General features: G+C 67.0%; 39 protein-coding genes (2 of these 39 only partly in view). 25 read left to right on the top strand and 14 right to left on the bottom strand.

Features of this window, described 5'->3' with window-relative positions:
• Positions 1-1,979 carry the 3' portion of a cation:proton antiporter domain-containing protein gene (locus tag GobsT_RS28410; RefSeq protein ID WP_010046841.1) on the top strand. Its footprint begins 676 nt before the window's first position, so only the last 1,979 of its 2,655 coding nucleotides appear in the window; its start codon lies beyond the left edge, outside the window; its stop codon occupies positions 1,977-1,979.
• A 122-nt stretch (positions 1,980-2,101) separates the two neighbouring features.
• Complete coding sequence (locus GobsT_RS28405; protein ID WP_010046845.1) at positions 2,102-3,085, top strand: magnesium transporter; 984 nt, start codon at positions 2,102-2,104, stop codon at positions 3,083-3,085.
• Positions 3,086-3,155: 70 nt separating this feature from the next.
• Here the strand turns inward: GobsT_RS28405 and GobsT_RS28400 are convergent, their stop codons facing one another.
• A complete protein-coding gene (locus tag GobsT_RS28400; protein ID WP_081471888.1) occupies positions 3,156-6,560 on the bottom strand; it encodes a HEAT repeat domain-containing protein in 3,405 nt (1,134 codons plus the stop codon).
• A 480-nt stretch (positions 6,561-7,040) separates the two neighbouring features.
• Complete coding sequence (locus GobsT_RS28395; RefSeq protein ID WP_010046848.1) at positions 7,041-7,820, bottom strand: M90 family metallopeptidase; 780 nt, start codon at positions 7,818-7,820, stop codon at positions 7,041-7,043.
• Positions 7,821-8,006: 186 nt separating this feature from the next.
• On the opposite strand from GobsT_RS28395, the gene GobsT_RS28390 reads away from it, so the two are divergent.
• Positions 8,007-9,839 carry a glycoside hydrolase family 15 protein gene (locus GobsT_RS28390; RefSeq protein ID WP_010046853.1) on the top strand — a complete coding sequence of 611 codons (1,833 nt, stop codon included), beginning with the start codon at positions 8,007-8,009 and terminating at the stop codon, positions 9,837-9,839.
• 251 nt (positions 9,840-10,090) lie between these two features.
• Here the strand turns inward: GobsT_RS28390 and GobsT_RS28385 are convergent, their stop codons facing one another.
• Positions 10,091-11,248 (bottom strand): alpha-hydroxy acid oxidase, encoded by a 1,158-nt coding sequence (locus tag GobsT_RS28385; protein WP_010046854.1) that lies wholly within the window; start codon positions 11,246-11,248, stop codon positions 10,091-10,093.
• A gap of 504 nt (positions 11,249-11,752) precedes the next feature.
• Here GobsT_RS28385 and GobsT_RS28380 point away from each other — a divergent pair.
• From GobsT_RS28380 to GobsT_RS28360, 5 genes are all read left to right on the top strand, one after another.
• Positions 11,753-13,186, top strand: coding sequence for an APC family permease (locus tag GobsT_RS28380; protein ID WP_148087904.1), 1,434 nt, complete (start codon positions 11,753-11,755; stop codon positions 13,184-13,186).
• Entirely contained in the window at positions 13,183-13,926 is a 744-nt protein-coding gene (locus GobsT_RS28375; RefSeq protein WP_050790375.1) for a CDP-alcohol phosphatidyltransferase family protein, read from the top strand. Before GobsT_RS28380 ends, GobsT_RS28375 begins: the two co-directional genes overlap by 4 nt.
• A gap of 363 nt (positions 13,927-14,289) precedes the next feature.
• Positions 14,290-16,689: a PSD1 and planctomycete cytochrome C domain-containing protein gene (locus GobsT_RS28370; protein ID WP_010049502.1), complete on the top strand. Its 2,400-nt coding sequence runs from the start codon at positions 14,290-14,292 to the stop codon at positions 16,687-16,689.
• A gap of 34 nt (positions 16,690-16,723) precedes the next feature.
• Positions 16,724-18,139: a DUF1501 domain-containing protein gene (locus GobsT_RS28365; RefSeq protein WP_010049505.1), complete on the top strand. Its 1,416-nt coding sequence runs from the start codon at positions 16,724-16,726 to the stop codon at positions 18,137-18,139.
• Between the two features lie 96 nt (positions 18,140-18,235).
• Complete coding sequence (locus GobsT_RS28360; RefSeq protein ID WP_010049507.1) at positions 18,236-18,994, top strand: MBL fold metallo-hydrolase; 759 nt, start codon at positions 18,236-18,238, stop codon at positions 18,992-18,994.
• A gap of 214 nt (positions 18,995-19,208) precedes the next feature.
• On the opposite strand, the gene GobsT_RS28355 is transcribed toward GobsT_RS28360, so the two are convergent.
• The 3 genes from GobsT_RS28355 to GobsT_RS28345 form a co-directional block, all read right to left on the bottom strand.
• Positions 19,209-20,117, bottom strand: a complete 909-nt coding sequence (locus GobsT_RS28355) for a DUF1559 domain-containing protein (protein ID WP_010046017.1) — start codon at positions 20,115-20,117, stop codon at positions 19,209-19,211.
• Between the two features lie 161 nt (positions 20,118-20,278).
• On the bottom strand, positions 20,279-21,553 hold the full coding sequence (locus GobsT_RS28350) for a PQQ-dependent sugar dehydrogenase (RefSeq protein WP_010046020.1): 1,275 nt from the start codon (positions 21,551-21,553) through the stop codon (positions 20,279-20,281).
• A gap of 302 nt (positions 21,554-21,855) precedes the next feature.
• Positions 21,856-22,449 carry a hypothetical protein gene (locus GobsT_RS28345; RefSeq protein WP_148087903.1) on the bottom strand — a complete coding sequence of 198 codons (594 nt, stop codon included), beginning with the start codon at positions 22,447-22,449 and terminating at the stop codon, positions 21,856-21,858.
• Between the two features lie 415 nt (positions 22,450-22,864).
• Between GobsT_RS28345 and GobsT_RS28340 the strand changes: the two genes are divergently transcribed.
• The 3 genes from GobsT_RS28340 (at position 22,865) to GobsT_RS28335 (ending at position 26,945) form a co-directional block, all read left to right on the top strand.
• Positions 22,865-24,076: a hypothetical protein gene (locus GobsT_RS28340; protein ID WP_010046026.1), complete on the top strand. Its 1,212-nt coding sequence runs from the start codon at positions 22,865-22,867 to the stop codon at positions 24,074-24,076.
• 257 nt (positions 24,077-24,333) lie between these two features.
• Positions 24,334-25,491 (top strand): hypothetical protein, encoded by a 1,158-nt coding sequence (locus tag GobsT_RS38245; RefSeq protein ID WP_010046028.1) that lies wholly within the window; start codon positions 24,334-24,336, stop codon positions 25,489-25,491.
• 2 nt (positions 25,492-25,493) lie between these two features.
• Entirely contained in the window at positions 25,494-26,945 is a 1,452-nt protein-coding gene (locus GobsT_RS28335) for a leucyl aminopeptidase (protein WP_010046032.1), read from the top strand.
• Between the two features lie 161 nt (positions 26,946-27,106).
• Here GobsT_RS28335 and GobsT_RS28330 read toward each other — a convergent pair whose 3' ends face one another.
• Positions 27,107-29,098, bottom strand: a complete 1,992-nt coding sequence (locus GobsT_RS28330; protein ID WP_010046034.1) for a prolyl oligopeptidase family serine peptidase — start codon at positions 29,096-29,098, stop codon at positions 27,107-27,109.
• 259 nt (positions 29,099-29,357) lie between these two features.
• Here GobsT_RS28330 and GobsT_RS28325 point away from each other — a divergent pair, with 259 nt between their 5' ends.
• Positions 29,358-29,882, top strand: coding sequence for a peptidylprolyl isomerase (locus tag GobsT_RS28325; RefSeq protein ID WP_029601150.1), 525 nt, complete (start codon positions 29,358-29,360; stop codon positions 29,880-29,882).
• A 995-nt stretch (positions 29,883-30,877) separates the two neighbouring features.
• On the opposite strand, the gene GobsT_RS28320 is transcribed toward GobsT_RS28325, so the two are convergent.
• Positions 30,878-32,578 carry a sigma-70 family RNA polymerase sigma factor gene (locus tag GobsT_RS28320; RefSeq protein WP_010046039.1) on the bottom strand — a complete coding sequence of 567 codons (1,701 nt, stop codon included), beginning with the start codon at positions 32,576-32,578 and terminating at the stop codon, positions 30,878-30,880.
• Positions 32,579-33,333: 755 nt separating this feature from the next.
• Here GobsT_RS28320 and GobsT_RS28315 point away from each other — a divergent pair.
• On the top strand, positions 33,334-34,662 hold the full coding sequence (locus GobsT_RS28315) for a hypothetical protein (protein ID WP_010046041.1): 1,329 nt from the start codon (positions 33,334-33,336) through the stop codon (positions 34,660-34,662).
• Between the two features lie 142 nt (positions 34,663-34,804).
• Here GobsT_RS28315 and GobsT_RS28310 read toward each other — a convergent pair whose 3' ends face one another.
• Complete coding sequence (locus tag GobsT_RS28310) at positions 34,805-36,097, bottom strand: glucose-1-phosphate adenylyltransferase (protein WP_010047642.1); 1,293 nt, start codon at positions 36,095-36,097, stop codon at positions 34,805-34,807.
• A 200-nt stretch (positions 36,098-36,297) separates the two neighbouring features.
• Positions 36,298-38,295, bottom strand: coding sequence for a serine/threonine-protein kinase (locus GobsT_RS28305; protein WP_010047644.1), 1,998 nt, complete (start codon positions 38,293-38,295; stop codon positions 36,298-36,300).
• Positions 38,296-38,531: 236 nt separating this feature from the next.
• On the opposite strand from GobsT_RS28305, the gene GobsT_RS40635 reads away from it, so the two are divergent.
• The 3 genes from GobsT_RS40635 to GobsT_RS28295 all read left to right on the top strand — a co-directional run bounded on the left by GobsT_RS40635 (position 38,532) and on the right by GobsT_RS28295 (position 42,781).
• Positions 38,532-38,657 carry a hypothetical protein gene (locus tag GobsT_RS40635; RefSeq protein WP_261340062.1) on the top strand — a complete coding sequence of 42 codons (126 nt, stop codon included), beginning with the start codon at positions 38,532-38,534 and terminating at the stop codon, positions 38,655-38,657.
• 86 nt (positions 38,658-38,743) lie between these two features.
• On the top strand, positions 38,744-40,051 hold the full coding sequence (locus GobsT_RS28300; protein ID WP_010047646.1) for an aminotransferase-like domain-containing protein: 1,308 nt from the start codon (positions 38,744-38,746) through the stop codon (positions 40,049-40,051).
• A gap of 462 nt (positions 40,052-40,513) precedes the next feature.
• A complete protein-coding gene (locus tag GobsT_RS28295) occupies positions 40,514-42,781 on the top strand; it encodes an SUMF1/EgtB/PvdO family nonheme iron enzyme (protein WP_010047650.1) in 2,268 nt (755 codons plus the stop codon).
• A gap of 110 nt (positions 42,782-42,891) precedes the next feature.
• Here the strand turns inward: GobsT_RS28295 and GobsT_RS28290 are convergent, their stop codons facing one another.
• Positions 42,892-43,317: a hypothetical protein gene (locus GobsT_RS28290; RefSeq protein ID WP_010047652.1), complete on the bottom strand. Its 426-nt coding sequence runs from the start codon at positions 43,315-43,317 to the stop codon at positions 42,892-42,894.
• A gap of 959 nt (positions 43,318-44,276) precedes the next feature.
• Between GobsT_RS28290 and GobsT_RS28285 the strand changes: the two genes are divergently transcribed.
• The 6 genes from GobsT_RS28285 (at position 44,277) to GobsT_RS28260 (ending at position 50,145) form a co-directional block, all read left to right on the top strand.
• Complete coding sequence (locus GobsT_RS28285) at positions 44,277-44,570, top strand: hypothetical protein (RefSeq protein WP_010047655.1); 294 nt, start codon at positions 44,277-44,279, stop codon at positions 44,568-44,570.
• Positions 44,571-44,999: 429 nt separating this feature from the next.
• Positions 45,000-47,102, top strand: a complete 2,103-nt coding sequence (locus GobsT_RS28280) for a catalase (protein ID WP_174263818.1) — start codon at positions 45,000-45,002, stop codon at positions 47,100-47,102.
• A 77-nt stretch (positions 47,103-47,179) separates the two neighbouring features.
• Positions 47,180-47,692 (top strand): hypothetical protein, encoded by a 513-nt coding sequence (locus tag GobsT_RS28275; protein ID WP_010044439.1) that lies wholly within the window; start codon positions 47,180-47,182, stop codon positions 47,690-47,692.
• A 109-nt stretch (positions 47,693-47,801) separates the two neighbouring features.
• Complete coding sequence (locus GobsT_RS28270; RefSeq protein ID WP_010044443.1) at positions 47,802-48,491, top strand: class I SAM-dependent methyltransferase; 690 nt, start codon at positions 47,802-47,804, stop codon at positions 48,489-48,491.
• Positions 48,492-48,503: 12 nt separating this feature from the next.
• Positions 48,504-49,475 (top strand): carbon-nitrogen hydrolase family protein, encoded by a 972-nt coding sequence (locus tag GobsT_RS28265; protein ID WP_010044446.1) that lies wholly within the window; start codon positions 48,504-48,506, stop codon positions 49,473-49,475.
• A 70-nt stretch (positions 49,476-49,545) separates the two neighbouring features.
• Positions 49,546-50,145 carry a MarC family protein gene (locus GobsT_RS28260; RefSeq protein WP_010044447.1) on the top strand — a complete coding sequence of 200 codons (600 nt, stop codon included), beginning with the start codon at positions 49,546-49,548 and terminating at the stop codon, positions 50,143-50,145.
• Positions 50,146-50,150: 5 nt separating this feature from the next.
• On the opposite strand, the gene GobsT_RS28255 is transcribed toward GobsT_RS28260, so the two are convergent.
• Positions 50,151-50,729, bottom strand: a complete 579-nt coding sequence (locus tag GobsT_RS28255) for an SMI1/KNR4 family protein (RefSeq protein WP_010044449.1) — start codon at positions 50,727-50,729, stop codon at positions 50,151-50,153.
• Between the two features lie 277 nt (positions 50,730-51,006).
• Here GobsT_RS28255 and GobsT_RS28250 point away from each other — a divergent pair, with 277 nt between their 5' ends.
• A complete protein-coding gene (locus tag GobsT_RS28250; RefSeq protein ID WP_010044451.1) occupies positions 51,007-53,631 on the top strand; it encodes a VIT and vWA domain-containing protein in 2,625 nt (874 codons plus the stop codon).
• Between the two features lie 161 nt (positions 53,632-53,792).
• Positions 53,793-54,692: a WD40 repeat domain-containing protein gene (locus GobsT_RS28245; protein ID WP_010044453.1), complete on the top strand. Its 900-nt coding sequence runs from the start codon at positions 53,793-53,795 to the stop codon at positions 54,690-54,692.
• 6 nt (positions 54,693-54,698) lie between these two features.
• Here the strand turns inward: GobsT_RS28245 and GobsT_RS28240 are convergent, their stop codons facing one another.
• Both GobsT_RS28240 and GobsT_RS28235 read right to left on the bottom strand, forming a co-directional pair.
• Positions 54,699-55,250, bottom strand: coding sequence for a 3'-5' exonuclease (locus tag GobsT_RS28240; RefSeq protein WP_010044456.1), 552 nt, complete (start codon positions 55,248-55,250; stop codon positions 54,699-54,701).
• A 123-nt stretch (positions 55,251-55,373) separates the two neighbouring features.
• The gene (locus tag GobsT_RS28235; RefSeq protein WP_010044458.1) at positions 55,374-56,768 is read right to left on the bottom strand and encodes an outer membrane protein assembly factor BamB family protein; all 1,395 of its coding nucleotides are present in this window, start codon (positions 56,766-56,768) and stop codon (positions 55,374-55,376) included.
• Positions 56,769-57,064: 296 nt separating this feature from the next.
• On the opposite strand from GobsT_RS28235, the gene GobsT_RS28230 reads away from it, so the two are divergent.
• Positions 57,065-57,671 carry the 5' portion of a DUF2891 domain-containing protein gene (locus GobsT_RS28230; RefSeq protein WP_050790322.1) on the top strand. 470 nt of this gene lie beyond the right edge of the window, so 607 of the gene's 1,077 nt are visible here — the first part of the coding sequence; it begins with the start codon at positions 57,065-57,067; the stop codon falls past the right edge of the window.

The raw sequence follows: 57,671 nt of genomic DNA, 5'->3' as shown, positions 1-57,671 counted from the left end.
AGCTGTTCACTCTGACGGTCATGGTGTTCTCCGTTGCGATCGCCGCCGGCGCGTACGCGCTGTTCGGCGCGTCGATGGCCCTGGGCGCATTCCTGGCCGGGATGATGGTGGCGCGGTCGCCGGTGAGCCATCAGGCCGCCGCCGACGCGCTCCCGCTGCGGGACGCGTTCGCGGTGCTGTTCTTCGTCTCGGTGGGGATGCTGTTTGACCCCGCGCTCCTGCTCCGCGCGCCGCTAATGATGCTCGCGGCGCTGTTCGTGATCCTGCTGGTCAAGCCGCTCACCGCCCTGGTCATCGTCGCGGCCCTGGGGCACTCGGTCCGAACGGCCCTGACCGTGGCGCTCGGGCTGGCGCAGATCGGCGAGTTCTCGTTCATCCTGTCCGAGTTGGCCCGCAAGCACGGGCTGATGACCGACGACGGCCACAGCCTGCTCGTGGGCGCGGCGATCATTTCGATCACCATCAACCCGGTGCTGTTCCGCAGCATCGACGGCATCGAGCGGTGGCTGCAGCGGCGCCCGCGACTCTGGGCGCGGCTGAACGCGCGGGCCGAGCGGCGCGTCGGCCGCGCCAACGCCGCGGTCGCCGACGATGTGGCCCGCGGCACCGCCGGGGGGAGCCGGCAGGCGGTGGTCGTCGGGTTCGGGCCGGTCGGCAAAACGGTGGACCGGCTGTTGCGGGACGCGGGGCTGAGCACGGTCGTGATCGACACGAACATGGACACGGTGGCGGAACTGCGGCGGCACGGGCAGACGGCGGTTTTCGGCGACGCCGCGCGCGAGGCCATCCTGGAGAGCGCCGGCGTCGCGCAGGCGTCGCACCTCGTGCTGACGCTGCCGCACTCGGCGGACCGGGCCGGGGTGGTCGCGGTGGCGCGGAACCTCAACCCCCGGATGAAGATCTTCGTCCGCGCCCACTACCTGCGCGAGCGGGGCGACCTCGAACAGGTCGGCGCGACCGCGGCGATCTTCGAGGAGGCCGAGGCCGCCGTCTCGCTGGCCCGGCTCGTGCTGGCCGACGCCGGGGCCGGGCGCGACTCGATCGAGAAGGCCGTCCGGGACGTGCGCACGCGGCTGATTCTGGACAACGTTTCGGCCCTGCGCGGGCAGCCGGTGCGCAACATCATGGTGCCGTGGACGCGGGTCCGGCGGCTGTCCAAGGCGGCCACGCTGGACGAGGTGCGCCGGCAGGTCGGGGAGCAGCGGTTCTCGCGCTGGCCGGTGGTGGCGCCCGAAACCGGGCTGCCGGTCGGCTACCTGCTGGCGAAGGACCTGATCGGGCTCACCGCCGACGGCGCCGCGTGGGCCGCCCTCATTCGCCCGCTGGGTGCGGTGCGCCCTGACGACGACGTCGAATCGACGCTGCTGTACTTCCAGCGCGAGGGCACAACGATGTGCGTCGTGACGGACCGCGCGAGCCCCGTGGGTATCGTGACGGTGGAGGACCTGCTCGAGCAGGTCGTCGGGCGGATCGAGGACGAGTACCCGCGGCACCCGGCGGTGAGCCTCCGCGACCTGCTGGTGACCGACGCGGGGCTGCTCACCGTGCCGGGGCGGACGGCCGAGCAGGCGATCACGGAGATGGCCGCCCGGATTCCCGCTCGCTTGCTGCCGCCCGGCGCCGACATCGCCGCGCTGGCCATCGCACGCGAGCACGAATTACCCACGAGTCTGGGCCTGGGCGTCGCGGTTCCGCACGCCCGGTGCCCCAACCTCGCCGAGCCGCTGGTGGTGTTCGGCCGGTCCACGGAAGGGGTCGTCTTTGACCCGCGGTCACCGGACCTCGTACACCTGATGTTCCTGCTGGTGACCCCGGCCGAGCGCCCGAACCTGCAGGTACTACTGCTGGGACAGGTCGCGCGGGCCGCGGGCAACCCCGAGACGCGCAACCGGCTGCGGGCGGCCGAATCGCCCGCCGAGGTCGCCGAGATCCTCGCCGCGGAACCGGTCGGGCCGTCCGGCCCGAAAACCGCCCCGTGACTGACGCGGCCGTCTGCGGGCGGCCCTGGCGAACTGGTCCCGTATCCGGTTCGCGGGTGAGGAATCCGCGCACCGCCCGCCCCGCGCGCCCTCTGGGGCGCCCGGCCGAGAGGAGGCTTGTAATGTCCGATGCCCGCCAGATTCTCGCCGATCCCGTCACCAAGCACATGCGCACGGACCCGACCCGGATCGAGTCGGGCGCGTCAGTCGCGCAGGCGCTCGACTACATCCGGGATCACGAGATCGGCGGTCGGGTCGTCTACTTTTACGTCGTCGACGGCGACGGCCGGCTCGTCGGCGTCGTGCCCACCCGGCGGCTGCTGCGGGCCCGGCCCGAAGCGCCCGTTCTCCAGGTGATGATTAGCCCCGTGGTGGCGGTGCCGCACACCGCCAGCGTGCTGGACGCCTGCGAGTTCTTCACCCTGCACAAGCTGCTGGCGTTCCCGGTGATCGACGCCGACGGGAAGCTGATCGGGCTGGTGGACGTGGACCTGTATACCGACGAACTGGCCGACCTGGAGCGGCGCCAGGAGGGGCAAGACCTGTTCGAACTGGTCGGCGTTCACCTGACCGAGGCCGAGCAGCGGCGGGCGCTGTACGCGGCGCGGAAGCGGTTCCCGTGGCTGATGTGTAACGTGATCGGCGGTATGATCGCCGCGCTGATCGCCGACGCTTACGCCGACGTGTCGACGCTGATCCTGGTGGCGCCGTTCATCGCGCTGGTGACCGGGATGGCCGAGGGGGTCGCGATCCAGTCGGTCAGCCTCGCCCTTCAGACGATGCACGGCCGCCGCCCGACGTGGGGGGCGCTCGGCCGGAGGGTGGGGCGCGAGGTGCTGGTGGGGCTCCTGCTCGGCGCGTTCTGCGGGCTGATCGTCGGGCTCGTGGCGCTGCTCTGGAAGGGCAGCGCGCGGGCCGGGCTGAGCCTGTGCGTCGGCATCGCGGGCGGGGTGGCCGCTTCGGCCGCGGTCGGGCTGGCGCTTCCTTTCTTGCTCCGCATGGCCCGCCGCGACCCGCAAGTGGCGTCGGGGCCGGTCGCTCTGGCCGCCGCCGACATGGTCACGCTGTTGCTGTACTTCAACCTCGGTCGGTGGTTACTGGTGTGATAGGCCGGCCGTTCACTCGGGCCGCGCGGGAACTGCGGCCGGTTTACGACCGTCCGTGCCCCGCGCCCCATCATCGAACGCCAGCGGCCCGCGCCGCGGCAGGGTCCGTGCGCCGTAGCGCCCGGGCCAGAACGGCAGTCAGGTCGTCGTTCGGGTGTGCCGCGAGTGCTTCCGAAATCCATTTCGCAGCCGGTCGGGCCGATGCGTCCAGTCGCCCGATCGCCTCCGCCGCATCGGTCCGATCGACGTATGGGTAGGTGGCCCTCTCCAGCAGCCATCGGACAACTTCCTCGGCCCGGTTCGGGTCCGCGCGTATCAGGATTTCTGCCACCTCGATCCGGCGCTGGTACTGTGGGTCGTCGAAGTGCTTGCCGAGTACCTTCGCCGCCGGTGCCGCGCCAGCCCCGAGCGAACGGAGAACCGTCAACCGGTTCCAGTTCCACACGAACCCATACTTCTTGACCGCGTTACGCAACTCGATTGGGATGGGTTTGAAAAGGTGCCGCTCCTCGTCTCTGGGCTGCTCAAGTTCGGCCTCTGCGAACACACGGATGGCTGCCGGCGGAACTGGCGACGCGACAGCCAGCAGAACTTCCGCAGCCGTGTACCGGACGTTGCGGTCCCGGTCGTCCAGCGCCTTGGTCAGAGCGTGTACCGCCGCGTCCGCCTTCGGCCCGATCCGGCCCAACGCCAGAGCCGCCCGAACTCGGTCGTTGGGCGGGTGGTTGGTGTCGAGCCGCTCGATCAGCGGCCCGATCGAGTCCGGCGCGGCCCGCGCCAACGTTTTGATTAGTGCCACGGTAGGCGGGGTGCGATCCTTGTCCACTGCGCCGAACAGTTCGGTGAGGTGCGCGCGGAGCGCGTGCGGGTCGGTTCTGGCGATCATCTCTACCTGCCAACCAGCCCATTTGTTCTCTCCTTCCCATTGTTCTCGTTCGGCGATCCGCGCCAGCCGGCGCGGCAAGAGACGCCGGTTGGTCACGCGTACCCACGCTGCGAGTGCTCGTTGCCCTTCTGAGGAATTCGCCCCGGTGAAACCTGATCGAGCGAACGCGGCTGCCGCCCGCCGGGCTGCCCCCGGATCCTTCTCTGCCGCAGCTACCGCCCGAAGTAGTGGCACGCTCGCGGGGTCGGGACTGATGCTGATAAGCACGTTCCACGCCGCCCGCCGGACCGGGACTGCAGGGTGGCTCACGCATTCGGCCGCAAAAGACTGCAGCGACGATTTATCGCTGACCCAACCCGGCAACTCGAGCATGTAGCCGTCGGCGAACAGGTTGAGTACCTCGGCGCACCGTTCCGGGGCCAAGCGAGCGAGCCCGGCGGCGAGTCCGCTGACCGCCCCACCGTCTTTTTGAGCGAATGTAATCAATTCGGGGACAATTGATTTGGCAGCCGGGCCGAGTGTAATCAGCACCTTCGCCGCCTGAAATCGTGGGTTTTCTGCTGGGTCTCGGATGTTCTGGTGCCCGGTGAGCAGGGGCGCTAGTCTCCGCACTGTGATCTCTTGTTCGGCTTGGTCGATTCGGCCCACGGCTGCCATCGCCCCAACGATGAGCCCGACCTTCCGCTCGCTAAACGGAGTCCCCGCGCACCGGCGGAGGACTGGTAACGCGGCGCGGGCTCGCGGCCCGAGTTCAGCAAGGGCTTCGACCGCTGCCTCGGTCAACGACCGGTCAGGTTCGAAGCGCGCATTCCAGCCGGCTTCCACCAAACTGATCAACTTCGTGACGGTCGCGTTAGTTGGATCGATTTTGCCGAGCCATTGGACCGCCTGGTATGACTTTTCTGTTCGCGCGTCGATGACCGCCAGCAGAGTGGCGATCGCGTCAGCGTCGTTCGGGACGATTCGCAGGAGGGTATCAGCGGCAACAAATGCGCGATGCCAGGAACCGTTCTCCGCGGCCGGCCGGCTGGTCAGGGCCGGCCGGATGAACGGTACGGCGGCCTTCGCCGCCGGGCCGAGTCGGCCGGCCAGTGCCGCCGCCTCATCAAACGCCGGGGGCAGTCGCCCCGCCTCGGCTGGGGCGGAAAGATACCGGATCACCAGCTCGGCCGTCCGGTCCGCCCCCGGTCCGGTGGTCGGGAGGTGGCGGAAGGCGCGGGAGAACCCGGGTTTGCCGTCGGGTGGGAGCACCCGCGCCGTCACGAAGTCGGCGACCGCCGGCGGGGGGTCGTCCTGATTCTGAAGCGATTCGTCGAACCACTGGGCGAGGAACTCGTCAGGGGTACGAAGCAGGTGCGTTGCGACAAGCGGGAACGCGGACGGTGGCCGCTGCGCTGTGAGCACCTCCCGCACTGCGAACCGCTGCACCGCCGGGTCCGGGTCGGCGAACGCTGGGGCCAGCGTGTCCGCGTCGGCCGTGCGCGCGTACTGAAGCACCTGGATCGCGGCCTTCTTTTCGCGCGCCGTTTTCCCACCTCGTAGCGCCGCCGCGGCGACGGTACGGACCTTTTCTCTGTCGCGGGGCTGGAGCGTCCCCAGGAACTCCCGGACGACCCGTGGCAGGTGCTCCGGCCGTCCGCGAATCGCCTCACGTTTGAATCGTAATTCTTCAAAGGCGGAATCGGGCCATTCGGTGGCAAGGACAGTCGGCAGCCCCTGCTCGTATTTGCCGGCCATCACCAGGATTATGCTCGCGACTGCGGCCAGTTTGCGGTCCCGGTCGGCGAGAAGCGGCACCCACTCGGCCGCTTGAGCGGCATCGATTTGTGACCAAATGCGGATGGTATTTTCATCCGCCGCAGGCACGACGCGGCCCACTTCGTCCGGGTGGCGGACGAACATTGACCACAGAAGTTCTCGCGCCTGCTCGCGTCCGGGGTGGTTCGGGTCCTTGAGGACGGTGAGTAGTACCGGATACGTGGGGTCGCTGGGAAGGCAACCGATTCCCGAAAGAAGCTCGAACGCCGTGTTCCGTCGTGCATGATCGACCGCTGCGAGACCTGGCGCGGTCCCAACGGCAGTGAGTCGCAGAGTGCTGTGCAGAGTGCCGTGTGGGAGGGAGTGTAACTCGCGAACCCGCGCGAGCGCCCGAGAGAGGTGCGCGTCGTAGCGGTCCGGGTCGATGAGGCACTCGGCGAGCGCGGCCCAGTACGCGGCGCTGGTGCGGACCTCGTTCTTCATCGATCGCAGGGCCGGGAGAGCCGCCCGCGCCGCCGGCCCGCGGGCCGCGACCTCGCGGAAGGCGAGCGCCCGGACCGTGTAGTTCTCGGTGTCGTCGAGCCGATCGATGACCTCGTCGAGTGACAACTTCGACAGGTTCGGCGGCGGGGGGAGGGGCGTGGATTCGTCGTCCGTGTCGAACTCGTTGTCGTCGGCGAGCAGGTCAATTTCGAACTGCGCGTCCTGGTTCTGTGGGGTCGTCGCGTCGGGGTCTGGGGCGCGTGCGGGTCGGCTCAGGGTGACAACAACGGCCGCGAGGGCGGCGAACGTTACAAAACCCAAGACGGTGAGGGCAACCCGTCGTCTCATCGGTGTACTCGCGCATCAGGCCGGAGTGCCTCCTGCTCATGATAGCGAGCCGAATCATCGCGCGCCGGGGGCGGTACGCTCTGGCAGCGGGGTGAGTGGCGCGGCACGAATTCGCCGATGCGCGATTCGCTCGTTTCGTCCGACCTGCACTGGTATGCGTCGTGACGGTTTCGTGGACCGCATGGGGGTTCCGATAGTGGAGTCGTAACAACCACCATCGAACTGTGACACCATGCGGTTCGCGACTCCTCAATCACACAACTTGAAACTTCCGGCGCCGTTCGTCGCGCGAGTCACCTGGATGGACGAGTGGGTCGCGATCCACTCGGTCCCCATCGCCTTTCACGCGATACATGGGGGCGCCCGACGTGGAGAGCACGGGGTGGAGGGGGCCGCTTTGGCCGCGGTACTTCAACCGAGGCCGGTGGTTGTTGGTGTGATACCCAGACCCGGGTTCCGAAATGCGAACCGCGGCCGACGCTACACCGGCCACGCCCACGCGGCCGGATCGAGCCGGTAGTACGCCCCGAGCAACCGGTACAGTTCGGGGTACAAGTTCCGCAGGTCGTACGGGCGGCAAAAAAACGCTTCGGTGAGGTCCGCGAAGAACTCCAACTCGTCGTCCGCGGCGTGCGGGGTGAAGAACAGTTCCGGCTCGTTCGCCTTCACCGCGCGGCGGTGGTCCGCGAACGCGACGCTCATCACGTACTTCCACCGCGCTTCCAGTTCGCGGTCGCCCAGACGGGGGGCACGGCCCGCGAGGCCTTCAGCGAAGTCGAGCTGGTGGGCGAACTCGTGCAGCACCACGTTATACCCGCCCGCCGGGTCGCGGCCCTCGCGCTGAACCTCGTCCCACGCGAGCAGCACCGTCCCGGTGTACACGGCCTGCCCGCTTGAAATGGTGTCCGAGAGGAAATCATCCTCCCAGCCGTCCTCGGGCCGCGGGGTTTGGAACGTGGTCGGGAACACCACCACTTCGCGAACGGAATCGAAGTACTCGTGCTCGCGCCCGAGCAGCAGCAGCGCCGCCTGCGCCGCGATCGTTACCCGCATCTCTTCGCTGACGAACAGCCCGCCGCGCCCGAGCCACTCCTTTTCGGAAAGGAGAATCGTCGTCGCGTCGCGGAGCCGCGCCCGAAGAGGTTCTGGGAGCAGAGCTTCGTGTCCGACGTTCCGTTCGATGATGGCGGCGTAACGAACGGGGAACGCGTTCGCAAGGAGCTTACGCCGCCGCCGGGCGCGGAGCCAGGAGAAGATCATGCCGTCATTCTACGCCGGGCACGCGATCGGAAGGCCGCACGTGATGACTGACGCCGCGAAGCGGGCCGCTTCGCCGGATGTGCGAGCGGTTCGAGCGAACGGTCACGAGCGCGCCGGTGCAACACCCGCGTCGGGCGCGCGAGTTGCTGCACGGCCCCGCACTGCAACATGTCATTGGAGGCCGCCGTGCCGTACCAGCCGATCGAGAACTACGGGGTAATCGGGAACATGCGCACCGCCGCGCTCGTCGGGCTCGACGGGTCGCTCGACTGGCTGTGCCTCCCGCGGTTCGACTCGCCCAGCGTGTTCGGGGCGCTCCTCGACGACCGCAAGGGGGGCTTTTTCCGCATCGCGCCGACCGCCGAGGGCGTGCGGCACAAACAGTACTACTGGCCCGACACCAACATCCTTGTGACCCGGTTCCTGCACCCCGACGGGGTCGCCGAGATCGAGGATTACATGCCGGTCGGCCCGGGCGCCCCGCCCGCCGACCAACTGGTGCGCAGGGCCCGGGTGGTCCGCGGCCGGCTCGCGTTTACAGTAGAATGTCGCCCCGCGTTCGATTACGCGCGGGCGAAACACGAGACCCGAGTGGACGAGTACGGGGTTCGGTTCGACGCCCCCGACCTGTCGCTCGGGCTCGCGTCCTCGGTCCCGCTCCGTCCCGACGGCACCGGCGCGGCCGGGACGTTCACCCTGGACGAGGGCGCGAGCGCCGCGTTCATACTGCGAGTCATTGAGCGGGACGCCCCGTCTGGCTACTGCCCGGGAACCGCCGAGGCCGAGGATCGGTTCCGCGAGACGGTCGCGTTCTGGCAGCGGTGGCTGTCGAAGTGTACCTATCAGGGGCGCTGGCGGGAGGCGGTACACCGGTCGGCGCTAGCGCTCAAGTTGCTCACCTACGAGCCCACCGGCGCCATCGTCGCGGCCCCCACCACCAGCCTGCCGGAAGGGATCGGCGGGACGCGCAACTGGGACTACCGGTACTGCTGGCTCCGGGACGCCGCGTTCACCGTGTACGCGTTCCTGCGGATCGGGTTCACCGACGAGGCGGCCCGGTTCATGGACTGGCTGGCGGCCCGGTGGAAGGAGCACGAGTCCCACTGCGGCGCGCCGCTCCAACTGATGTACGCGGTGGACGGCCGGTCCGACCTGACCGAGTACGAGTTGCCGCACCTGGACGGGTACATGGGGTCCCGGCCGGTGCGGGTCGGCAACGGGGCGCACGGGCAGTTGCAGCTCGACGTGTACGGGGAGCTGATGGACGCGGTCTACCTGCACAACAAGTACGCCCGCCCGGTGAGCTACGACGCCTGGGTGTCGCTGCGCGGGCTGGTGGACTGGGTGGCGGATAACTGGGACCGGCCGGACGAGGGCGTGTGGGAGACGCGCGGGGCGCGCAAGGACCACGTGTACTCGCGGTTCATGTGCTGGGTGGCGCTGGACCGCGGGCTGCGGCTGGCCGACAAGCGGGCCCTGCCGGCGAACCGAGCGAAGTGGCTGGCCGCCCGCGACGCGGTGTACGAGCAGGTGATGGCGAAGGGGTGGAGCGAGACGCGCAAATCGTTCGTGCAATCCTACGGAGCGGACAATCTGGACGCTTCCCTGCTGCTGATGCCGCTCACGTTTTTCATGGCGCCGGACGACCCGCGGATGTTGGCGACGGTGGACGCGATCCGTGCCCCGGCGACGAAGGGCGGGCTGGCGGCGGACGGGCTGGTGTACCGGTACGACTACCGGGCCACGCATGACGGGTTGGACGGGGCCGAGGGGACGTTCAACATGTGCAGCTTCTGGCTGGTGGAAGCGCTGACCCGGGCCGGGCGCACGGACCCGGCCCGGCTGGCCGAGGCCCGACTGCGGTTCGAGCAGATGCTCGGGTACGGCAGCCCGCTGGGGCTGTTCGGCGAGCAGACCGGCACGAGCGGGCAAGCGCTGGGGAACTTCCCGCAGGGGTTCACTCAATTAGCCCTGATCTCGGCGGCGTTCAACCTGGACCGCGCCCTTGACGGCCGGTGAATTTTCGTCACGCCATAAAGATACACCCACTCGGATGTACTCGCGGGAGTCCTGGCCTCGACCGGCAGTACCGGATCGAGTCGGGCGGTGTCGAATTGCGCGACGAGCTTGTGCAGGTGACCGCGCGGCTCCGAGTCGGTGCGGAAGCGAAAAAGCCACCTCTGGTTCGCCCCGCTCGGTGCTGCGGCCCGCCTTGCGGAACAGCAGGTGGCTGGACAATGGTGATCCTGTGAGCGGGCGACCAGCCGGGCCTAATCCGGTTTTCGCAACAGGTGCCGCCGGAAGTCCGCGACGCGGTGGCAGCATACCTGGTCCATCACCTGCTTCAACTGCACTTTCAGCATGGCGATCGCGTGCTGGCCGCCCTCGCGGCCGAGGGCCGCGACCGCGTACATGAACGTCCGCCCCAGGAACGTGAAATCGGCGTCGCACGCCAGAGCCCGTGCGATGTCCGGCCCGGTTCGCAGCCCGCTGTCGATCATGACCCGGAGTTTGCTGCGGTACTTCGCGGCGATCGGCAGCAGCGACCGGATCGTTGACTCGCCCGCGTCCACCTGCCGTCCGCCGTGGTTCGACACGATGATCCCGTCGAGCCCGAGGCGGACCGCGGTCTCCGTGTCCTCCTCGCTCGCGACCCCCTTGAGCACCAAGTTGCCCTTCCAGCGGTCGCGGATCGGGGCGATTTTGGCCTCGTTCAGGCGGCCCGAGAACGTCGCGTTCATGTATGCGCCGAGCTGCTTCATGTTCAGCCCCTTGGGCATGTACTTCGCCATCGTGGCGAAGTGCGGCTTGCCGTGCAGCAGGGTCCGCACCGCCCAGTTCGGCCGGCCGACGATTTGCAGAATGTTCCGGAGGGTCATGCGCGGCGGCATCGCCAGCCCGTTGCGGATGTCGCGCGGGCGGTAGCCGAACGTCGGCACGTCGCACAGCAGCACCAGCGTCTTGCACCCGGCGGCCTCGGCCCGGTTCAAGATGTCGTCGCGGATGGCGTTGTCCGCCGGGTGATAAAGCTGGTACCAGAACCGGCCGCCGGTGATCTCACCGATCCGCTCGATGCTCGCGGTGGTGACGGTGCTGAGGATGAACGGGACGTTGTGTTCGGTCGCCGCCCGCGCGAGGATCTCCGGGGAGCCCGGCCAGATCAGCCCCTGGAGCCCGATCGGGGCGATCCCGAAGGGGGCGTCGTACTCGTGACCGAACAGTTCGGTCTTCAGGACCGGGGCCTCGTGCCGGGTCAGGTAATATGGCTTCAACTCGACTTGCCGCAGATCGTCCGTGTTCTTGAGCAGGTTCACGTCCTCGTTGCACCCGCCGTCGAGGTACTCGAACGCGAAACGTGGGGTCCGCCGCCGCGCGGCCTCGCGCAGGTCGTCGATGCCCGGGTAGCTGGTGTGGTAGCTAAGGTTCATAACTTCGACTATTTGGGTAACACGGATTTCCAGAGGTCGCCCGGCCAAGAACCGACGGGGTAACGTGCGCGGACGCGCGGGGCCACTATCGTGGGTGTATGTCTTCCCGATTCCACAGCCACTCAACCGCTGCACACACGTCGTGCTCGAAAATTGGCGGCGGGCAATTGAAACCTGCCCGCAGCGTTTGGGGGGCACGCGCCGCAAAAGTCCGCGTGGGTTGCGTTCGCTTCGGCGAGTTCGGGAGCGACGGCGGGATGTACTTGTTTATAGGGAGTGTTACGTTGCGAGCCGCGATAGTGTTGGGCAAAAAGCTAAGACCCACGAACCGGTCCATCAGTCCCCGAATTCGCGGACGCCGTTTTAGAACCGGGGCGTACGAATACGCGCCCGCGCGTTCAGCGTAACAGATTTGCTCTGGTTACCCGGCTACCGTCTCCGGACCGAAATCGCTAAACCACTGTGACGACTTACCGCGTTCTCAACGAGCCACTCGCGTTCCGCATGTCCCAATCCGATTCGACCGACGACGACCGCGACCTCGTCCGGGCCGGGTATCGTCCGCTCTTTCGCCGCGGGCTGGGCGGCTTCGCCGCCTTCGCCGCCGGCTTCTCGTACCTGTCGATCCTGACCGGCATCGTACAGAACTTCCACCTCGGGTACCGCGAGGCCGGCCCTGCCTTCTTCTGGACCTGGCCGGTCGTGTTCGCGGGCCAGTTGTGCGTGGCCCTGTGCTTCGCGGAACTGGCCCGCCGGTACCCATATTGCGGCGGGGTGTACGCGTGGGCCGGGCGGGTCGGGGCACCGTCCCTGGGCTGGCTCGTAGGGTGGATCTACCTGGCGTCGCTGGTCGTGACGCTGGCCGCCGTCGCGCTGGCCTGGCAGGTCATGCTCCCGGCCCTGTGGCCCGGGTTCCAGGTGCTCGACACGCCGGCCCGCAACGCCGCCCTTCTTGGCGTCGTGCTGATCGCGCTCAGCACGTTTCTCAACGTGCGCGGAACGCGGCTGCTCGCGCGAGTAATGGCCGCCGGCGTGGTGGTGGAACTGATCGCCGCGGTGGCGCTCATCGCCCTGCTTTGCGGGCACGCCGTTCGTGGGCCGGGCGTGGTGCTCGAGGCCCGGGCGAGTGCCCCGGGCGGCGGCCTCGGGCCGTTCCTCGCCGCCGCGGTGATGGCGGCGTACGTGATGTACGGGTTCGACACGGCGGGCAGCCTGGCCGAAGAAACGGTTGACCCGCGGCGGCGGGCGCCGCGGGCCATCCTCCAGGCCCTGCTCGCGGCGGCGGCGCTCGGCGCGCTGCTCTTGATCGGTGCGCTGACCAGCGCACCGGACCTCACCGATCCGCTGCTGTCTGACGGGGCGGGCGGGTTGCCGTACCTGATTAAGGGCGTGCTGGGTGACGCGCTGGGGACAGTGTTCGTTGCCGCCGCCGCCCTCGCGGTGTTCGTGTGTACGCTGGCGGTCCACGCGCTCGCGGCCCGCACCCTGTTCGCGATGGCCCGCGACGGTGCCACCCCGTTCGCGGGGCGGCTGAGCCGCGTGCATCCGGAACACCGAACCCCGCACACCGCCGCGGCCGCTGTTGGCGTCCTGGGCTGTGCCCTTCTGGCGTTCAACTCGGGGTACGAGCAACTGATGACGGCCCTGGTGTGCGTCAGCATCGTCTGGACCAACCTGGCCTACCTGCTCACGACCGGGGCGCTGCTGGTGGAGCGGCTCCGCAGCGGCCCGACGCCCGATTCGTTCCTGGGCCGCTGCGGGACGCCGGTGAACGCGCTCGCGGTCGTCTGGGGGGCCGCGCTGGTGGTGAACATCGGCTGGCCGCGCGAACAGTTGTACGGCCCGGAGTGGTACCAGCGTTACGGCGCGGCCCTCTACACCGGCGCCTTGTTGATCGCGGGCGCCGTCGTCTACCGAACGGTGCGGAGGAGCGCATGAACCCGACATCGGCGGTCTCACCCGCGCGGAAGTGCCTGGGCTGGGCGGTGCACGCGTACACGGCCTCCGGGCTGATACTCGCGGCATGGATCGCGGCGCTGCTGCTCCAACCCGACCGCACGGCCGACACGTACCGGATGTGTTTCCTGCTCATGCTCGTGGCCGTGGTGGTCGACGCCACGGACGGCACCCTGGCCCGCGCGGTCCGCATCCGGGAGGCGGTCCCGGGGTTCGACGGGCGGCGCCTGGACGACCTGGTCGACTTCCTCTTGTACACGTGCCTGCCGCTGGTGTTGATCGACCGGGCCGGGTTGCTTCCAGAGGGCTACCGGGCGGTGCTCGTCGCGGCCCTGGTGGCCAGCGCGTACGGGTTCTGCCAGGCGGACATCAAGACCGTGGACGGCGCGTTCCTTGGGTTCCCGTCGTACTGGAACATCGTCGCGTTCTACCTGTACGCGCTGCCGGTCACGGGCACGTGGGCGGTGGCACTGATCGCGGTCCTGGCGGCGCTGACGTTCGTGCCGAGCCGGTACGCGTACCCGACGCAGCCGGGGCTCGGGAACCGGGTGCTGCTGGCGCTCAGCGTGCCGTGGGCGCTATTGCTTTTGGCCGTTCTGGCCTCCGATTGGGGCGACGGGCCGCCGCGCGTACTGGTGGGCGCGTCGCTGCTGTACCCGGCGCTGTACCTGGGCTCGGCCTGGGTGCTGTCGCTCCGACGGGGCACGGCTCGTACCTCGTAACGGTCCGTCGGCGGCTCCGGTTTCTGGGTAGCCCCAGAAAATGCGTGGCGGAATGAGGCCTGCTCTGGGCGGCGCTGCCGGCCCGAGCAGAGGGATGTCTCGGCGACGCTCGGTGAAGCCCGGGACGATTTTGAGGAATAACAGGATCTCCGACTGATCGGCCCCGATCCCGTTCTTCCTGTCAATCCTGTCAAAAGCGGTCTTCGCGAGCCCAAGGCCCGCGTGGGCCGGCACGAAACCACGAACGTCGTCCATTTCTGCTCAGTTCTCACAACATCAACTGGGCTCTGGATTCGTTCATCCGGACGTGTTAGGCTGTGTGTTCCGCCGACCAAGCCTCTCCGCCGAACCAACACACCGCTCATGCACACCGCTTCGACTTCCGCGGCCGCGCTACTGGTTTGGGGTGGGCTGTTGTTCGCGCCCGCCGCGGCAGGCGCCGCGCCGCCCGACGACTCCGCGCACTTCGAGAAGAAGGTGCGCCCGGTGCTGGTCGAGAGGTGCGTGTCGTGCCACGGCCCCGAGAAGCAAAAGGGGGGGCTGCGCGTGGACTCGCGCGCCGCGCTGCTCCAGGGCGGCGACAGCGGGCCGTCGCTCGTGCCCGGCAAGCCGAACGAGAGCCTGCTGACGCGCGTGCTCGCGCACGACGGCGAGCTGAAGATGCCGCCGAAGAACAAGCTCCCCGCGCCCGAGATCGCGGCGCTCAAGGAGTGGGTGCAGGCCGGCGCGCCGTGGCCCGACTCCCCGTCCGCCCCCGCGGCGCCCGCGAAGGGCGGTGAGCGCGTCATCACCGCCGAAGAGAAGGCGTTCTGGGCGTTCCAACCGGTCGAACGGCCCGCCGCGCCACCGGTCCGGAACCCGAAGGTCGAAATCCGGAACGACATCGACCGGTTCCTGCTCGCGCGGCTCGAGCGGGAAGGGCTGTCGTTCGCGCCGCCCACCGACAAGCGCACGCTGCTGCGCCGGATCACGTTCGACCTCACCGGCCTCCCGCCCACGGCGGCCGAGATCGACGCCTTCCTCGCCGACGGCGCCCCGGACGCTTACGAGAAGGTGGTGGACCGGCTCCTCGCGTCGCCGGCCTACGGCGAGAAGTGGGGCCGCCGGTGGCTCGACGTGGCCCGCTACGCCGACAGCAACGGGATGGACGAGAACCTCGCCTACGTGAACGCGTGGCGCTACCGCGATTACGTGATCCGGAGCGTCAACGCGGACAAGCCCTACGACCAGTTCGTCAAGGAGCAGATCGCCGGCGACCTGATGCCGGGCGGGTCCGAGACCGAGCGCGCCGACCGCCTCACCGCCACCGGGTTCCTGGTCATCGGCCCCAAGATGCTCGCCGAAGACGACCCGATGAAGATGCGGATGGACATCCTCGACGAGCAGCTCGACACCCTCGGTCAGGCGTTCATGGGGCTCACGCTCGGCTGCGCCCGGTGCCACGACCACAAATTCGACCCGATCACGGCCGCCGACTATTACGCGCTCGGGGGTATGTTCTACTCGACCAAGACGATGAAGAACCACACCGTCGTTGCCGCGTGGAACGAGCGGTCCCTGGCGTCGCCGGAAGCCACCGCGCTGCTGACCGAGCACGAGCGCACGGTGGCCGCCGCCCGCGCCCAGCTTGCGGGCGCGCAGAAGGGCGGGTTCACGGCGGTCGGCGGGTTCGCGGGGCCGGCGCTGGTCCGCCAGTTCCGCGCGAAGGTCGCGGCAGCGGAGAAGGCGAAGCCCGCGGTCCCGGAGGCGATGGCGGTGGAAGACGCGAAGGGCGAGAACCTCCGCGTACACCTCCGCGGCAACCACACGACGCTCGGGGCCGAGGTGCCGCGGCGGTTCCCGCGCGTCCTCGGCGGGGACAAGGCGCTCGACCTGGGGGCGGCCCGCAGCGGCCGGCTGGAACTCGCCGAGTGGCTCGCGCGCCCCGAACACCCGCTCACGGCCCGCGTGATGGTGAACCGCATCTGGGCCGGGCACTTCGGCGCCGGTCTCGTCCGCAGCACCGACAACTTTGGCCGGCTCGGCGACCGCCCCACGCACCCCGAACTGCTCGACTGGCTCGCCAGCGAGTTCACCGGCGCGAAGTGGTCGGTGAAGCACCTGCACCGGCTCATCGTGACTTCGACCGCCTACCGGATGAGCACCCGGCCCGACCCGGCGGTGGCGGTGAAAGACCCGGACAACAAGCTGCTATCGCACTTCAGCCGGCGGCGGCTGGACGCCGAAGAGGTGCGCGACGGGATGCTCGCCGCGGCGGGGCTCCTGGACCGCACCGCGGGCGGCTCGCTGCTGAAGGCGAACCCGCGGCAGTACATCAACAGCACCGCCCCCGGGGCCTACAACGGGTTCGCGCAGCCGCGCCGCTCGGTCTACCTGCCGGTGATCCGCAGCGGCGTGTACGACGTGCTCCAGACGCTCGACTTCCCGGACCCGTCGGTCCCGAGCGGCCAGCGCGTCGCGACCACCATCCCGACGCAGGCGCTGTTCATGCTGAACGGGGCGCTCGCGGACCAGACCGCGGAGGCGCTGGCGAAGGCCGCGCTGGCCGTTTCGGGCGACGACGCGGCCCGGGTGCGCGAAGCGTACCAGCGGGTCTACGGCCGCGCCCCTACGACCGCGGAAGTGGAGAAAGTGCTGGCCTACCTCCAGAAGTCGCTCGAAGCCGCCGACGCAAAGCTGGCACCCGACGCGCGGACGCTCCGGGCGTGGCGCGGGCTGTGCCGCGTGCTGCTCGCGTCCAACGAGTTCGTGTTCGTGGAATGAAGACGAAGATCCCACCTTGCGCGAGGAACCGACCATGCGTCCGAACCTGACCGCGCTCGCCACCCGGCGCGAGATGCTCCGCTCCACCGCCCTGGGGTTCGGCTGGCTCGCGCTCGCCGACCTCCTCGCGACAGAAAGCCGCGCCGCGGAAACCGGTCGGTCCGGGCGCCCGGACCCGCTGGCGCTGAAGAAGCCGCACTTCGAGCCGAAGGCGAAGCGGGTCATCTTCCTGTTCATGCACGGCGGCCCGAGTCAGGTCGACACGTTCGACTACAAGCCCAAACTGGCCGAGCACGACGGCAAGCCGCTCCCGTTCGCCAAGCCGCGGGTGGTGTCGGGGCCGACGGGCAACCTCCTGAAGTCGCCGTTCGCGTTCAAGCAGTACGGGCAAAGCGGGGCGTGGGTGTCCGAGCTGTTCCCGCACATCGGGAGCAAGGCCGACGAGCTGTGCTTCATCAAGTCCATGCACGGGTCGAACTCGCGGCACGGCGGGGCGCTGCTCGAACTGCACACCGGGTCCGACACGTTCGTGCGCCCGAGCATGGGGTCGTGGGTCACCTACGGGTTGGGCACGGAGAACCGCGACCTGCCGGGGTACCTCACCATCTGCCCCACGCTGTCGCATGGCGGCGTGAACAACTACTCGTCGGCGTTCCTGCCGGCCGCGTACCAGGCGACACCGCTGGGCAGCGCGGGCGCGCCGATCAACCAGGTGACCGTGCCCTTTGTGAAGGGGACCACGCCCGCGGCTCAGCAGCGGCTGGAACTGGACCTGCTCGCGGGCCTCGAGAGCGAGCGCGCGGGCGGGGCCGACGCCGCGACCGACGGCCGGCTCCAGTCGTTCGAGATGGCCTTCCGGATGCAGAACACCGCGCCGGCGGTGCAGGACCTGTCGAAGGAATCGGCCGAAACGCTGAAGCTTTACGGCATCGACGACAAGGTGACGGAGAGCTTCGGCCGGCAGTGCCTGATGGCCCGCCGGTACTCGGAAGCCGGGGTGCGGTTCGTGCAGTGCAGCCACAGCTACAAGTGGGACCAGCACGAGAACCTGAAGAAGGACCACACGAGCAACGCCCGCGAGGTGGACAAGCCGATCGCGGGGCTGCTCACGGACCTGAAGGCGCGGGGGCTGTTGAAGGACACACTGGTGATCTGGGCCGGCGAGTTCGGCCGCACCCCGGTGGCCCAGGGGAAGGACGGCCGGGACCACAACCCGCACGCGTTCACCATCTTCCTGGCCGGCGGCGGGGTGAAGGCCGGGTTCTCGCTCGGCGCGACCGACGAGTACGGCTACTACGCGACCGAGGACAAGGTCCACATCCACGACTTGCACGCGACGATCCTGCACCTGCTCGGGTTGAACCACGAGAAGCTCACGTACAAGCACGCCGGCCGCGACTTCCGGCTCACCGACGTTCACGGCAACGTGGTGAAAGAGATCATCGCGTAGCTCGTTGGCGCGGTTCCGGGGGGCGTGCACTTCGGCCCGTCGGTCGTGGGATGTGCCGGGCGGACGCGCGCGACCTTCGGAACCGGGCGGGCGTCCATGACGCGAATCCATCATCTGAACTGTGGCACGTTGCGCGCGCCGCCGAACCCGGCCGCGTCCTGTCACTGCTTGCTACTGGAAGACGCGAACGGCCTTGCGCTCGTGGACACCGGGATTGGCCTGCACGACGTGCGTGATCCACTGGGACGCGTCGGGCGGGTGCTCATTGACGCCGCCGGGTTCCAGTTTCACGAGGATCAGACGGCGGCGCGGCGGATCGAATCGCTCGGGTTCCGCACCGCCGACGTGAATCACATCGTTCTCACACACGCCGACCCGGACCACACCGGCGGTCTCGCCGATTTCCCGCACGCCCAGGTCCATATCTCGGTCGAAGAGCACGCGGCAGTTGCCAACGCCTACTGGCGTTACGTTCCGGCTCACTTCGCGCACGGTGTCGACTGGAAACTGCACTCGGCTCCCGGGATGAATTGGTTTGGGTTGGACGCACGGCCCGTCTCGCCCGGGTTCGCTTCAGAAGTACTGCTCGTACCCCTGTTCGGACACACCGTTGGGCACTGCGGAGTTGCGGTACGACAGGGCACGCGGTGGGTGCTACACGTCGGGGATGCGTACTACCTTCGCGTCGAACTGGAACGCGACGATCACCCGGTGTCGGCGCTGACCGCTCAGCGGGCCGACGACAACGTCCGGCGGATCGAAAGTTTAGCTCACCTGCGGCGTCTCGCCCGCGACCACTCCGCCGAGATCGATCTGTTCGGCTACCACGACTTCACCGAGTTTCCGTCGGCGTAGCGGACCGAACCGATCGTTTCGAGTGCTGCGAAAGCGCGTGATGCTGCCGAGCCTGCCTGCCCTGGGACCGCGGACGTCCCGTCCGCCGGTTAGCACGTGTGGTCGCGTCACGAACGTCCGGTGAGCGACTCCATCCCCGAAGCAGCGGACGGGACGTCCGCGGTCCCAGGGCGGGCAAGCGCCGAGTAAGGCCCTGGGCCATCGTGAGTCAATGTCACTCCGCGACCACCTCGCCGCCGGAACGGGTCGCCAGTGCTTGCCACGTTTCCGGCGCGACGGCGTCACGCGCGAACCGAACGCCGCCGTCGCAGAAGAGCACGTTCACCCCGCCGCCGTGACCGCTCCGGGCCGCCATGCGGCCTTTCTGTTGGGTCGCGTTCAAGCAGTCGAACCCGGCGGGGTTCGGCGGGGTCGCGTGGTTGTACAGCGTGTTGCCGTAGTTGCCCAAGATCCACTTCGCGCCGCGATCGGTGTTCCACGTGCCCGCGGACGGCTGGCACGTGGCCGCGGTCGCGTCCCCCGAGCCGGGGAGTTCCAGCATCACCTTTCGCGGATCGTTTACGCCCGGTGCGCCGTCGCCCAGGAAACGCTCCGAAAACGCGGCGGTGCTCGACGTGCCGTCGGTGATGTCTTCCAGGCGCACCGCGGAGCCCAGGAAGAACACCCCGTCCGCACCGGTGAGCGAACCGGAGTTTGCCCCGCTACCTGCGCACGCCGCGTACGTGGTTCCGGCGTAGGCCGACCCCGGAACGCGCCCCGCAACCGGGTCGGAGGGGCACACGAAGACGCGCACGAGTGTGGTGGCGGCCGGGTAGTTGCGTGCCCCGTCGTAAACGGTGGACGGCGGGACGGTGAACGTGGTCGGCGGGCTTGCGAGGTCGATGAGATCGCGGAGGTTGTCCTGCTCCAGGTGCGGAAGCAGGTAGGCGTGCGGCGAGAACACCCGCGGGGTGGGGGCGCCGCGCCCGGCCGGGAGGCGACCGGCGGTGCCGTGGTAGTTGTGGAGCGCGAGCCCGATTTGCTTGAGGTTGTTTTGACACCTCATGCGGGCCGCCGCCTCGCGCACCTTCTGAACGGCGGGCAGCAGTAATCCGATGAGGATCGCGATGATCGCGATCACCACCAGCAACTCAATCAGTGTAAATGCGGACCGCTCGTTTCGCCGGGGCGCGGGCCTCTGGGCCGCGCCGCTTCGCGCATCGTGCCAGTCATGAATTGATCGCAAAGCGGCGCCACGCGCGGGGCCGCGCGGCCCAGAGGCCCACGCTCCAGAAAGGCAGTGCGTCACTTCTTCTCCGGGGCGACGCGCCAGATCTTGTTGGTCACGTCGTCGGTGACGAGCAGCGCCCCGTCCGGCGCCACGCACACGCACACCGGGCGGCCGTACACCTCGTCGTCGTTGGCGATGAAGCCGGTCAGGAAGTCTTCCATCTCGCCCGAGGGCTTGCCGTCCTTGAACGGCACAAACCCCACCTTGTACCCCGCAAACTTCGACCGGTTCCACGACCCGCGCTGGCCCACGAACGCGCCGCCGCGGTACTTGTCGGGGAACGCCGCCCCGGTGTAGAAGCACAGCCCCAGCGAGGCGGTGTGCGAGCCGACCGCCACGTCCGGCGCCACCGCTTTCGCCACGAGGTCCGGGCGCTCGCCCTTGCGCCGCGGGTCCTCGGTTTTGCCGTAGTAGCTGTACGGCCAGCCGTAGAACCCGCCGTCCTTCACGGACGTGATGTAATCCGGGACCAGTTCGTCACCCAGTTCGTCGCGCTCGTTGACGGCGGTCCACAGGGCCTTCGTCCGCGGTTCCCACGCCATTCCCACCGGGTTCCGCAGACCGGCCGCGAAGACGCGCAGCCCGGTGCCGTCGGGGTTCACTTCGAGGATGTTGGCGCGGAGCGCCTCCTCCTTCATCCCCTTCTCGCCCACGTTCGACGCCGACCCGACCGACACGTACAGCTTCGAGCCGTCCGCGTTCGCGAGCAGGTTCCGCGTCCAGTGGTTGTTGTAGCCGCCGAGCGGCAGGTGCAGGATCGGCGTCCCCTTCGCCTCGATCTTGGTTTCGCCCGGTTTGTACGGGAACTTCACCACGCCGTCCGTGTTCGCGACGAACAGCGTCTCGCCGATCAGCGCCATGCCGAGCGGCTGGTTGAGCCCGATGAGAAACGTCTCGCGTTTTTCAGGCTTACCGTCCTTGTCGGCGTCGCGCAGCAGCGTGACGCGGTTGGCCGAAGTTCCCGTCACCGTCTTCGACTTCTTCATCCCCTCCTTTTCTTCGGGCTTCGGGTTCGGCTTCGGCAGCGTTCGGGCCTCAGCGACCAAGAGGTCGCCGTTCGGCAGCGCGTACAGCCACCGCGGGCTGTCGAACCCGTCCGCGTAGAGGGTTACGGTGAAACCCGGCGGGGCGGTCGGCGTTTTCCCGGTCGGCCAGTCGATCACCTTCGGGTGCTTCGTGACCGATTTCGTCTCGAAGGGCGGCGGTAGCTGGGGCGGCTGCGTCGGATCTGCCGCCAGCACGATCGCGCCAGAGGAGAACGTGGCGATGAAAAGTGAGAGTGTTCGCATCAGTTGGGCTGTCAGTTGAGGGCGCGAGGAACGGGCGGTCGCGCGTGTGCGCATGACCGTGCTCGGCGCGGCCGGCTCCACGTGTCCGGAAACCGGCGAGCGTAATGACGCAAGCCGCGTGCCGGGCGGAGCGCAGACGTTTCAAGTTCCCGAGACGTGATGAGACCGACGGCAGGCGAACTGCTCGGCGTTGAACTCGCGTGAGCGGCCCAACGCCGAACGATCTAACGTGACATTCGTAACTTCAAGCTCGTCAACAGACGAGGCACCCTCTCGGCGCCCGGGGTGCAACCGGGCGCAATTCATAGTTCGGTTTCGGACCCGAGAATTTCGGCCACGAGGTCCAACCGCCGGAGAAACACATCGACCCCGCCGCACGCCCGAATGGCCTCGGCAACGGTCCGCGCATTCGACACCCCGCCGCACAGTTGAGCCGTCTTGTTAACCTGTCCGATCACGCGGAATAGAACCGCCTCGTCGGGCGCGGCGGGCTTCGGTTCCGCCGTCGCGCGGGCCGCGGTCGGCACGGGCTTCGCGCCGAGCACGTCGCGGCGGGTGGTCCGGATGGCCTCGCGGATAGCGGTGTCGCTCTTCGTCACCCCCCGAGCCTTGACCTTGGCGAGAACGTCGTCGTTCGAGAGCGTCGGGTCTGCGGTCAGCAGCTCACGGGCGATCGAGTAGGGAGACTTGGAGGCGGCAGGGGCGCTTTTGACTTTGCTCTTGCTCCGCTTGCGCAGTTCGCTCCGGGTGTTGTTGACCGCGCGGCGAATGTCCGCGTCGGGCTTGGACACGCCCTGAGCCTTCACCCGGCTGAGGATGTCGTCGGTCGGGAGGTCAATGTTCTCGGTTAACAGTCCGCGCACAATGGTGTAAATCGATGGCACTTGAGTAGACACGGCGGATACTCCGGTACGCGCCGGTCCGTGGCGTTGAAGAAGCGAGATGAATTATTGTGCACCGCTCCCGCAACCGCGCCAACTAGTACCAGGTGGTTGGGTAAACTTTTCAGGTCGGGTGGTTCGGGTCGCGCAGGCAAAAAGCTCTTGCGGCGCGCGCCCAACCGGGCCAACCACGTAAGCGCCATCATGCCCCCGGTCGACTGCCGGGTGGGCACCCCGGGAACCACCGACATTCTGAAGTGCCGCCGACCCAACCGCAGAAAGTGCAGGCTGGTGGGACGGCGGCTGGTCTTGCTGGAGAGCGGTCTAACGTCGTGATATTCCGGCGGCCCCACGACATTGCGCGTTTGGCAACCGCGGGCGAATCGAAATAATGGCGGTATCGCACCGGCCCACCGCTGGAGACCCCACAATGCTGTTCCGCTGCCTCTTACCGGTCGCCCTCGTGGCGGTCGCGTGTCTGGACTTCGCCGCGCCCGCCGCGGCGTGCCCGGGGTGCGGGCCGCCCTCCGGACAAACCCTCACCACCGAGGTCTCCCAGGCGGACTTCATCCTTTACGGCACGCTCGACAACGCGAAGCCCGACCCGAAGGAGCCGGGTTCCTCGAAGGGCAGCACCGACATGGTGATCGACGCCGTCGTGAAGGAGCACGCGCTGGTCAAGGACAAGAAGGTGTTCACCATCCCGCGGTACGTGCCGCCGGACCAGAAGCCGTCCAAGTACATGGTGTTCTTCAACGTCGTCAACGGCGACGTGGACCCGTACCGCGGCGTGATCGTGGGCACGGACAGCAAGCTGCCCGAGTACGTGAAGGGCGCGCTGGCGGTGAAGGGGAAGGACGCCGTCGCCCGGCTGCGGTACTTCTTCGACTACCTCGAGTCGCCCGAGATCGAGATCAGCGGCGACGCCTACAACGAGTTCGCGGTCGCCGAGTACAAGGAGGTGGCCGAACTCGCCCCGAAGCTCCCGACCGACACCCTCCTGAAGTGGCTGCGCGACCCGAGCACCCGGGCGTCGCGGTTCGGGCTGTACGGGCTGCTCCTGGGCCACGCGCCCAAGGACCGGCCGGCCCTGGCGAGCGAGGTGCGCAAGCTCCTCGACGCCCCGGACGGCAAGTTCAGCAGCGGTCTCGACGGGCTGCTGATGGGCTACCTGCTGCTCGACCCGAAGGCCGGGTACGAGTACCTGATGAAGCTCGTCGCCGACCCCTCGAACGTGTTCCTGGTGAAGCACTCGGGGCTGAAGACGCTGCGGTTCTTCTGGGAGTACCGCCCCGACGTGCTGACCCGGAAGCAGATTTTGGACGGCATGACGACGCTCGTCACGCACGCGGACCTCGCGGACATGCCGATCGACGACCTGCGCAAGTGGAAGGCGTGGGAGATGACCGGCGAGGTGCTGAAGTACGCCGACAAGGAAACGCACAACACGCTGCCGATCAACAACCGGGCGATCCTGAAGTTCGCGCTGGCCGCGAGCTGGGCCGACCCGAAGAACGCCGCCGCGACCGCCCACGTCGAGAAGGTGCGCAAAGACAACCCCGAGCGCGTGAAGCTGATGGAGGAACTGCTCAAAGACGACATGAAGCTGACGCCGCAGCCGACCGCCCCGCCAACGAAGTGACCCGCCGGCGCGGCGCCTTTCTTAGGAGCGCGGGCATCTTGCCCGCCTCCATAGCCCTCTCGCATCGCTACGCGGTCGTTCGCCGCACTCAGAGCCGCCAGGGCCACGATCCCAGCAGCGGCCCCTTTCGGTCAGCACCGTCTTTGACCCGCCGATCCGATGGTTGGCGGGCTCGCGCCGGCCAATCGCCCGGACTCGCCTTCCCTCGTTACGTGCGGCCGGTGTATCACAGTGCCGTCACGTTCGAGGGACACGCCATGTTTCGCGTCGCCGCTCTCACCGCGCTGGTTCTGGCCGTCGGCCCGGCGCCCGCGCCCGCCTGCACCTTCTGCGGCGACAACGTCCGCGCGAAGCCCACGCTCCGGATGCAGTACGCGCAGGCGAGCGCCGTGTTGCACGGGAAGCTCGCCAACCCGCGGTTCGACCCCAAAACCGACGAAGGGTTCACCGACCTCCACGTCGGGGCGGCGCTGAAGGACGCCCCGGCCCGCGGGAACCAGAACGTGCTCACCCTTCGGGGCTATTTGCCGGTCGTGGGCGACACGCCGAGCGAGTACCTCGTGTTCTGCACGGCCAAAGACGGCAAGCTCGACGTGACCGCGGGCGTGGCAGCGCCGGCCGCGGTGGTCGCGTACCTCACGGGGGCCGCCAAACTGGCCGAAAACGACCCGACCGCCCGGCTCGCGTACTACTTCCCGCACCTGAGCTCCCCGGACGCCACCGTCGCGGCCGACGCGTTCGTGGAGTTCGCTCGGGCGGCGGATGCGGACATCGCCAGGGCGGCCAAGCACTTTTCCCCCGAAGCCCTCCGCAAGCTGATCGGCGACGAGAAGACGCCCACCGAGCGGCTCGGGGTGTTCGCGTTCCTCCTGGGCGTGTCCGGCGGCCCGGCCGACGCCGCGTTCCTTGAGAAGCTGCTGAAACAGCAACCGCTGTCCGCGCGCGCCCGCGAGTCCTTCGGCGGGCTGCTCGCGGGGTACGTTCTGCTCGACCCGAAGGGCGGGTGGGCGCTGGCGCAGAGCGTCCTCGCGGACACGGAGCGGCCGTACTCCGTTCGGCTCTCCAGCCTGGGCGCGGTGCGGTTCTTCCAGGCCGCCCGGGGTGCCGAGTGCAAGGCGGAGGTGCTGAAGTGTTGTGCGGCCCTCCTGCCCGACGGCGACTTCGCGGACCAAGCGATTGATGATTTGCGGCGCTGGGGCTGGTGGGACCTGAGCGCGGAGGTGTTCGCGCAGTTCGCCAAGCCGACGCACGCGGCCCCGATCGTCAGGCGGGGCATCGTTCGCTATGCTCTTTCGTGTCCCAACGACGACGCCAAAAAGTTCGTCGCGGCCGTGCGCCAGAGCGACCCGAAGCTGGTCGCCGCGGTCGAGGAGATGCTGAAGCTGTACGACCCCGTCACCCCGTCGAAGAAGTAGCCGTGCTCAACCTGCCTCAAACGCAGTTCGAAGTTTCCGCCGAACCGCTCACCGCCGTCCGGGCCGACTGGCTGGTGCTCGGGGTGTGGCTGGACCAACCATACTCCGGCCCGGGTGCGGAACTGGTCTCCAAGTTCCGCGAGGGCGGCGACTTCGGCGCCAAGCACCTCGAACTGGTCCCGGTGCTGAACCCGACCGGCGTCGCGGCCGCGCGGGTGCTGTTCGTGGGCTTGGGCAAGCGTGCCGACGTGAAACGCGCCACCCTTCACGATGCCGCGGCAGCCGCGGCGCGTCATATCACCGCGAAGAAGTTCGCGACGGTCGCGGTCGCGGTGCCCGATCCCGAGTTCACGCTCGCGGTCGGCGTGGGGCTGGCGCAGGGCAGCCAGGGGCCGGGCATCCGGAAGGGCACGCCCACGCGGTTCGCGCCGGAGCGGTTCGTGCTGGTCGGCGGCGCGGCGGACGAGCTGCCGCGGGTGCGTGCGGAGGCCCGGGCGCTGTGGCTTGCGCGCGAGCTGGTGAACACGCCGCCGCGCGAGCTGTACCCCGAGACGTTCGCGGTCGCGGCGGCCGGCGCCGGCCGCGCCGCCGGCTTCGAGGTGGAGGTGTGGGATGAGTCCCGGATCGCGGCGGAGCGGATGGGCTCGCTGCTGGGTGTCGCGGAGGGCTCGGCGCGGCCGGCGCGGCTCGCGGTCCTGCGGTACACCGGGAACCCGGGCGGCCCGGTTCTGGGGCTGGTCGGGAAGGGCGTGACGTTCGACAGCGGCGGGCTTTCGCTGAAGCCCTCCGACGGCATGGTGGACATGAAGTGCGACATGGCCGGCGCGGCGGCGGTGCTTGCCGGCGTCCAGGCGGTCGCGGAACTGAAGCTGCCGGTGAACCTGTTCGGCGTGCTGGCGCTGGTAGAGAACATGCCGAGCGGCACCGCGCTGAAGCTCGGCGACGTGCTCACCGCCCGCAACGGCAAGACCATTGAGGTTCTGAACACCGACGCCGAAGGGCGGCTGATCCTCGCGGACGCGCTGTGCCTCGCGGCGGAGCACACGAAGTTCCTGGTCAACTTCGCCACCCTGACGGGCGCGTGTATGGTCGCTCTCGGGACCGAAACGAGCGGCCTGATGACGAACAACGACGCCTGGGGCGAGCAGATCCTGGGCGCGGTGGCTAAAGCCGGCGAACGCGCCTGGAAGCTGCCGATGGACGCGAGCTACGACGGGCTCATCAAGAGCAAGGTCGCGGACATGCGGAACACCGGCGGTGGGCGGTGGGCCGGGGCGATCGCGGGCGGGAAGTTCCTGGAGCAGTTCGTCGGCGACGCGAAGTGGGCGCACCTCGACATCGCCGGCCCCTCGTTCGCCGAGGGCGAGTCGGCCGCCCAGGACGCCGGCGGCACCGGGTGCATGGTGCGGAGCATCGTCGAAATGGCCCGCGCCTTTGGCGAGCGGGGGGCGTGAGCCCCCCGAGTGCGACGCCGGTGCGATTCTGGGGTCTGAAGGTATTGGGGTTCGTGCCTTTGGCGAGCGGTGAACCCCCGAGTGCGACGCGACTCAACGACCGCAGCGATTCCGAAGGTATCGGGGTCACTCGGAGGGCTCACGCCCTCCGCTCGCCGACGTTACTTCTTCGGAAATTGCCAGTTCTCGTCGAACAACCCGGCGGCGACCACCTCATACGCCGCGGGGTCTTTCTCGGTGGGTGTCGGCTTGATGACGGCCCAGTCCCCCAGCCGCGGGTACAGCAGCGCGTTCGTGCCCTTCAGGTCGGTCTCCTTGAACGTGTGCCCGCTGTTGATAACGACATAGTCCAAATTCTTCGTCAACGGGTTCGGGAAGATTAGGACCGGCAGGTGCGTCTTCGGATCGTATTCGACACCGTTTACCACGAGCTTGTCTTTCGTCCAGGTGATCGGGAGCTTGGGCAGCACCTTCGCGATAAGCGGGTTGCTATCCGGGGTACCGAACAGCACTAGGTTCCCGTCGAAGCGATCCTTGGGTTCGTAGGCCGCTGGGGCGATAGTCGGCAGCGTGCCACGGAAGTACCGGTCCCACACCGCGGCGAATTGCTTGAGCGCGGCTGCCGGGTAGCCGCTGTCCCGAGTCGGCCCGATGACCGTAAACTTACCTGTGAATGCGTGGTCAATTGGCCCATGCACTTGGAATCGCTTTTCGGGCTTTTCGGCAGTCCGGATTGCTGCCTCTTGGCCATCAACCTGAACCCATCGACCGTTTCGCTTCTCGATAAAGCTCAAGCTCTCCCCGGCTTCCAGATCCAACTTTTGGCCGTCTACTGTAACGGTGTGTTTCCCGGGCGGTAAATCCAGCGATAACAGACGGACGTTGGTCGTCGCGGCAACGATTCGTGTTCCGTCGCGTGTCACGTCGGCGGTGGCTTTTTGGTAAGTGGTTTCAAGCGCATCAATTCGGAGCCAACTGCACGAGGCGTACTGCGGCGTATACGTTACGAACCGCACGCGCTTCGGGTTCGGATCGCGGCCCCTGTCGGCGTACTTGCGGTATTCGACCTCCGCCTTTTCCTGCCACGGCTTCGGCATCTGGTGTTCGAGGCCGGGCGCGATGAGGTGGGTAAACTTGAACGGCTCCTTGAAGCCCTTGAGCGCGTTCTCGATGTTGTCCGCGGCCTTCTTCTGTCCGTCCTTCTCACCGCTGTATGCGACCACTGGCACGTTGAATGCGTTTTCGGTGTAGTCGATTGCGTCGTAGATGCGGAGACACTTTTCCTGATAATCGGGCAGTTGCTTGGGCAGGTTCGCGATGTACCCGTGCGTGGTGGTGAAACCCGCGCCGGGGCCGATCACGGAGAAATCCCCCGGGTGGTGCAACCCGATGTGCCAAGTGCCTGCGCCGCCCATCGAAAAGCCGCGGAGAACAATGCGATTCGCGTCGATATGCTCGCGGTGCAGCGCTGGCTCAAACGCCTCGAACACGTCCGTCTCGCCGGCCCATCGGTAGGCGTTGTTCCCGCGGCCGTACGGTTCGAGCTGGACGTACCCCAAATCTTTCGGCGCGTTGCCTTGGTGTGTACCAATGAACTTCGCCTCGGTTAGGGCTCCGTCGCGGCCGTGCAGCACCACGTCGAGTCGCCACTGCTTCTTCGGGTCCTTGCCGTAATCATGTGGGAGCAACACCGCGTAGGGCTGAATTGAGTCGTCTACCCTCGAACGGTACGCGCGCACCACCCACTTGCCCGGGGCGTCACGCCACACGGCCTTCCCGCCCTCCGCCTGTTTCGCGCGGGACAAGCCCTGCTCGAGCGTGGCGAACGTCCACTTGATGCTGTCCTTCGCGAGCCACTCCTCGAACCGGACGATGTTCTCGGCCGCCTTGAGGTAGATCTCCACCTCGACGAGCACGTCGTCCGTCAGCTTCTTCTCCTTCAGCGCGGCGATTGCCTTCCGCAGTTCCTCGGTCTTGTCCTTGATCTGCTTCAGCGTGGCGGCGTCCGGGATGAACGTCTTCGGGTCCACCTTTGGCTGGGCCTTCTTCTTGTCGTCCTTCTTGTCCTGCGCGTGCGCGGGCACGGTGTCCGGTGCGGTCGCGAGCGCGACGACCATACCGACAAACAGGAGCGGGGCAGCGAGCAGTCGCATGAGGAGGGTTCTCCGGGCGGGATTCCGCACGTTACACCCCGGCGCCCCCATCCGCAACGGTGTAACGAAATGCCACACGCGGGACTCGCGCCCGCATACAATTTCCGGATGAAAGACGGGCACCGGGCGCGCGGCTGGGGCCGCTCCCGCCCGCGCCCCGGTCGCGCAGGAGGTCGAACCAGTGCACTCCGTCAAAATGGTCGTGCTGTGCGGTGTGGTGTTCGCGATGGTCGCAGGGACCGCCAGCGCCGCGAACCCGGTGGTTGCGGTCGAGACCAGCCACGGCACTTTCAAGGTTGAGCTGTTCGAGGACAAAGCCCCGATCACCGTGAAGAACTTCCTCCAGTACGTCGAGGACAAGCACTACGACGGCACCATCTTCCACCGGGTCATCAGCGATTTCATGATCCAAGGGGGCGGGTTCGAACCGGGCATGAAGGAGAAGAAGACCCGCGAGCCGATCAAGAACGAGTCCGCCAACGGGCTGTCCAACCTGAAGGGCACCCTCGCGATGGCCCGGTTGGGGGCGGACCGGGGCGGGGTGAAGGCCGCCGACAGCGCCACCGCCCAGTGGTTCATTAATGTCAAGGACAATACGTTCCTCGATAAAGCTAAGGCGCGCGACGGCGCCGGGTACTGCGTGTTTGGGCGCGTGATCGAGGGCATGGACGTGGTGGAGAAGATCAAGGCCGTCGAGACCGGCGACGCCGGGCTGCACGAGAGCGTCCCGACCAAGGACGTGGTCATCAAGTCGGTGAAGATCGTGAAGGAAGAGAAGAAATAAAGCGGCTCGTGATGGCACCGGAGTGAAGCCGGTCTTTTCCCATTCCGCGGTGGAGATTCGAGGGTGCTGGTACTCCCGTTGTGTGTTTCGGAGGCTCGGGGATGAATTGCCCGCCCGCGGACACGATGTATGCGTCGCCGTGTCAGCGGGATATGGCATCCGGACGGGCTCTCCTAACCGCGTTGCAGGCAGTTCGATGGGATCTGTGTTTCGGCCCGGCTCCGGGTGCCTGTAATGGATTACCGGTGCTTCCTCGGTGAGCGGGTGTTCTCAGCGTACACCGGAACCCCGCTCCGCGGCACCTAGCGTCCGCCGGCCTACTATTTCCCTGCGCCCATTCCGTAGGCTCCGTAAGCACTACCTCCACCAGTACGTCGCCATATTTATTCCAGCGCGCGCACAACAAGGGCGGCGTGACGGGCATGATCCGTACACGACTTGGACTTGCCGTGCCCACCTCCGCGTCCTCATGAGTCATCAACGGCTCATGAGGACGACTTCTTGCTTTAGGACTTCAAGTCAAACGTCGTCAGATCAGTAAGTTGCTAACTCAAAAAGTTGCTATCACTGGATTCGCGACTTTCGGCGATCGGACTTTTGACCCGAAGCCCGCAGCCTGTGATGCGTCCTGCTCAACTGGAAGTGCCTGAGCCAGATGATCGATATTTCGACGGGCAAACCCCGTTTTCTCCGTCTACAATGTGCCGCTACCCGAACAGACCGCGGCAAAGTAGCATCCGTGTTCCACGCCGCGAAGAAGGTGCTGTTCGGTTGGGATTGATCGGCTGCATTCAGCCTGAACTGGCATTCTCGCGTTTGGATGTGTGCGTTGTTGGGCTGGTTTTTGGTGAACCGCTTGAGGTGTTGCACGCCGCGAACGAAGGTTTTACGACAATAGTGATCTGATTCTGGCAATTCTGGCCTTAAAATGAACACAGCCCACCCCGCTTCCTGGGTGAGCCGTGTTTAACGGCTTATCGCAATCCGGAGACCGATTACGGCACTTCGACGTTCTCCTTCGCCGCCCACTCCCGAAGCATCTTCATCCCGCGGACGTTGATCTGCCGCACCCGCTCCTTCGTAATTCCGAAGTGCTGGCCGATTTGCTCCAGAGTCATCTCTTCCGAACCGTCCAACCCGGTGCGCATCCGGATCACTTCGCGGGTGCGGGCGTCGAGGTGATCGAGCAGCCGGTTCACCCGGGCGCGGGCCTGATCGGCCAGGGCGAGCACCTCTTGCTCGTCGGTGCGAATGTCCGCCTTCGCTTCGAACAGCTCGTCGTGGCCCGTCATGTAGCGCTGTTTGTGGGTCTTCGCGTCCGGGATCGACCGCGCGAAGTTCTTCATGATCGCCCACGTGGCGTAGGTCGAGAACTTGTTACCGCGAGCGTAGTCGAACTTTTCCACCGCACGCATCAGCGACAGGTTGCCGTCGCTCACCAAGTCGTCGATGTTCTCGCCCAGTGCCAGCTTCTGCTTCGCCTGGGCGTACACCAGCCGCTGGTTGCAATTAATGAGCACATCGCGGGTGTCGCGCACCCCCTGCCTCAACTGCTCCGCCCGCCTCAACTCATCGACCGTCGCACGGGCCGGGTCGATGGCGCTCTGCAACTGGTGCAGCTTGTGCTTGAGGAAATTCATCTTCCGGAACACGTGCTGCTCCTGCTCCTTTGTGAGCAGCGGCCACTCGTACAAGTGGGCCATGTGCGGCGGCACGTCCTTCGGCGGTGTCTTACCGGCCCGTTTGGCGTCGAACTCGCCCTGTCCCGGCATGTCGGCGACGATCTCGGCTTCCTTCGACGGGTCGTCGAAGTCCGGGTTGTACATGTAATCGATCGGCTGCTGAACCAGTTCCTTGGCACGCACCTCGTTCACCACGCGGTACATGCTGGTCCGGGTCCGGCCGAATCGTTTGGCTATGGAGCTCACGGTGTCCCCCGCGGGGTTGGCGTTTTTCAGATCGATCTCGTGTTGCCGCTTCGCCATGTAAATCTCCTGCTTCGCGGCCTCACTGAGCGGACCGGCGGTGTGCGGGTACAGCGCCCCTTCCGGGTGGACGCGGTCAAAATTCTTGATCGTGTACCGGACCGCCTCCGGGCTGCGGTGCAACTGGTTAGCGATCTTCTTGCTCACTTCAGTAAGCGACCCGCCGGCGTCTCGCATCTCCCGTGCCAGCTTCAGAATGCCCTCTTTTTCGGCGTCCGTGAGGTGGCTGAACCGGGCGCCTTTCTCCACAAGCACCTTGTGTTCCGCGACGAACTTTTCCACCGCCGCGGTCGGGAACCCGAGTTGGCTACGCCCGTTGACTTTTACCCGCCGGGCGGCCAACCCCTTAACCCGCCACCGCGAAATTGTCTTGGTCGAGACGTTGAACTTCTGGCTCACCTCGTCGAGCGTGAGCATCGGCTCGACGGTCTGCTCGACCGGTTGCGCCGGCAGTGACCGCTCGACCCGTCGGACGAACTGCGCGAGGTCGTGCTTGAGGCTCTCGCCGCTCAGCAACAGGTCCGCGTGAGCGTCGGAGCGGAACTCGGTGACGCGAAAGCAGACGTACTGGTACGGGTAAGCCTTGCTCGGCTCGATTTCGCTCAGCAACTTCTGCGCGTTAGCAATCTGGAGCTGCCGACGCGCGGCCGGTGCGAACCGGGTCTGCTGCTCGGTCAGTTCCTTCAGTGCGTAATTCTTGAACGTGTTCACCGGCTCCTCCCGGCCGCGGGCGGCGCCCGCTGTGGCTCAGATCTATCTGAACGCCGGAGCACTAGACTCCGGCGGTACAATTGATTCGGTACACCAATCTGTTATTCGCCATGACCCGGCGAGGGTTTCAGAGGCTCGTTCGCTACTGCGAAATACTCTTCACAACCCGCCGGTCTTACCTAAACGCTTCGCGCGGCGACTTCGTGACCGAAAAGCTCCCCTTGCACCAAACCGTTGGATTGGATAGCTTTAGCCGCTCTTGAGGTTCACCTGTTCAGGCAATTCACACGTTCCGACTGGAACGGGACGCTTTTCCGTATCAATCTCGGGGTACGTCTGGTTGCGAAGTCGCTAGTGGAAGAAGCACGCCGCTTGCCAATGCGAAACAAACAACGCATGAAAGCTGCCCCGAGATTTCACTAGCCCTTTCATAAGCAGCACTTGCGCTGCGGGATTTTGTCGCTTTTTTTCCTCTTAGTAGTGAGCGAAGTCTGGCGAACTGTCGGAAAGACACTCCGTTTTCTTCAATGTGCTCTTTTTTGCAAACCACGCCGTACCACTTAGATCAACTCGGGACAGGGCTCATATTTTGCCCAGTCGTTAAAAAGGTCACAGCTTGAGCAGCCGGAGAGGCGAAGCCAACTTCGCCGTAAGTTCGTGTCCAGCCAGTTTAAAAGCCGTTGTAAAATGGTGCGACATTGACCGGTGAGGATGTCATGCGATCAGCCCTTCAATTAAGCCGAATCGCTTTTTCAATGCTGCTTCTCGCGTCATTCGCGAAGCCGGTGGCCGCTCAAGAGAGCCTGCTCCTGTCCGAGCCGTTCAAACACGGGCACACCACCAAGGTGGAAGTGCAAGTTAAGCTCACCGGTAAACTCTCACTGCCCCCAACCGAGAAGGGGAAATCCGCGCAACTGGTACCGGTGACGGGGACAAGTAAGCTCACTTACGAAGAGCGGCTGCTGAAACCCGAAACGGACGAATTAGCAGAAGACAAGACGTTACTCAAAACGATACGGGTTTACCGCGACGTTTCTTTCGAACGCATAGTCGGCGAAGTCAAGCAGGACGCCGGCATCCGGCCGTCGGTTCGCCGGATGGTGCTGGTGCGCTCAGGAAACCGCAAGGCCCCGTTTTCACCGGACGGTCCGCTCACCTGGGGCGAGATCGACGTCGTCCGTACCGACGTGTTCAACCCGGCACTGGTTCCAGGTCTGCTCCCTTCCGCGCCCGTGAAACCCGGTCAGAGCTGGAAGGCGTCTGCTGTTGCGGTCGCCGAACTGACTGACCTCGAACAGGTTGAAGCGGGTGACATTACGGTCGAGTTCGTGGGTGTCGCGAAACTGAACGACCGCCGACTGGCGCGGCTGAAACTGAACGGGACGGTGCGCGGCGTGAACCTCGACGGGCCGAGCCGCCAGAAGATCGAGGGCACCGCGTACTTCGACCTCGACGCGAACCTCCTTCATTACTTGTCGGTCAAGGGCACGCACGAGTTGCTCGACGGTAAGGGGCAAACGCTCGGGGTCGTTGAGGGTCAGTTCACGATGACGCGGTCCGCCGTCGCGAAGATGCCCGCCGACCTCTCGGACGCGTCGCTGCGTGACGTCACGTTGACCCGTACCCCGGAGAACACGCTACTCCTGTACGACAACGAGGACCTGGGGGTTCGGTTCCTGTACGCCCGCGGCTGGCGGGTGGGGGCGGTGCAGGGTAAACAGGTGACGCTCGACCACGCCCGGGGCGCCGGGCTTCTGATCACGATCGAGTCCCCCGCAAAGGTGCCCTCTGCCGACGACTACTTGAAAGAAGTGAGTGGCTTTCTGGCCAAACAAAAGGCCCAGATTTCCGCGACCGAAAAGCCGGTGCGGTTGCGCGCCGAGCCGGTGCAACTCGACCGGTTCTCGATCGACGCGACGATCGGCTCCGATAAAGTGCGGTTGGAGTACGCGGTTCTGAAACAAACCGACGGCGGGGTGACGATCGCCGCACGGCTGCCCGCAGATGACACGTCGGTGCGCCCGGAGGTCACGCGGATTGTTCGGAGCCTGAGCGTGACGAAGAAGATTGAAGAACGGAAGTGATGCCCCGGGCGGTTACACGCGTCTGTCATCGGTGATGAGGTGTTTTTGGTCGCTAGCTGGATTGCGACGCCGGCCCGGTTCCGCTTCTTGAAGAGAAGCGGAACCGGGCCGGCGTCGCGACCCAAAAAGAGCAGAGCCGCTCTCACACGACGGTACCGTCCGGGATGATTCCCCCACGGGGTACGCAGATGATTCCGTCGCGGATGTGAAACGATCCGCCCGGTCCGTCCATTTCCTGGATGCCGCTCTCGTTGGTGAGCCGCACCCCGTGACCGATTCGACAGTCCTTGTCCAGAATGGCCTGCGCGATCACGCTGTTGTTGCCGATGTTCAGGTCCGGGCGGCCCTTCTTCTTGTTCTCCGCTCGTTGCGCGTCGGTCTCGAACTTGTCGGCCCCGATCACCACCGTGTCGCGGATCAAGCAGTTGTTACCGATCCGACTTCGCACTCCGACCAGGCTCCGCTCGATGCGCGTGTCGGCCCCGATCACGCACCCGTCGGCTACAACGCTCTGGGCCAGCGACGCGCCGTTGATCCGGCTCGCCGGCAGGTTCCTCATCCGGGTGTAAATGACGCCCTCGGGCGCGAAGAAGTCGAACGGCGGGTTCGACCCCGCCAGCGCCAGGCTCGCTTCGTGGTAGCTCCGAATGGTGCCCAGGTCTTCCCAGTACCCGTCGAACAGGTGCGCACAGATGTTCTTGGTCTTGTAGTTCCGGGGGAACACCTCTTTGCCGAAGTCGGTCGCGAGCGGCTTGGCGGTGAGCAGCTCGTACAGGACCGGCGTTTTGAAAAGGTAAATACCCATGTTGGCGAGGTAGTGACGGTTCCGGCACTCGATCCCGCGGCGCTCGATCCACTCAGCCGACGTGTAGTACGGTGCTCGCTCTTCCGGCGTTTTGGGCTTCTCCACGAACCCGGTGACGCGGCTCTGGGCGTCCATACTCAACAGACCGAACCCCACAGTGTCGCGCTCCGGCACCGGGATCGCCGCGAGGGTGATGTCGGCCTTGCACGCCCGGTGCGTCTCGAACAGTTGTCGGAAGTCCATCCGGTACAGTTGGTCACCCGACAGAATGAGCACCTCGTCCGGGTCTTCTCGCTCGATGTAGGACAGGTTCTGCCGGACCGCGTCCGCGGTGCCCTGGTACCAGTCGGCGCTCTCGTTGGTCTGCTGCGCCGCAAGTACCTCGACGAACCCCTTACTGAACATGTCGAACTTGTAGGTGTTCGCGATGTGCCGGTGGAGGCTCACGCTGAGGAACTGCGTCAGCACGTAAATGCTGTGCAGCTCACTGTTAATGCAGTTCGAGATCGGGATGTCGATGAGGCGGTACTTACCCGCCACAGGCACGGCCGGCTTGGACCGTGATTTGGTGAGCGGGAACAGCCGGGTGCCCCGACCGCCCCCCAAAATGATGGCCAAGACGGAACGCATGATGCGAAGCCTCGGAGCGAGCTGAACGAATGGGGCCGGGCGGACTGGAGAGCCGGCCGTCTGAATTGGATGCTAACAAGGTGCCGATTGTGTACCTAGTCGAAAGTCGGAAGGTCGCAAGTCGCACCGCTGGGGGGCGGTGCAGTTACACCGCGGCCCCCGACTGTACGACTTGCGACATTTGAACCCCGGACGGGACGTCAGGCTTTCCGCGGGAGCACGTTCAACCAGAACTCGATCTTCCCGACGCGCACGTCGTCGAGCCCGACCGACACGAGCCCCGGCGTCCAGCCCTCGGCGCTTTCCCACGGGACGTGCAGGTCGAGGCTCAACCGGTGCGGCTGTCCGCGCCATTCGCACCGCATGAGGGCCTTACCGACCCCGGCGTTCGCGACCGAAACGTGGACCGCCAACTCGGTCCCGCGAACCACCTCGCACGCGAGGTACCCGGTGCCCACCTGCTCCGCGTCGCCCTGGAACGCGCGGGACAAGGTGCGGACGCTCGCCACCGCGTCCGGGGGGTGGAGGAAGATCGTGAGCCGCACCGTCTGCCCCGGGGTGGCGGCCGACGGGCCGAACACGCTTACCTGCACGGCGTCGCGGGGCGCTTTCCAGAACAACACGTTCCGCCTCAAGGACTTCCAGATCGCGGAAGTGGGGGGCGGCCCTTCGGGTTCTGCGCGAGGCGGGGCGGTTCGCCGTGCGCCGGCCGCCGCGCTCGGTTCCTCGTCGGTCGTGTGCCACTGGACCGGGGTCGGCGCCGATAACCGCGGGTCCGGTGGCGGGGGGAGCGCGCGCCGCTCCCGGCTCCCGTCGTTCATTGCACCCAGCAACCGATTACCCATGACCGGTCCCTCCGAAGGCACCTGCGGCACGGGCGACGGAACGGCGAGCGAAAGTTCGGCCGCGCGGACCGAGCTGAGGGCGTCGCGCGGGGTGTCGGCGCACTCGTGCGCCGGCACGAGCGGGCCGGGCACCGTTTCGGCCGCCTCCGGCAGGTCGAACGTGACGGACGCGTCGGAATCGTCGCGGGCGACCGGGCGCAGCACCCCGGACCCGCTTTCGGTCCATGAGATGGCCCCGCTGCCCGCCGCGCCCCCCTTTTGCAGTTGCGACAGCAGCAAGGATTCGAGTTCGATCTGGTCGGACGCCGAGGGGTCCGATGGGAGCGCGAGCGCCGAGAGCCGCTCCTCGACTTCCGCGAGCGACGCGAACCGGGCGGCCGGGTCCGGGTGCATCATCCGCTCAAGAACGGCGGCCACGTCGTGCGGCACTTGCGTGTTAACCACCGCGACCGACGGCGGCGCCTCGCTCCGCTTGGCGCGGAACTGCTCGGCGAGCGTCGGGTGGGGGTACGGGGACAGCCCCGTGAGCGCGTAGTACCCCACGGCCGCGAGCGCGTACTGGTCACACGCCGGGGTGGCGTTTAACGGGTGGAGCGCCAGTTCGGGCGCGGCGAACGCCAGCACCCCGGCGGACGCGAACGCCGCGGACAGAGAGTCGAACAGGGCCTCGTCTGTCTCTAGGCTCTGCGCCAAAAGCGCGCCGGCCCCGAGTTCCAACAGTCGGGGCAGCCCGTCTTCCGCCAACCGGACGCAGTCGGGCGTCAGGGCCCCGTGAACGATCCCGCGCGCGTGGCACGCGGTCAGGGCGTTCGCGAGGTGCCCGAGCAGGGCGACCGCATCGCCCGGGGCGAGCGGCCCGTTACCCTCGACCAGTTCGGTCAGCCCGATCCCGTCCGCGTGCGGCCAGACGAGGTAATGAAACCCGTTGGCCGAATCCACCTCGACGAGCGGAAGCACCGCCGGGTGCGTGGCACCGGCCGCGAGCGCTCGCGCGAGCTGCTTCGCTTGCCGGGCTTTCCACAGTGACCGGAGCGGCGTCACCCGCAGGGCAAAGCGCCCGGGGCGGGTCACGTGGGTCGCGGCGAACAGCGGCCCGAATGTGCCGCGCCCGGCGCGCCCGGTGAGCCGGTACGGGCCGAGGGTCAGAACCGCACTCTCTCCCGCCAACGCCCGCGCGGCCTGAAACGGCGTCAGCGTGCCGCGGGCGGCGAGGAACTCGACCAGCTCCGCGGCAGTGCCGCCCGTGAACTCGGTCGCGAGTGCGGCTAATTGGTCCGGGGCAACGACCCGATGGCGGACCAACTCGTCGGCGAGGGTCGCGGCGTCGTTCGCGTTCGCGGGCGCAAGGGCCATTGGTGCGGTTGGGCATTCGGGCCGGAGCTGAACGTTGCGGCCGGGTACAATTCGGCCTGCCGTGGGCTGGCACCTGTACAGCCTAGTACACGTTTCCGCTTGTAACGATACCGGACCCGCAGGCGGAACCGTAGCGACTGATTCGCGCCGCTTTCGAAATTTTACCTTGTCTCTGACCCGTTCGCGCGGTACGAAACTTCCGTCGAGAGAACCGATCCCGAAAGCGATTGAACCGAATGTCCGCACCCGCGCTGACCCTGAACGCCCTCGCCGCTCTTGCGGTCCGGGCGGGCGCGCGTGCCGCGGTCGTTCTCGCAGCCGCAGCCGCGGCTGCTATCGCTGCGGCAGTGGCCGCAACCTGACTCCGGTTCCCGACGCGTGTTCCGAAACACCGAATCGGCCCCGGAGTTTGACTCCGGGGCCGATTCTCTTTTCCAGGAGCGTTCCCATGCCGCCGGCGCCGCTGTCGCGGTCGGGCAAGTCCCGCCGCACCACCGACTCGCCCATCACCTACTTCATCAAGAAGGCGCTCGAGACGCCGGGGCTCGTCTCGTTCGCCGCCGGACTGGTGGACGAGGGTTCGCTCCCGGTCGATGAGGTGCGCGCCGCCGCCACCGAAATCCTGTCCGATCCGCGGGCGGGGCAGACGGCCCTCCAGTACGGCTCCACCCACGGGATGCCCGAGCTGCGGCGCCAGGTGCTCGATCTCGTGTGCGGGTTGGACGGCGTGAACCCTTCCGATCTGAACCTCACGCCCAACGACGTTTGCATCACCACCGGGTCGCAGCAGTTGCTGTACCTCCTCGGCGAGGTGATGTTCGACCCGGGCGACATCGTGATCTCGGAGGCGCCGTCGTATTTCGTGTACCACAGCCTGCTCCAGTCGCATGGGGCGGAGGTGCTGACGGTGCCGATGGACGAGCACGGGATGGACGTGGACGCCCTCGACGCGCTCCTCGACCGGTTGCGCCGGTCGGGCGACTTGCCGCGAGTGAAGGTGATCTACACCGTTGACTACTTCCAGAACCCGACCGGGCTCACGCTCTCGCTGGAGCGCCGCAAGCGGCTGGTCGAGATCGCCAAGCGGTACAGCACCGCGCACCGCATCCTGATCCTGGAAGACGCGGCGTACCGCGAGCTGAAGTTCTCCGGTCCGGACCTGCCGAGCATCAAGAGCTTCGACCCGGCGAACGAGTTCGTGGTGTACACGAGCACGTTCTCGAAGCCGTGCGCCCCGGGGCTGAAGACGGGGTACGCGATCCTGCCGCCGGACGTGCTCGCCCCGATCCTGCACCTGAAGGGCAGCCACGACTTCGGCTCGACGAACCTGTCCCAGCACCTCCTGTCGCGGATGATGGCGTCGGGCGCGTATCAGGCGCACGCGGAGAAGTTGCGGACCGTCTACCGCAACAAGCGTGACCTCATGCTGAGCGCGCTGGAGAGCGAGTTCCGCGACTTCCCCGCGGCGCGGTGGACCGTGCCGGACGGCGGGTTCTACGTGTGGTTCACGCTGGACGGCGTTGACACCGGGCCGAACGGTCCGCTGGTGCCGGCGGCGCTGGAGGCGGGGGTGCTGTACGTGCCCGGCGAGTTCGGCCACGTCCCGGACGCGAACGGCCACATGCCGAAGAACGAATGCCGGCTGTGCTATGGGGTCGCGACCGAACCCGAGATCACGGAAGGCATTCGGCGCCTGCGAAAAGCGTGCGCGGCGGTCGCCGCCGGCAAGCCGAAGAAGGAACCGGTCGGGGTGTGAGGTTCGATGCCGTTGCGGGGTGGCCGAATCGTCACTCCGCAACTGTGAACGCGTGTTGTCGCCCTTCTGACCGTTTTCTGCGATGAGGCTGTCCGTTCGTCGTTTGGAGTTGGTGGAGCGTCGAACACTTCCAAAGACCGCACCCAGCCCGCTTTCTTCGAGCAAAACGGTAGCGCCGGTAACGGCTCGCGGTAGCGCAAGCCGAACTGCACCGTCTGTTGCGCGAACCCGGATGTGTTGGGCTCAATTCGTTGGCTTCTATAACAGCAAGGGAAAACAGCCGACGAACTGAAGAGCCTTCGGGCAACAGGCGGGTTCAGTGTTTCACACGCGCCGCAATGAACCCGCGGTGAGAGCTTTTGACTACGGGTCTTGTGCCGCGTCTCGAATGGTTTTAAATTCATACAACGTTGCTCGATCTGTGCCGCCGGCAATACTCTCCTCGCCCGGAGGCGTCTGCCCATGCCGCGTCTACAAGCGCTCCTCGAATGTCTCGGTCAGGCTCTCTGTGAGAAAGGCCGCAAGGCCCTGCAGGGGCAGTGGAGCTTCGCGGATGTCCTGCCCGATGTCGCGAAAGCCGCGTTCGACTCCACACACAAGAAGCTACCCGGGGAAGATCTCCGAACGGCCCTCGCGGACTGTGCCGCGGCGGACGCGACCGAGTTCGAGCGGCGGGTCGGCGAGCTGATCGTCGAACTGTCCACCACGCACGCCGTTCCCAAAGCGGAACTGGCCGATTACCTCCGGGTGCTGCCGGTTACGGTGCGCCAACGGTTGCGGCGCCCGTCCGACCCGGACGGGCGCACGGTGCCCGAGAACTTCCACATCGGAAAGGCGGAGGAACTCGCCGCGTTCCTGCCGCTACGCACCCCCACGTTCCGGCCCGGCGACCGGCCCGAGGGGCTGGACAACTGGGTCCTCACCGAGTTGCGCGGGCTGGGCCAGATCTCCGAGGTCTGGCGCGGTGAGGACGCCGAGCAACCTGAGCAACCGTCCGCGGCGCTCAAGTTCATCACCGACCCCGAGGCGCAGGAGCGGGTGCGGGCCGGCACCGACCTGTTCCAGCAGGCGTTCGAGCTGAACGACGAGAACGGTATCCTCCCGCTCCGGTCCGTGTACCTGGAAGCGGCTCTGCCGCAACGTCACCCGGAAACCAGCGGCGCGTGTGCCGTCGCGCACCGACCCGCGGCCGTTACGGCCCCGTGCCTCGAAGCGCCGTTCGTGTCCGGCTACGACCTCGCCGGCCTCATGTTCGAGTGGCGATGGCGGTTCGACGCGGCCAAGCCCGAGGCCGCGCTCAAACTGGTCCGGCGGCTGGCGGGGATCGTCGCGAAGGCTCAAGAAAAGGGCGCCGTCCACCGCGACCTGAAGCCCAGCAACGTGCTGCTGCACCCGACCGCGGGCGGCAAGTTCACTATGTGGGTCAGCGATTACGGGTGGGGGCCGATCGAGAGCGTGCGGGCGCTGGAACTGGCGCGGACCGGGCCGAAGGGCGAGGAGCGGCGGCTCGCGTTCCGCGGCGCCGCCACCAGCCTGTACGCGTGCCCGCAACAGGTGAAGAAGGAGCCGCCCGCCCCGACCGACGACGTCCACGCAATCGGAGTCATCTGGTACCAACTCTTGAAGCGCGACCCGACGGCCGCGGCTCCGTTCGGCGCGGAGTGGGTCGAGGAGCTGCGGCCCGCAGGTTTCACTGACTCGCAGGCGCGGGTGCTCCAAGCGTGCCTCAGCACCCGAACCGATAAGCGGCCGAAGAATGCCGCGGCCCTCGCCGCGGCGCTCGCCGAAGTGACCGTCGCGCCACCCGATCCGGCTGGTACAGACGGGTCGAAGCTCATCTCTCTCAAGGGGCCTGGGTCGTCGATCTACCCGGCGATCACGACCGCCCGGGGCCGCGTGTACAGCGCGGAGGCGGCGGCCGGTGCGGCCGCGGCGATGCTGGCGGCGGCCGGTGCCGCGGGGCTGACCGCGAGTGGCCCGGGTACGGCGAGCGGCAACACGCTGCGGCTGGTCAAGAACTCGATCGGCATGACGTTCGTGCGCGTTCCGGCGGGCGCGTTCCGGATGGGCTGTGACAACTCGGGCCGGGACTTCGAGACGCCCCCCCACGTGGTGAAAATCAGTCGCCCGTTCTACATCTCGGTGGTCCCGGTGACGCAGGCCCAGTACGAGGCGGTGAAGCACAAGAACCCGAGCCGGTTCAGTCGCTCCCGCGGGGGCGGGCCGGACCACCCGGTCGAGCACCTGACGTGGGACCAGGCGTTCCGGTTCTGTGACCGACTGGCGCGGTTGCCCGATGAGGCGATCCACCGGCGGACGTACCGGCTCCCGACCGAGGCGGAATGGGAATACGCGTGCCGTGCGGGCACCACGACCGACTTCGCGTTCGGCGACCGGTTGCAACCCCAGGATGCGCTCTTCGCGGGGGCCGGCGGAAGGTACGCGGGGAAGAGCACGTGCCCGGTGGCGCTGTTCCCGGCGAACGCCTTCGGGCTACACGACTTCCACGGAAACGTGGCCGAGTGGGTACACGACTGGTTCGACGAGTACTACTACTTCGACAGCCCGCCGGTGGACCCGATCGGACCGAGGGGCGGGCAACTCCGGGTGGTGCGTGGCGGCGGGTGGAATTCGCCCGCCACCGAGTGCCGCAGCGCTGCGCGTCGCGGGCAGGACCCGGACACCGTGTCCGACGCGGTCGGGTTCCGGGTGGTGATGGACGTGGGGTAGGGCAACGGTGCGGCGCGAGTCACCGGCTTTTGCCGCTTCCAACCCTCGTGTCACCTGGCTGGACCACGTGACACGAGGGAACATTGACCAAAGCCGGCGCCGGAGAGCGTTTATTTCGTTGCGTCGATCAGCTTGACCCGCCGCTTATCGCGGCCGGCGACAGGTGCCCCCACGGTGATTACCAACGACCCGTCCTTCACTGCGGTGTCGGCGTAGTCCGGCACCCCCTTCGGGTATACCGCCTCCGCAGACGCGGGCGCCACTTTCCCGTCGAGCATCAGGTTCTCGCCCTTGAAACGCAGCGCCCCGACGAAGATGTTCTCGTCGGTCGCGTGAACCCGCACGAACGCACCGACCCAGGTGTACGGTTTGTCACCGACGGTTTCGCGGTCCATGCGCGTGAGCCGGTACGTGTATTTCCCCTTCTTCCACGCGAACGGCCGGCGCACGCTCACGAAGTCGCCTTCGTGACCCGAACTCTGGCAGAACTCGCCGTCGGCCGGGCGGATCGCGTCGAAGCCGCGCTCGTTCCACATCGAGAACAGGAACCCGGGGCCGAGCGCGCGGAGCTTCGGGTCCGCCTTGGTGTTCCGTCCGTGTTGGTTTGGATGCCGCCGTAAAACGGGCTCTTGCTCAGGTGCCCCAGGCCGATAGGCGCGACGTACAGGTTGACGGAAGCCGGCACCTCGTCGCTGATGGCGACATCCACCGCGAGGCTCTCGAACGGCACCGCCTTGCCGAAGTCCCACCACGTGTCCACCAAGTGCCAAGGCATCGGCGCGTATTTCGGCTCCTCCTTTGGCGGCTGGGCGGTTGCAGTTCCGATGAGGTTGGCCGCAAGGGACAAAAGGATCAACACGATGGATTGGCGCGCGAGCTTGGCACCTCACGACGGTCTGACTGGGAAGAGTTGGTTTAGGAGAAATGTCTGAGGTGTGTGTGAAACAAAAAAAAAGGACCGGCCGCAAATCGTCGAGGCGTCGCCCATTCACCTCGGTGACCGCGGCCGGTCTATGGGAACTGTATCCGCGTGCGGGTGGCGGGATCAAGTCCACGAACCGAAAAAATGGATATTCGAGAACCAACTGCCGGACTCTCGGACAGTCAAGTCAGATGACTGTTTGTTTGGGCAATTTGCGAAAAGTGCTGCGAATCGGTCCGCTGTGCGACTTGGTGAAAAAATTTGGCCTGCCGCTCGGTAACTGTCGTACACGACTGCCCCACCGCCGTAATTTGTTCGTCCGGTGCTCGATTGTGTTGCTCGCACGCGTTCGATCACGTTCCGGGTTCGCCTTCGGAACTCTGCCCGTGTCCGGGTCGGAAGCTGTAATGCTTCCCCGGGCCGGGCGGTTTCTATTTCTGGAACTCTTCCGAATCGCCCGACGGTGGCCGCGTTCTAAAGGTGTGAGCCCGAACCCATAACCGAACGCTATTCCTGCTGGTCTCGCTTGTGCGACCCGGTGGGACTCTACACACGCCCGAACTCGAGGTTCCGATGTCGACCGCATCCAAAGTCGAAACGCTTTCGGACGTCGCGCCCGTGGCTGCGGCGGAAGCGGCCAACCGGCCGCGCGAGGCCGCGATCCGGGTTGCCGTACTTGCTGCGTTGGGACGCCCGGCCCAGTTGCTGAAGGTGGCCGTGCTCCCGCTATGGGGGAGCAAGTTCCGCGTCAACGTGTGGATCGGTGAGAGCGAGACCGGGAACCGTATTCCGAACAGCTACTTCGTGACCGCGGACGAAAAGGGCGCGATCCTTCAGTCCGACCCACCGCTCCAGAAGCTGTACTGAGTCACGGAACAGGTTGCCGCTATCGAACCGTGCCCCTCACGGTTTCCCGTTGTGTTGGTCGTCGCCCCGCAGGGGCGATGTTTCGAATCGGTCTCGCCCGCTCTCGTGCATCCGCGGTCGAGACGAGTTCCGTTCTTCATCTCCCCGTCACCGCGGTTCGGTTCTCATGTTCTCGCTTCACTCTGCGAAGCAGTGAAACGATTGCGGGGCAGTGGCTCGGTGCGCTGCGACCCGCAAGTCAGCCCGTTGGACGCTCAGGCGTTACACCATACCTCCGCGTCTCTCACTTCTGCGGCACACACTCGCTGCGTATCTTCCCGACAGTCGTTGCCGGATCACACCGCTGGTTCGGTGCAGTATTTGCGGCCCTCACACTCCGCTTCACACGGCACCGGGCACTATCTCCTGGAAAATACAGAGCAAACGCACATGGCACAGCCGAAAGACGCGGGTATGGCGGGTGGGCATGAGGTCGGGAAGGGCGGAGAGACGCACCAGACTGCGCAAGGACAGGTGCCACCGCTCACAACGCAGCAAGGCGTTGTGGTTTCGGACGACCAGAACACGCTCCGCGCCGGCCCCCGCGGCCCGGCACTGCTCGAAGACTTCCACTTCCGCGAGAAGATTTTCCACTTCGACCACGAGCGCATCCCGGAGCGCGTCGTGCACGCCCGCGGGTACGGGGCGCACGGGTTCTTCGAGAGCAACGGCCTGCTGGAAAGCGTGAGCCGTGCGGCGGTGTTCAAAAAGGGCGAGAAGACGCCGGCGTTCGTGCGGTTCTCCACGGTCGCCGGGAACAAGGGGTCGGCCGACTTGGCGCGTGACGTGCGCGGGTTCGCCGCCAAATTCTACACGAAAGAAGGCAACTGGGATCTGGTCGGGAACAACATCCCCGTGTTCTTCATCCAGGACCCGATCAAGTTCCCGGACCTGATCCACGCCGCCAAGCAGGAGCCGGACCGCGCGTTCCCGCAGGCCCAGACCGCGCACGACAACTTCTGGGACTTCATCTCGCTCACGCCCGAGTCCATGAACATGGTCATGTGGATCATGTCGGACCGGACCATCCCGCGGTCGTTCCGGTTCATGGAGGGGTTCGGCGTTCACACGTTCCGGCTCGTGACCGCCGAAGGCAAGTCCACGTTCGTGAAGTTCCACTGGAAGCCGAAACTCGGGCTCCAGTCGGTGGTGTGGAACGAGGCGGTGAAGATCAACGGGGCCGACCCGGACTTCCACCGCCGCGACCTGTGGACCGCCATTGAGAGCGGGGCGTTCCCGGAGTGGGAACTCGGGGTGCAACTGTTCGACGAGGAGTTCGCAGCCAAGTTCGGGTTCGACCTGCTGGACCCCACCAAGATCATACCCGAGGAGGATCTGCCGGTGAAAATCGCCGGCCGCCTGGTGCTCGACCGCAACGTGGACAACTTCTTCGCCGAGACCGAGCAGGTGGCGTTCTGCACGCAGAACGTGGTCCCGGGGATCGACTTCTCCAACGACCCGCTGCTCCAAGGGCGCAACTTCTCGTACTTGGACACGCAACTGAAGCGGCTCGGGAGCCCGAACTTCACGCACATTCCGATTAACGCGCCGCGGTGCCCGGTGATGAATTTCCAGCAGGACGGGCACATGGCGATGCGGAACCCGAAGGGACGGGTGAACTACGAGCCGAACTCGTGGACCGGTGCCACCCCGCGCGAGCTGCCCGGGCCGCGCGAGTCGGCTCAGGGGTACAAGAGCTTCCCGGAGCCGATCCAGGCGCAGAAAGTGCGCGAGCGCTCCGAGACGTTCTCGGACCACTACAGCCAGGCGCGGCAGTTCTACGTCAGCCAGACGGACATCGAGAAGCAGCACATCGCCAACGCGCTGACGTTCGAACTGAGCAAGGTGGAGCGGGTGGACATCCGCGCCCGCATGGTGGCCCACCTGCTCAACATCGACCAGGGGCTGGCCGACGCGGTCGCTAAGGGCTTGCGGCTGAAGGAGGTGCCCAAGCCGATGCCGGCCGCGAAGCCCACCCGCCAGGACCTGAAACCGTCGGACAAGCTGAGCATCGTCAAGAACGGCCCGAAGAGCTTCGCCGGGCGAAAGGTCGGTGCGCTCGTTACCGACGGCGTGGACGCCAACGTGCTCGCCGCGCTGGAGAAGGCGCTGAAGGCGGAAGGGGCGATGCTCAAACTGGTGGCGCCCGAGGTGGGCGGGGTGAAGGACTCGGCGGGCGCGTGGCACGACGCGCACGAGAAGTTGGAGGGCGGGCCGTCGGTGCTGTTCGACGCGGTCGTGATTCTGCCGTCGAAGGAGGGCGTGGCGGCGCTCGCGAAGCTGCCCGCGGCGCGGGACTTCGTGGCCGACGCCGTGGCGCACCGGAAGTTCGTCGGGTATGCGGCGACCGCGACTCCGCTCTTTGAAAAGGCGGGCGTGGCGGACGCGCTGGACGAGGGCTTCTTGCCGCTCAACAAACTGGAGGAATGCGACGCGTTCGTGGCGGCGTGCCGGAAGGTGCGGTTCTGGGGCCGCGCCGCCGCCGAGCGGTAAACGTCTTTGGTTCCGGGCGCCGACGAACCCGTCGGCGCCCGCGCTCATTTCCCCCAATTACCGCCAGAGGGTTCGTGATGAGTCAGGACCGCCGATCCGTTCTTACCGCGCTCGGGCTGGCGCTTCCGTTCGGGCTGAGTTCCGGTGCCGGCGCTCTCGCCCGATCGACAACGCACGCCGCGCCGGCGTTGCGGTTCCGCTCGTTCGAGGAGTCGGTTGCCGCCGCATTCGGTTCCGAAAGCGCATTGACCGCCGATGCCGCACTGCCCGGCGAGGCGTTCCCGTGCCGCCGGATCGAGGTGGGGCACTCGGAACTGCTGGAGAGCGGTGTGCAGGGCTGTCACAACGACCGCCCGTTCGCTGGGTTCCCGGCGGGCCACCTCCGGATCGTGCGCACCGGCGGGTGTCCGGGACCGGTGTTCCGCGGAGTGCGGCTTTACGTGCTAACGGTTGATGTCGTGTGGACCGGGGGGCGCGCGTGCGGTGAACCGAGCCGTCCGCTCGACTTCGCACTGCTGCCGCCCGCACCCGTTTTCGGTGACGGGCAGCCGGCAGCACGAGCCGTGCGTTCGGTCTCAAGCCGCGTGTGAAGCGGGTGCGGTTTACCGACGCGCCAGCGCGGGCGACAGTCGCATTTTCCGGTACGGCGGCGTAAACTCATCTTGACCGCAGAATCACACTTCTGGACCCGACGGACTGATGAGCCGACCCACGCACGCGCCGCTGCTTAATACCACCGCCGGCGATTTCCCGCTCGCAGAATGTAAACTCAAGGTCGGCGGGCGGCAGTGGTCCCTGCTCCACGCCGCCGCCATTCTGAACCGAGACACCGAGGACCGGTTCGTTACCGACCCGGACAACCCGCTCCCCTATGGGGCCGTCCTCTGGCCCGCATCGATCGCACTGGCGCACGAGATCGCGGTGCGCGAGTCCGAGTTCCGCGGGCGCTCGGTACTCGAACTGGGGGCCGGGACTGGCCTGCCCGGGATCGTCGCCGCGTCGCTCGGGGCGCGTGTGGTCCAAACCGACCGGAACGAACTCGCCATCCACCTCTGCCAAACCAACTGCGCGCGGAACCAGGTTACGGGCGTCGAGCACCGTGAAGCCGACTGGACCGAGTGGACCGATACCACCCGTTACGATTGGATCATCGGCTCCGACGTGTTGTACGCGCACACCCTGCACGACGAACTGCGGTCCATCTTCCGAACCAACCTCGCGCCGGGCGGCCGGGTGCTGCTCGCGGACCCTTATCGGAACGTGAGCCGCCATCTGTTGGAGGAGATGGTCGAGGCCGGTTGGCGCGCCGCGCACTCGCGGTGGTCGATCGGCGAAACCGGCAACCCGCGCCCGGTCGCGGTGTACGAGATGTCCCCGCCCGTTTCGTGAACCGAGGCCCCGATGCGGTACGCGCTCCTGCTCGCCGCCGTTGCGCTGTTCGCCGTGGCGGTAGTGGTGACGTGCCGGCGCGAGCCCGTTGGTGCGCCGGATACCGTACCCGCGGTCGATGCGCCTCTCGCGGGTGGGCTGAAGGCGCGAGTGGTATCGTGGGACATCGGCCTCCGATTCGCGTCCGAAGCCGACTGGATCGCCCGCGTGGTTCAGGAAACGCGTAAGGCGTCGGCGGACGGCGTCGATGTGCTCGTGTTCCCTGAGCTATTCGTCAGCGGACTGTTGGCCCACGCACCCGACGAGCGCCCGCACGAGTGGTGTACCCGTTGCGTGAATGAGGTTCTGCTCCCCGCGGTCAAGGTGGCCGCCGGTGCCGGGATGCTCGTCTGCCTCGGCAGCTACGCGCATCAGGACGCGAACGAGACGCACGCGCTCAACCGCTCCCCGGTGCTTCTCAACGGGAGCTGGCACTTCGCAGACAAAATCCATCCCACGCAGGGCGAACGGATCGAAGACCCGCCGATCCGGCCCGGCGAAGTGCTCCCGGTGTTCGAGTTCCGCGGTGGTCGCGTCGCGGTGGTCGTGTGCTTCACGCTGGAGATGCCGGACGTGTCCGCTGCGCTCAAGAAGGAAGGCGTTCAACTGCTCCTCGCTCCTACCGCCACGGCCGACGAGGACGGAGTCGCGCGAATTTTACGCACCGCCTCCGGGCGGGCCGTCGAACTCGGCGCCGCGGTACTCGTGGCGCCACTGGTCGGCGAACGGGACGGCTGGAAGAACGTCGGCTCGGCCGCGCTTTACCTGCCGGCCCAGGCGGGGATCGACCACCGACCCCGCGAAAGTTCCCGGCGCACCGCGGGCATCGCACGCGACGACTTCAACATCCCGTGGCCGCAATTGCTCAGCCTTCGCCAACAGGGCGCGAAGCCGGAAACGCGGCCGTTTCTGGTGGAACAGCCGTTCCGGATCGAGAGACGGTAGCCCTGCGTGTTCGCCCGGCGCGACGGTCGGTAGAACGGGGAAGGGGGGACCGTCTCTCGAAGGGCGAAGTATGGGTGCCGCCGCGGTGCTACTGTTCTTGGTGATGGACCCGCTCGGGAACATCCCGTTCTTTCTAGCGGCGCTCAAACACGTCGATCCGGCGCGCCAGAACTTCGTGATCCGCCGCGAACTGGTGATCGCGTACCTCGTGATGGTGGCGTTCCTGTTCGTCGGGCAGTTCATGCTCGCCGCGATGCACATCTCCGAACCGGCGCTGTCCATTTCGGGCGGGGTGATCCTGTTCCTGATCGCGGTGCGGATGGTGTTCCCGTCGCCGGAGCGCCCGCTCCAAGAGGACGTGGACAGCGAGCCGTTCCTCGTACCGCTGGCGATCCCCTATGTCGCCGGCCCGTCGGTGCTTGCGGTGGAACTGCTCCTCATGAGCCGCGAACCGAACCGGTGGCCCGAATGGCTCGGGGCGGTGACGGTCGCGTGGCTCGGGGTCGCGCTCGTGGTGTCACTCGGCGCCAAACTGCGGCACGTGTTGGGACAGCGGGGGCTGACCGCGCTGGAGCGCCTGATGGGTATGGTGCTGGTGGCGATCGCGGTGCAGATGTTCCTGACCGGGATCGGGCGGTTCATCGTGCAAATGCGCCCGCCCGCCGGGTGATCGGCTCACACCGGCGGCGGCACACGGACGTTGTACCACTCTTCAATCACACTGCTCCAGAAGCGGATCTTCCGGACCGCGCCGAGCGGTTCCCGGATGAACGGGTCGTTCTCGCGGGCGAAGTAGGTGTGGAGGTCACGCCCGTAATAGACGCTGTCCACCATCTGGTACATGGAGATCACGGGGTTGCCCGCCTCGTCTGGCTCGGCGGGCAGAAACCGGTGGCCGAAGACCGGGATCAGTTTGGGCTCTGACCGTAACCGCTCGCACCCAACCGCGAACGCTTCGGCGAGTGCCGGCGGCCGCGGTCCCCAAACCGGTGGCCACCACTTGTTGCGTTCGATGTCGAACAGCATTTGCTGTTCCGGCCAGGCGAGTCGGTAAGCGATGTACTCGGATTCCGGGTTCCGCCAGTCGGGCCAGCCGCGTCCCGTGGGGAGTCCGGTCTGAAGGAACGAGCGGAGGTCGGGTGGGAACCGGCACCCGACGCGTTCTTCCGCGCGGGCGAGTTCGGCGGTGGTCAAACCGGGAGCGAGTTCGACGCCCCAGTTTCGGAACAGCGCGTGTTCGGCGGACCAATCCATTGTTTCTCCCACGTTCTCACAACCCGGCGGATTATACCCACGTCCCCTGACGGCACAACGCCTGCCGCGAACCCGCTGCCCCTCGGTGCGTGTCGGGTGTATCATGGGCGTGGCATAGCGCGACCGCCGGGATTCGCCGTCCCGGTCTAGTGCGTGCCGCAAATCACACATTTCCTTTCCGAGACCGGGAGCGGGCACGCGAACTGGTGAGAATCCTGTCCGAAGTGGTGTCGAGCCGAGCGTTTCATTTCACCCCAATCTCAGAACCGAGGCAGGCATGCTTAACACAGGGATTTTCTACAACTCGCGGCCGGACGGGTTCGGTGTGCTCGAAGTCGCGGATGATTCGCCCGCCCCCGACGCTCCGCGGCAGTTCGTACCCCTCAAACGGACTGAGCTGACCGGTACTGTGACCGGGCCGCTCGCGGTGCTGGCGCTGGCGCAGACCTTCGCGCTGCCGGATGCGGTCACTGGTCCGATCGAGGCCGTTTACCGGTTCCCGCTCCCCGGTGACGCGGCCGTGACCGGCGTCCAGGTGCGTTTCGGGGCCGCCGAGATCCGAACCGAACTCAAGGAGCGTGAAAAGGCCGAAGGCGAGTACAAAGCCGCGAAGAGCGCGGGCCGTCAGGCGGCCCTCGTGACGCGCGAATCGCCCGACGTGTTCACGCTGTCGGTCGCGGGTATTCGCACGGGCGAAGAGGTCGTTGTCCGCACCGATTATGTGCAAGTGGCGAAGGCTGAAGGCGCCGGCTGGTCGCTCCGGGTGCCACTCACGACCGCGCCGCGCTACGTGCGCGCCGACGAGAGCACCTCTCGCCACGCGGACGGTCAGCCGCTCGCGCTGCTGCGCGACCCCGGTCACCGGTTCGCACTCAACGTCACCTTTGCTGAAGCCGAACGGGTCACCAGCGCCACGCACGCGCTGGCGGTTGAGCGCGACCGGGCGCAGTTGCGCGAAGGGGAGGTGATCCCGGACCGCGATTGCGTTCTCATCTGGCGGGCGAAGGCCGAAGACCGGAGCGCGCTAAGGGTGTGGACCCAACCCGACCCCGCAACGGGTAAGGCGTATTTCCTCGCGCTGTGCGCGCCGCCGAAGTTCGCCGATGCGAAGAAGGTGCCCCGGGAGGTGATCCTGCTCGTGGACCACTCGGGGTCGATGTCCGGGGCAAAATGGGAAGCTGCGGACTGGGCCGTGGAGCGCTTCCTCGCCGGGCTGAGTGAAGACGATGCGTTCTCACTGGGGCTGTTTCACAGCACAACCAAGTGGTTCGGCGAGCGCACCCGCAAGGCCACGCCCGAGAACGTCCGTGCTGCGGTTGAGTTCCTCAAGCTGAACCGCGACCAGGGCGGCACGGAACTTGGGGTCGCGCTGGAACAGGCGCTCGCCCGCTCTCGGAGTGCCGAAACGCCGGCGCGGCACGTACTGATCCTCACGGACGCCGAAGTTACCGACGCGGGGCGCATCCTGCGGCTCGCCGATCTGGAGTCCGAGAAGCCGAACCGGCGGCGGATCAGCGTGCTGTGCATCGACGCGGCGCCCAACGCGGCTTTGGCGTCGGAGCTGGCCGAACGCGGCGGGGGCGTGTCACGGTTTCTTACGAGCAACCCCGACGACGATGACGTGACCACCGCGCTCGACGAGGTGCTCGCCGACTGGTCCGCGCCCGTGCTCACCGGGTTGACGCTCGAAGTGAACCGCGCCGGGGCCGAAGCGACGGGGCGCTCGGTCGCCCTGGTCGTGCCCGGCCCCACGAGCGCGATTGACGTAGGAGACTTGCCCGCCGGGCGCCCGGTGTGGCTGCTCGGGCGTGCGCCGCTCGGCACCGACCCACTGACGTTCCGGCTCCGCACCGGCGCCGAAACGGTCGCGGAAGTTCACGCCGACGGGAAGGGAATAACCCAGCAACTGAAGGCGTTCTTCGGCGCCGACCGCGTTCGCCGGCTCGAGTACCTGCTCACCGGCGGGACCGAGGGCGAAGATCTGCGCTCGCAGGTGACGCGACTCGGGTACGAGCCCGCGGAACTCGGCGAGGAAAAGGTGTTCGCCGAGAACGCCGGCGAGTCGGCGAGTTCCGCGGTCCGCAAGCTGCTCGTGCGCGAGTCGCTGGCGGCCGGCGTGCCGAGTTCGGAAACGGCGTTCGTGGCGGTGCGGTCGGAAGCCGGGCGGCCGGTGCAGGGGACGGTTGCGGTGGCGAACGCGCTGCCGGCGGGCTGGTCGGACCAGTTCATGACCCTTCGGGCAGGGATAAAGCCCGCGCGGCGCAGGTTCCGCGCGCACTTCGCGGGGCCGGCCGCACTGCCGTGCCCCGCCCCGGCCATGCCGGCCGATGCCGTCGTCGAGTCGGTGGACTCGATGCTCGTGGACTTCTGCGCGGACGCAGCCGGCGACACGACCACGGACTACGATCCGTTGGAGCGGCAGAGGAGCCTTTCGCCCCCACAGATGAAGAAGAAGGCCACTTCGGATGAGTTCCTAATGCACGAGTTCAGCCAGGTTGCCCCCGGTGGTACGGTGAGCAACCGGCGAAAAAAGGTGCCACCAGCCGGTGACGTGCATGTTTCGGTGAAGGCGGGGCAGCACGCACCGGCGGACGGGGCGATCCTGTACGACTCCGTGACCGGGGCCGCGGGGCAGTTCACGTTCTTGTCGGTTGCGTTCGGTGACGGAGGCGTTACGGCGGACGCACTCGACCCTGAACTGACACTGCTACTATTCGTGGGCGATCTCGCGGCCCCGCGAGCGCGGGTGAAACTGGCGGACGTGCTGCGCCTGGGCGGTCGCCGCCCGCTCAACCTCCGGCGCGACGGCAACCAACCGGTGCGGTTGACGCTCGAAGACCCCAACGGCGTGTGGGCGGTCGGGACGCCCGCGCTGGAAGTCGTGCTCGGGTGGCGCGCCTGATCGGCGGCCGGCTTCTTCTGTGTAGCGCGGGCATCTTGCCCGCCTTGGTCGCCCGATGGCATTGCAATGCGAATGCTCGCAAACCGTATCCGCACGCGCCGCAAGGCGGGCAAGATGTCCGCCTTGCGGCGCGTGCGGCCGCGCTCCACGGAGAAGAATCGATGCGGGTGCTGAACGGTCACGCGCTGCGCGTGTCCGATGTCGCGTTCGCGCCGGACGGGCGCTCGCTGGCGTCGTGTTCCGTCGATGGCACGGTCCGCGTCTGGGACGTGGCGACCGGCACCGGGAGCGTTCTGGTTCAGGTCGCGGAACGGAGCGAGTTCGAGCCCCGTCGCGCTGTGCGCCACGGGTTCGATCGGCTCGCGTTCACCGGCGACGGGCGCTACCTTGTTTGCCGTTCCGCGACCGATGGTATGGAACTCTGGGACGTTGGCGCGCGGTACCGCCGCGCCGAACTCATCCGCCGCGGCCCCGCCGAGTACGAGTCCGAACTCGCGGTCACCTCCCGCCTCATCGCCGCGAACGTCTGGCGGGCCGAACCGTTCGGGAGCGAACTGTGCCTCTGGGACGTTTCAACGCTGAGCGCCGAGGTTCTGTTCCGCACGGCCGACGCCGACTCGTTTTCCGGCCTGGCCTTCGACCGATCGGAACGCTTCCTCGCAACCAACGCGGGCGTGTTCGATGTGACGACCGGGCTGCGTGTGCTCGAAGTGCTCCTGTGGGGTGAGGTGCTGCGCTGGTCGCCGGACGGAACGCAGATCGCGGGCGGATCGAGGGGCGAAGGAGTTCAGGTGATCGACGCCGATACCGGCGATCCCGTGGCGTCGTTCCCCGTGCCGGGCGATGAGTTGCCGCGGCTTGAGTTCTCCGCACGGGGTGAGCACCTGGCGGTTGCTGCGAACAGTACGGTTCAGATTTGGGATACGGCGAACTGGACGAGGCGCCACGAGTTCGCCTGGAAGGCCGGGCGGTTGACGTGCCTCGCGCTCTCGCCCGACGGGCACGTGGCCGCCGCGGGTACGGCCCGCGGTTCGATTGTGCTCTGGGACTGGGACGTGTGAGCCGCCTCAGTTCGCGGCCTCGGCGCTCGCCAACGCTGCGGCCGCTAATATGATCCGCGCGCAGGCTTCGGCGTCGGAGCCGGCGTGGTGGTGGATCAGCCCGATTCCGAGTCGGCGGCACACCGCCGGCAGGTTCGCGGGCTTCAGCGCCCACTTCCGTCGCGCGATCTGCACCGTACACACGAACGGCAGCGCCGGCACGTCCAACCCCGCCGCGATGCAGCAGGCGTGCAGCACCCGTCGGTCGAAGGAGGCGTTGTGCGCGGCCAGGAACTTCGCGCCCTCGATGATCGGGAGCAGGCCCCGCCACACGTCGCCGAACGGGCTCGCGTTCTGCACCATCGGCCAGGTGATGCCGTGGACCTCGGTGAACATGACCCGCGGGCGCGGCGGGCGGATCAGCACGGCCTCGCGGCGCACCACCTTATTGTTTTCGACACGGGCCAGCCCGATCGCACAGGCGCTGTCGGGGCCGTGGTCCGCGGTCTCGAAGTCGATCGCGACGAACGGGCCGTCGAGCGGCGGGAGCGGGGTGGGCTTTCGGCGCGGGGCGCTCATGGTTCGTCCGTCCGTGGCGAGTGTGCAATTAGTGTACACCGGTCGCCACCGGCACAAAAGGCGACACCGCCGAAGGCGGTGTCGGGCCGCTCCGGCGGTGCGGGTTGTGTGGCTCGTGCGGGGCTATTGCTTCGCGCCGACGCAGTACAGCGCGTCCAGCCCGCGGATGAAGAGTGCCCCGTTCGCAGCCGCCGGGGTGGCCCAGAACATGTCACGCCCCAGCTTGTTCACACGCACCACCTCGAACTCGCTGCCGGCTTTCAGGACGTGCGTTTGGCCGCTCTCGTCGAGGCAAAAAATCTTGCCGTCCGCGGCCCACGGCGACGCCCAGAACGCCCCCGCGTTGGGGATGCGCTCCTTGGTGTACTCCGCCTTACCAGTCTTCGCGTCGAAGCAACTGATGGTGCCGCCGTTGCGGTCGATCACGTACACGAAGCCGTCGTAGGCCAGGGGCGATGACGCCGCCGGCCACGCCCGCGGTGCAGACCATGCTACCCCCGCGCTGGACGTGGCGCCGGCTTGCGGGGTGATGTCGCCTTGCGCACCGGCCTTCACCGCGAACAGCGTGCCCGCCCCGCGCCCGGCGCCGGGGCCGCCGCCCTTACCGCCGCCACCGCCCTGACCGACGCCGACGTACAACCGCTCGGCGTCGCCGGTCGGGGACGCCGAGCACTGTCCGCCGCCGACTTCCAGTTCCCAAACCATCTTTCCGTCTTCGGGGTTGTACCCGCGGATCTTCTGACCGCCGACCGCGACCAGATCGGTCCGGTCCTTGGTCTTCCACACGTAGGGGGTGCTCCACCCGGACTTCTCGCGCCGGTCCGCCTTCCACAGCTCCTTGCCCGTGAGTTTGTCGAACGCGACCAGGAACGATTTTTCCTCGTTGTCGCACTGAACGATCAGCTTGTCGCCCGCCAGGACGGGGGAACTGGCCGTGCCCCACCCGGCCTGCATCGAGTACGAGCCGAGGTCTGCCTTCCACAACTCCTTGCCCGTGAGGTCGAAGCAGAACAGCCCGGTCATCCCGAAGTACGCATACACCCGCTCGCCGTCGCTCACCGGGGTTTCGGTCGCGTAGGTGTTGCTGCCGTGGGTCGAGATCGTGGGCCGGGCCTCCTTCGCCACCTTCTCCCACACCGTTTTGCCGGTGCCGCGGTCGAGGCACACCAGTTTGAACTGATACGTTTGCTTCGGTGCGCCGCCTTTGCCGCCACCGCCGCCGCCCTTACCGCCACCTCCGAACCCGCCGCCGGACTTCGGCTTGGGCTGGCCGTCCGCGTAAGCGGTCGTCATCAGCACCTTATCGCCCACAATAATCGGGGCCGACCACGCCGCACCTTTGACATCCACCTTCCAGGCGACGTTCTTGTCCGCGGACCATTCGGTCGGCGTTTTGGGGTCGGTAACGATGCCGGTTCCGTTGGGACCGCGGAACTGGGGCCAGTCGTCGCCCCGGGTGTCCGAGGCGAGCGCCGGGACCAGCACGGCGAGCGCGAGTACGGGGCGGAAACGGTTCATTCTTGCCAGCCCTCCGGGCGAGACGTGTACCAGAGCATTAAACTCGGTAATGCTACCTACCGGGACATGAAATCGGCGTGAGCGGGTGGCCGGGGTCCGCACTCCGTCTGGCGCTTGTTCCGGGCACCAGTCCCCGCTCCACCGCGAGAGCCGCCGACGCCTGTACGGGCGGGCGCGCCCTCATGTTGGTAAAGTGAGTCGTGTCGCGCCGCCGGGCTCGCGCCGCTTCCCAAGACGGATCGTCACCCATGCCTCGCTTCCTCCTGGCCTTCGTCCCTCTGCTGGGGCTCGCACTCATGCCCGCTACCGAATCCGCGGCCGAACCGCCCGCCCCGCCTGCCCCAGGTGCCGAAATCCTTACCCGCGAGCGGGCGTCGGCCTTTGCGAAGCTCGCGCTCAAGGGCGCGAAGCGCGAGTTCCCCAACAAGCCCGGGCACGTGCTGCTCGACGACAAGGACGCGAAAACGCCCAAAGCTCTCCACCCCGCGTTCTACGGATGCTACGACTGGCACTCGGCCGTTCACGGGCACTGGATGCTGGTGAAGGTGCTCCGCGCCCACCCCGACCTGCCCGAAGCGAAGGAGATCCGTGCGGTCCTGTCCGGGCACCTCACCGCCGCCAACATCAAGGTCGAAGTCGAGTATTTCAACCGCCCGGAGGCGAAGTCGTTCGAGCGGCCCTATGGTTGGACATGGCTGCTCAAACTGGCCGAAGAGCTGCACACCTGGGACGACCCCGACGCCAAGACGTGGTCCGCGAACCTCAAGCCGCTTGCGGAACTGATCGCGGACCGGTACGTCGAGTTCTTCCCGAAGCAGACGTACCCGATCCGCGCCGGGGTGCATTCCAACACCGCGTTCGGTCTCGCGTTCGCGCACGACTACGCCCGGACCACCGGTAACA

Origin of the sequence: Gemmata obscuriglobus, assembly GCF_008065095.1 — a bacterium.
In the GTDB taxonomy this organism is placed as follows: Bacteria; Planctomycetota; Planctomycetia; order Gemmatales; family Gemmataceae; genus Gemmata; species Gemmata obscuriglobus.
The sequence above is the reverse complement of the archived record's forward strand: the minus strand, read 5'-3'. Positions and strand labels throughout refer to the sequence as shown.

Excerpts from the sequence above, each read along its gene's own strand:
- GobsT_RS28380 (WP_148087904.1), top strand. The coding sequence starts at position 11,753 with ATGTCCCAATCCGATTCGACCGACGACGACCGCGACCTCGTCCGGGCC.
- GobsT_RS28250 (WP_010044451.1), top strand. The coding sequence starts at position 51,007 with ATGCTTAACACAGGGATTTTCTACAACTCGCGGCCGGACGGGTTCGGT.
- GobsT_RS28395 (WP_010046848.1), bottom strand. The coding sequence starts at position 7,820 with ATGATCTTCTCCTGGCTCCGCGCCCGGCGGCGGCGTAAGCTCCTTGCG.
- GobsT_RS40635 (WP_261340062.1), top strand. The coding sequence starts at position 38,532 with ATGTCCGCACCCGCGCTGACCCTGAACGCCCTCGCCGCTCTTGCGGTC.
- GobsT_RS28360 (WP_010049507.1), top strand. The coding sequence starts at position 18,236 with ATGACGCGAATCCATCATCTGAACTGTGGCACGTTGCGCGCGCCGCCG.
- GobsT_RS28260 (WP_010044447.1), top strand. The coding sequence starts at position 49,546 with ATGGGTGCCGCCGCGGTGCTACTGTTCTTGGTGATGGACCCGCTCGGG.
- GobsT_RS28400 (WP_081471888.1), bottom strand. The coding sequence starts at position 6,560 with ATGAGACGACGGGTTGCCCTCACCGTCTTGGGTTTTGTAACGTTCGCC.
- GobsT_RS28315 (WP_010046041.1), top strand. The coding sequence starts at position 33,334 with ATGCTGCTTCTCGCGTCATTCGCGAAGCCGGTGGCCGCTCAAGAGAGC.
- GobsT_RS28300 (WP_010047646.1), top strand. The coding sequence starts at position 38,744 with ATGCCGCCGGCGCCGCTGTCGCGGTCGGGCAAGTCCCGCCGCACCACC.
- GobsT_RS28265 (WP_010044446.1), top strand. The coding sequence starts at position 48,504 with ATGCGGTACGCGCTCCTGCTCGCCGCCGTTGCGCTGTTCGCCGTGGCG.
- GobsT_RS28290 (WP_010047652.1), bottom strand. The coding sequence starts at position 43,317 with ATGTGGAACGAGCGCGGCTTCGACGCGATCCGCCCGGCCGACGGCGAG.
- GobsT_RS28240 (WP_010044456.1), bottom strand. The coding sequence starts at position 55,250 with ATGAGCGCCCCGCGCCGAAAGCCCACCCCGCTCCCGCCGCTCGACGGC.
- GobsT_RS28340 (WP_010046026.1), top strand. The coding sequence starts at position 22,865 with ATGCTGTTCCGCTGCCTCTTACCGGTCGCCCTCGTGGCGGTCGCGTGT.
- GobsT_RS28280 (WP_174263818.1), top strand. The coding sequence starts at position 45,000 with ATGGCACAGCCGAAAGACGCGGGTATGGCGGGTGGGCATGAGGTCGGG.
- GobsT_RS28275 (WP_010044439.1), top strand. The coding sequence starts at position 47,180 with ATGAGTCAGGACCGCCGATCCGTTCTTACCGCGCTCGGGCTGGCGCTT.
- GobsT_RS28405 (WP_010046845.1), top strand. The coding sequence starts at position 2,102 with ATGTCCGATGCCCGCCAGATTCTCGCCGATCCCGTCACCAAGCACATG.
- GobsT_RS28385 (WP_010046854.1), bottom strand. The coding sequence starts at position 11,248 with ATGAACCTTAGCTACCACACCAGCTACCCGGGCATCGACGACCTGCGC.
- GobsT_RS28305 (WP_010047644.1), bottom strand. The coding sequence starts at position 38,295 with ATGGCCCTTGCGCCCGCGAACGCGAACGACGCCGCGACCCTCGCCGAC.
- GobsT_RS28285 (WP_010047655.1), top strand. The coding sequence starts at position 44,277 with ATGTCGACCGCATCCAAAGTCGAAACGCTTTCGGACGTCGCGCCCGTG.
- GobsT_RS28310 (WP_010047642.1), bottom strand. The coding sequence starts at position 36,097 with ATGCGTTCCGTCTTGGCCATCATTTTGGGGGGCGGTCGGGGCACCCGG.
- GobsT_RS28330 (WP_010046034.1), bottom strand. The coding sequence starts at position 29,098 with ATGCGACTGCTCGCTGCCCCGCTCCTGTTTGTCGGTATGGTCGTCGCG.
- GobsT_RS28270 (WP_010044443.1), top strand. The coding sequence starts at position 47,802 with ATGAGCCGACCCACGCACGCGCCGCTGCTTAATACCACCGCCGGCGAT.
- GobsT_RS28370 (WP_010049502.1), top strand. The coding sequence starts at position 14,290 with ATGCACACCGCTTCGACTTCCGCGGCCGCGCTACTGGTTTGGGGTGGG.
- GobsT_RS38245 (WP_010046028.1), top strand. The coding sequence starts at position 24,334 with ATGTTTCGCGTCGCCGCTCTCACCGCGCTGGTTCTGGCCGTCGGCCCG.
- GobsT_RS28375 (WP_050790375.1), top strand. The coding sequence starts at position 13,183 with ATGAACCCGACATCGGCGGTCTCACCCGCGCGGAAGTGCCTGGGCTGG.
- GobsT_RS28255 (WP_010044449.1), bottom strand. The coding sequence starts at position 50,729 with ATGGATTGGTCCGCCGAACACGCGCTGTTCCGAAACTGGGGCGTCGAA.
- GobsT_RS28245 (WP_010044453.1), top strand. The coding sequence starts at position 53,793 with ATGCGGGTGCTGAACGGTCACGCGCTGCGCGTGTCCGATGTCGCGTTC.
- GobsT_RS28235 (WP_010044458.1), bottom strand. The coding sequence starts at position 56,768 with ATGAACCGTTTCCGCCCCGTACTCGCGCTCGCCGTGCTGGTCCCGGCG.
- GobsT_RS28350 (WP_010046020.1), bottom strand. The coding sequence starts at position 21,553 with ATGCGAACACTCTCACTTTTCATCGCCACGTTCTCCTCTGGCGCGATC.
- GobsT_RS28295 (WP_010047650.1), top strand. The coding sequence starts at position 40,514 with ATGCCGCGTCTACAAGCGCTCCTCGAATGTCTCGGTCAGGCTCTCTGT.
- GobsT_RS28365 (WP_010049505.1), top strand. The coding sequence starts at position 16,724 with ATGCGTCCGAACCTGACCGCGCTCGCCACCCGGCGCGAGATGCTCCGC.